Annotated in this window: 32 protein-coding genes and 1 pseudogene (1 of these 33 only partly in view); 8 read left to right on the top strand and 25 right to left on the bottom strand. The window is 44.1% G+C overall.

What is annotated here, in order from left to right:
- Together R7Q39_RS14760 and R7Q39_RS14755 are read right to left on the bottom strand one after the other, a co-directional pair.
- Positions 1-5,320: DUF4011 domain-containing protein (locus R7Q39_RS14760; protein ID WP_318076407.1), on the bottom strand; the 5,320-nt coding region annotated here is incomplete at its 3' end.
- Positions 5,321-5,599: 279 nt separating this feature from the next.
- Entirely contained in the window at positions 5,600-6,487 is an 888-nt protein-coding gene (locus R7Q39_RS14755) for a LysR family transcriptional regulator (RefSeq protein ID WP_062731034.1), read from the bottom strand.
- 97 nt (positions 6,488-6,584) lie between these two features.
- On the opposite strand from R7Q39_RS14755, the gene budA reads away from it, so the two are divergent.
- From budA to R7Q39_RS14740, 3 genes are read left to right on the top strand one after another with little or no spacing between them, the layout of a single operon-like run.
- The gene (budA, locus tag R7Q39_RS14750; protein ID WP_137282721.1) at positions 6,585-7,370 is read left to right on the top strand and encodes an acetolactate decarboxylase; all 786 of its coding nucleotides are present in this window, start codon (positions 6,585-6,587) and stop codon (positions 7,368-7,370) included.
- A gap of 29 nt (positions 7,371-7,399) precedes the next feature.
- Positions 7,400-9,103 carry an acetolactate synthase AlsS gene (alsS, locus tag R7Q39_RS14745; RefSeq protein WP_047008215.1) on the top strand — a complete coding sequence of 568 codons (1,704 nt, stop codon included), beginning with the start codon at positions 7,400-7,402 and terminating at the stop codon, positions 9,101-9,103.
- The gene (locus tag R7Q39_RS14740; protein WP_047101310.1) at positions 9,100-9,858 is read left to right on the top strand and encodes an SDR family NAD(P)-dependent oxidoreductase; all 759 of its coding nucleotides are present in this window, start codon (positions 9,100-9,102) and stop codon (positions 9,856-9,858) included. Before alsS ends, R7Q39_RS14740 begins: the two co-directional genes overlap by 4 nt.
- A 312-nt stretch (positions 9,859-10,170) precedes the next feature.
- On the opposite strand, the gene R7Q39_RS14735 is transcribed toward R7Q39_RS14740, so the two are convergent.
- The 9 genes from R7Q39_RS14735 to R7Q39_RS14695 all read right to left on the bottom strand — a co-directional run bounded on the left by R7Q39_RS14735 (position 10,171) and on the right by R7Q39_RS14695 (position 20,912).
- Positions 10,171-10,767, bottom strand: coding sequence for a methyltransferase domain-containing protein (locus R7Q39_RS14735; protein WP_047101308.1), 597 nt, complete (start codon positions 10,765-10,767; stop codon positions 10,171-10,173).
- A gap of 136 nt (positions 10,768-10,903) precedes the next feature.
- On the bottom strand, positions 10,904-12,106 hold the full coding sequence (locus R7Q39_RS14730; protein ID WP_053349213.1) for a phenylacetate--CoA ligase family protein: 1,203 nt from the start codon (positions 12,104-12,106) through the stop codon (positions 10,904-10,906).
- 9 nt (positions 12,107-12,115) lie between these two features.
- Entirely contained in the window at positions 12,116-12,937 is an 822-nt protein-coding gene (locus tag R7Q39_RS14725) for an ABC transporter ATP-binding protein (protein WP_005373283.1), read from the bottom strand.
- Between the two features lie 80 nt (positions 12,938-13,017).
- The gene (locus R7Q39_RS14720) at positions 13,018-14,262 is read right to left on the bottom strand and encodes an ABC transporter substrate-binding protein (RefSeq protein ID WP_005373285.1); all 1,245 of its coding nucleotides are present in this window, start codon (positions 14,260-14,262) and stop codon (positions 13,018-13,020) included.
- A 45-nt stretch (positions 14,263-14,307) separates the two neighbouring features.
- A complete protein-coding gene (locus R7Q39_RS14715; RefSeq protein ID WP_005382737.1) occupies positions 14,308-15,375 on the bottom strand; it encodes a branched-chain amino acid ABC transporter permease in 1,068 nt (355 codons plus the stop codon).
- Between the two features lie 11 nt (positions 15,376-15,386).
- On the bottom strand, positions 15,387-16,280 hold the full coding sequence (locus tag R7Q39_RS14710; RefSeq protein WP_005373295.1) for a branched-chain amino acid ABC transporter permease: 894 nt from the start codon (positions 16,278-16,280) through the stop codon (positions 15,387-15,389).
- Complete coding sequence (locus R7Q39_RS14705; RefSeq protein ID WP_005382741.1) at positions 16,280-18,232, bottom strand: long-chain fatty acid--CoA ligase; 1,953 nt, start codon at positions 18,230-18,232, stop codon at positions 16,280-16,282. Before R7Q39_RS14705 ends, R7Q39_RS14710 begins: the two co-directional genes overlap by 1 nt.
- On the bottom strand, positions 18,232-19,032 hold the full coding sequence (locus R7Q39_RS14700) for an ABC transporter ATP-binding protein (RefSeq protein WP_005373297.1): 801 nt from the start codon (positions 19,030-19,032) through the stop codon (positions 18,232-18,234). Before R7Q39_RS14700 ends, R7Q39_RS14705 begins: the two co-directional genes overlap by 1 nt.
- Before the next feature lie 242 nt (positions 19,033-19,274).
- On the bottom strand, positions 19,275-20,912 hold the full coding sequence (locus tag R7Q39_RS14695; RefSeq protein ID WP_318076406.1) for an electron transfer flavoprotein-ubiquinone oxidoreductase: 1,638 nt from the start codon (positions 20,910-20,912) through the stop codon (positions 19,275-19,277).
- A 155-nt stretch (positions 20,913-21,067) separates the two neighbouring features.
- On the opposite strand from R7Q39_RS14695, the gene R7Q39_RS14690 reads away from it, so the two are divergent.
- The 3 genes from R7Q39_RS14690 to R7Q39_RS14680 all read left to right on the top strand — a co-directional run bounded on the left by R7Q39_RS14690 (position 21,068) and on the right by R7Q39_RS14680 (position 24,860).
- Positions 21,068-21,820 (top strand): electron transfer flavoprotein subunit beta/FixA family protein, encoded by a 753-nt coding sequence (locus R7Q39_RS14690; protein WP_238970465.1) that lies wholly within the window; start codon positions 21,068-21,070, stop codon positions 21,818-21,820.
- On the top strand, positions 21,817-22,743 hold the full coding sequence (locus tag R7Q39_RS14685; protein WP_062731039.1) for an electron transfer flavoprotein subunit alpha/FixB family protein: 927 nt from the start codon (positions 21,817-21,819) through the stop codon (positions 22,741-22,743). Before R7Q39_RS14690 ends, R7Q39_RS14685 begins: the two co-directional genes overlap by 4 nt.
- Positions 22,744-22,829: 86 nt before the next feature.
- Positions 22,830-24,860 (top strand): acetoacetate--CoA ligase, encoded by a 2,031-nt coding sequence (locus tag R7Q39_RS14680; protein WP_318076405.1) that lies wholly within the window; start codon positions 22,830-22,832, stop codon positions 24,858-24,860.
- Positions 24,861-25,038: 178 nt separating this feature from the next.
- Here the strand turns inward: R7Q39_RS14680 and R7Q39_RS14675 are convergent, their stop codons facing one another.
- Together R7Q39_RS14675 and R7Q39_RS14670 are read right to left on the bottom strand one after the other, a co-directional pair.
- On the bottom strand, positions 25,039-26,589 hold the full coding sequence (locus R7Q39_RS14675) for an alpha-glucoside-specific PTS transporter subunit IIBC (RefSeq protein WP_054576204.1): 1,551 nt from the start codon (positions 26,587-26,589) through the stop codon (positions 25,039-25,041).
- A gap of 55 nt (positions 26,590-26,644) precedes the next feature.
- The gene (locus R7Q39_RS14670) at positions 26,645-27,973 is read right to left on the bottom strand and encodes a 6-phospho-alpha-glucosidase (RefSeq protein ID WP_047101299.1); all 1,329 of its coding nucleotides are present in this window, start codon (positions 27,971-27,973) and stop codon (positions 26,645-26,647) included.
- A 180-nt stretch (positions 27,974-28,153) separates the two neighbouring features.
- On the opposite strand from R7Q39_RS14670, the gene R7Q39_RS14665 reads away from it, so the two are divergent.
- Positions 28,154-28,861 carry a GntR family transcriptional regulator gene (locus tag R7Q39_RS14665; protein ID WP_054730587.1) on the top strand — a complete coding sequence of 236 codons (708 nt, stop codon included), beginning with the start codon at positions 28,154-28,156 and terminating at the stop codon, positions 28,859-28,861.
- Between the two features lie 19 nt (positions 28,862-28,880).
- Here R7Q39_RS14665 and mnhG read toward each other — a convergent pair whose 3' ends face one another.
- The 9 genes from mnhG to R7Q39_RS14620 form a co-directional block, all read right to left on the bottom strand.
- A complete protein-coding gene (mnhG, locus tag R7Q39_RS14660; RefSeq protein ID WP_005373314.1) occupies positions 28,881-29,174 on the bottom strand; it encodes a monovalent cation/H(+) antiporter subunit G in 294 nt (97 codons plus the stop codon).
- The gene (locus R7Q39_RS14655) at positions 29,174-29,452 is read right to left on the bottom strand and encodes a cation:proton antiporter (protein WP_005373317.1); all 279 of its coding nucleotides are present in this window, start codon (positions 29,450-29,452) and stop codon (positions 29,174-29,176) included. Before R7Q39_RS14655 ends, mnhG begins: the two co-directional genes overlap by 1 nt.
- Positions 29,445-29,921 (bottom strand): Na+/H+ antiporter subunit E, encoded by a 477-nt coding sequence (locus R7Q39_RS14650; protein ID WP_005373320.1) that lies wholly within the window; start codon positions 29,919-29,921, stop codon positions 29,445-29,447. Before R7Q39_RS14650 ends, R7Q39_RS14655 begins: the two co-directional genes overlap by 8 nt.
- Positions 29,918-31,414: a Na+/H+ antiporter subunit D gene (locus R7Q39_RS14645; RefSeq protein ID WP_017820359.1), complete on the bottom strand. Its 1,497-nt coding sequence runs from the start codon at positions 31,412-31,414 to the stop codon at positions 29,918-29,920. The genes R7Q39_RS14650 and R7Q39_RS14645 overlap by 4 nt, the downstream gene beginning before the upstream one ends.
- The gene (locus R7Q39_RS14640; protein ID WP_017633704.1) at positions 31,411-31,764 is read right to left on the bottom strand and encodes a Na+/H+ antiporter subunit C; all 354 of its coding nucleotides are present in this window, start codon (positions 31,762-31,764) and stop codon (positions 31,411-31,413) included. Before R7Q39_RS14640 ends, R7Q39_RS14645 begins: the two co-directional genes overlap by 4 nt.
- The gene (mbhE, locus tag R7Q39_RS14635) at positions 31,764-34,433 is read right to left on the bottom strand and encodes a hydrogen gas-evolving membrane-bound hydrogenase subunit E (protein ID WP_191115752.1); all 2,670 of its coding nucleotides are present in this window, start codon (positions 34,431-34,433) and stop codon (positions 31,764-31,766) included. The genes R7Q39_RS14640 and mbhE overlap by 1 nt, the downstream gene beginning before the upstream one ends.
- 164 nt (positions 34,434-34,597) lie before the next feature.
- A complete protein-coding gene (locus R7Q39_RS14630) occupies positions 34,598-34,789 on the bottom strand; it encodes a hypothetical protein (RefSeq protein WP_171345606.1) in 192 nt (63 codons plus the stop codon).
- Positions 34,790-34,898: 109 nt separating this feature from the next.
- Positions 34,899-35,834: a universal stress protein gene (locus R7Q39_RS14625; RefSeq protein ID WP_005373330.1), complete on the bottom strand. Its 936-nt coding sequence runs from the start codon at positions 35,832-35,834 to the stop codon at positions 34,899-34,901.
- Between the two features lie 393 nt (positions 35,835-36,227).
- Entirely contained in the window at positions 36,228-36,947 is a 720-nt protein-coding gene (locus R7Q39_RS14620; protein WP_005373333.1) for an SDR family oxidoreductase, read from the bottom strand.
- A 135-nt stretch (positions 36,948-37,082) separates the two neighbouring features.
- On the opposite strand from R7Q39_RS14620, the gene R7Q39_RS14615 reads away from it, so the two are divergent.
- Positions 37,083-37,991 carry a LysR family transcriptional regulator gene (locus tag R7Q39_RS14615; protein ID WP_005373334.1) on the top strand — a complete coding sequence of 303 codons (909 nt, stop codon included), beginning with the start codon at positions 37,083-37,085 and terminating at the stop codon, positions 37,989-37,991.
- Positions 37,992-38,081: 90 nt separating this feature from the next.
- Here R7Q39_RS14615 and R7Q39_RS14610 read toward each other — a convergent pair.
- From R7Q39_RS14610 to R7Q39_RS14600, 3 genes and pseudogenes are all read right to left on the bottom strand, one after another.
- Positions 38,082-38,642 (bottom strand): annotated as a pseudogene (locus R7Q39_RS14610) (AraC family transcriptional regulator); the annotation flags it as partial.
- 495 nt (positions 38,643-39,137) lie between these two features.
- Positions 39,138-40,181: a GMP reductase gene (locus tag R7Q39_RS14605; protein WP_318076404.1), complete on the bottom strand. Its 1,044-nt coding sequence runs from the start codon at positions 40,179-40,181 to the stop codon at positions 39,138-39,140.
- A gap of 436 nt (positions 40,182-40,617) precedes the next feature.
- Positions 40,618-40,633, bottom strand: the end of a protein-coding gene (locus tag R7Q39_RS14600; protein WP_005387691.1) for a bifunctional ADP-dependent NAD(P)H-hydrate dehydratase/NAD(P)H-hydrate epimerase. The gene runs 1,526 nt beyond the window's last position; the window shows 16 of its 1,542 coding nt (coding positions 1,527-1,542); its start codon lies beyond the right edge, outside the window; the stop codon is at positions 40,618-40,620.

The raw sequence follows: 40,633 nt of genomic DNA, 5'->3' as shown, positions 1-40,633 counted from the left end.
CTTCTGCTTCTGCTTCTGCTTCTGCTTCTGCTTCTGCTTCTGCTTCTGCTTCTGCTTCTGCTTCTGCTTCTGCTTCTGCTTCTAGCAGTATGTCTCGCTCCCTTTCCACTTCAAGTATTTCTCTAAGTTTTGAGTCAATGTTTTCAATTGCATATTCAGGATCAATAAAGTAATCCGTCGACCATAACCTAACAATATTCCATCCTAGGCCTTCCAAAACTATCTGTCTTACCCGATCTCTATCTCGGGCTGCAGGAGAAGAGTGGTACGTAGCCCCATCACACTCAACACCAGCTATGTACTTGCCAGGCTTGTCTGGATGAAGTACTCCGAGATCAACTCTAAACTTACTTACTCCTACTTGTGTTTGTATTTTCCAACCTTTAATTCTTAAAGCTTGAGCTACCGCTTCTTCAAAATCACTATCAAATTGATCGACTCCATGCTCTGCAGAAGCAATCTCAGATAAAGCAATTGGCCCCTTTTCTGCAAATTCAAGGAAGTGTTTTAAGTGCTCAACGGCAACCGAGTTCGTTCTGCTTAAATCAATCATTGAAGAGTCAAAACTACTAAAGACAACAACCTCCGTGGTTGCGCGAGTAATCGCAACATTTAAGCGGCGCTCTCCCCCGCTTTTGTTGAGTGGCCCAAAATTCATACTCATTGTTTTGGCTCCTGGCTCCGTAGGACCATACGCGAGACTGAGCATGATTACGTCTCTCTCATCACCCTGAACTGACTCTAGGTTCTTAACAAAAACAGGATCTCTTCCTGACCCCTCTTGAAAGTATTTTTCGATAGCAGGGTTTTGTCTTCTTGCGTCGTCTAACAGATCTTCAATCGTTCTTTGCTGATCAGTATTTAAAGTTACTACACCTATAGACTTATCTTGTTCATATTTATCCAGTAATCTTCGAACAATTTCATTTACGACTGCTTTTGCTTCAGCCGTATTGTTGCGACCCGCTCCTTTAGCATAAATTCCATTAACTCGATGCAAAGAAACTGCTGAATCTTTTGTTTCTGAAGAAGGGTAAGTTACTAATGAATTTTCATAATATTTATTATTTGAAAAAGCAATAAGGGTTTCATGCCTACTTCGATAATGTCCCATCAACCTTTTAAGCGGTAACCTCGCAGCAAGCGCTTGGTCAAGAATAGACTCTAGATCTTCTTCATCTGGATCATCCGAATTCCCTCGAGCAGAGAAAAAGTTTGTTGGGGGCATCTGTTTTGGATCACCGACAATGATTGCGTTTTTCCCTCTCGCTATAGCACCTACCGAATCCCAAGTGGTCATTTGTGATGCTTCGTCAAAAACAACCAAGTCAAATCCTCTGAAATCAGAGGGCAAAAACTGAGCAACGGACAATGGTGACATCATTAAACATGGACACAAATCCAATAACGAATGACCTAGCTCGCTAATCAAACTTCGGATTGGTATATGCCGAGTTTTTTTCTGAAGCTCTTTAGCTAATACACCAAATTGTTTCGAACTCTGCTCCATAGATTGTTGTGTAGGAGCACTCTTCGAAGCAAGTGCAACCACGTAATCGCTTGTAATCTTAGCAACACGTTCGTCTACCACTTGAAACTCTTTTATTGTTTGTTCATGCGTTGAAGCTTTGAACTTTCGAAGCTCATCGCTGGCATCAATAAGAAGTGGGGCGAGCCAATAAGAAAAAGCAACTCGAAATTGCTCATTTAACTCTTCAGGGTTACTTACTCCTGATTCCAGAGCTTTAACCATTACATCAAGCTTATTGTCATACGCCTTCTGCTTGACTGATTGCCACTCACACCAGTTTTTCAACTTGTTTGACTGAGTCTTTATATCATTAAAATTCCGATATAGTGATTCAAGTTCAGCTTGCTCGGGTATACTGACTCCAAGTTCCGCAACAATCGAATTCGAGTTTTTGAATTCTTTTACCGCCTTGGAAAAGTTATTTAGGCTTGAATATACTTTCGACTCTTCTAAAAACTCTCTCCCATCTACAAACCATTTTCTTATCGCAATCAATATTTCAGAGGGTTCATCAGTCAAGCTAACTAGGTTAGATACAATCTCACGAATTTTTTTTCCTGTTACTGCAGTGCTTTCTAATATTTCGTGAGACGTATCCCAACCTTTCCAGACCGAGTAGTCCCCAATAATGTTGATATGTTCTTCTATTGAGCTCTTGAGCTTCTGAACCGTCGCAATTTTTTCAAGAAGTAACAAATCTTCAATTTGAGACAGACCAAACTCTTTCGCTTCGCGATTTATCTTACGCTTGCGAAATATTGCTTTAAACCAACTTGTTTTAGCTTCTTCAGCCAATTGTAGCCATCTCTCTGTGGGTAACTTAGACAAGTTGTCGCTAGTCACGCCATGCGATATGTCTTTAAGCTGCTGGTCGTAATCTGCTTTTAATACCGACAACTCTTGAATGGCTGCAATTCGTTCTTTTGAACCAGAATCTACAGCGAATGCAATATCTTCAAACGTTGCGATCATTGCCAACTCATAAGCACTTTCTAGTGCTTCAACATTTTTAAGCGTTTGGCGTATCGAGGTAAGTGAAAAACTCGATTGAACCTGTTGTGTCCAATCTATTAAAACATCGTAGTTTTTTAACCAGTCATCAATAACAGCAAGTAAATTAGACTGCCAAACATTCGACCACTCAGTAGCAAAAACTGGCATAAATGCGTTGATGTTCAAGCCCTTAATATCAGAGAATGCTAGTGCTAGCCTCCCGACTAACTCTTTAATCCTAACTAAATCCTCTTTTGTAGAAATAGGAGCTGCTGTTATGTCAGGGAGCCAATCTAGCTTGACTTTTAAGGTTTCACCATTTAATGCAACGGTAGAGATAGCGTCTCTGGCTGAGATTCTAAATGCCGATTTTCCATGTAAAGCACGAACATAATTGTTAAGCTCATCTCTCCTCGACTTGAGCTCTATAATATTCGCTTCCCATTCCTCAGAGCTTAAACCCTCTCTTTTCTGCCATGCCTTATTTAATTGTTCAAGAACTGCTCGTTTGTTCGCTTTATTGCTATGTAGTTCCAAGCAAAGATGATCCAAACCTACTTTCTGTAAACGGCGATATACCACATTCAGTGCAGCCATTTTCTCCGCGACAAAGAGTACTTTTCGCCCGAGCCCGATATTATGAGCAATGATATTAGCGATAGTCTCTGACTTTCCGGTTCCTGGAGGCCCTTCCAGAACGAAATCTTGTGAACGAGCAGAAGCATCCACTGCAACCAACTGAGAACTGTCGCAGTTCAAAGGAGTATAAATCGAGGCAGGATCTAATTTCTCATCAATTTCTTCTCGTTCGATAAACGAGCTCTCTTGGGGGTATGGGTCCCTAGGGTTATCAACTAAATGCTTAACAAATAAATTTTCCTTGAGATCATCTAACCGATCTTTAAGATCTTTCCACATCAGATATTTAGCGAAAGAGAAAGAACCTAAAACTAGCTCTTCCACTAACTCAAAACCAGCTTGTTCCTTAACGGCGTCTCTTACTCTGTGCCATACATAAGGTACATCTATACCACTATCATCCATCGGTAATTCATCTCGAAATTCACTTAGGTTGATATCATGCTCGGATTGCAGAAACTCAATAAGAGTAAGATTAAAAATTGGTTCTTCTTCTTGAAGTTGCTCGACGTAAACAGACGCACGAGCACTACGACGGGTAAGCTTTACGGGAATTAATAATAGAGGAGCTTTATAACTTCTTGTATCTTCTGGGTTCTCTTTCCATTTCAAAAAGCCAAGCGCTAGAAAAAGCGTATTCGAACCACCCTCTTCCAGATCATTTTTTGCTTTTCGGAACAACTCTATAGAGTTTCGCTCTAATCGATTAGGTGACTGATTAGCAATCAGAATCTTATTCTGAATTTGATTGAACGCGTAGCTTCGATGGAGCTCAGACCCGGACTGAAGACGAAACAATTCGTTATCGCGCTCAGAGTCAAAGTAAGGACTTTCCTGTGCAGACTGAAACTTAAATTTTACGCCATCTGCCAACATATCTTCGATCGCAGCAATATCAGGACAATATAATTTGATCGCAATGGCTCGGTCACTAAAGTTAATAAGGCTATTTTTCTTTGTTAAATCAAGAAGCTTGCGTGACCAAGTATCGATCCTAGTTTCTGGAGTTTCCTCTATAACTTGTTCTTCTTTTCGCACAGGGGGTAAAGGTGGAACAACAGGTAACATCAGCTCAACTGAAGTATCTTCTGACGTTTTTTCTTCTCGTGTAGCTTCTACGGTTGAGAGTGGTTTTATCGCTTGCGCTCTCGCTTGAGCAATATCAATGACCATCACAAACTGTTTTTCATGTTCTTCTGATAGCAATTCTCGAGCATGCTCTCTCGACTGCTCAAAAGTAATTGGAGAGTCACTAGTAACTAAAGTCGTTTCAAACAACACTAGATCACGGTTATCTATCCGTTTTCTTACATCCTGAGGGTCATCATTTGTTAAGATAGGTAATCTTTCATCAATAAGCCAAGCACCCGCAAAAGCATGACCTTCCGTGATTGCCACGACAGGATTCAAACCCATTGCTTCGATACAACTAGCAAACAACACAGACAAATCCAAACAAGCCGCCATTCTGGAATTACTAATATCAGAAGGCAGCCTAACGCGCTGACCCAATTTCGCAAACCCCTTAGGCGGGCTTACATAAGCTAGCTTTTCTTGAAAAATTACGTTCCACAAAGCTGCGATCATTAGGTACGGCTTTTCACGTGTATTCGACTGATAGCCATCGACAGAGCGCCCATAGCCACCTTTTTCAAGAACTTGTGTAACCTTGTGAATAAGAGATTCAACATATACACCGTTGGGCTTGACAAATGCACCTAACAGAGCTGGTTGACGGATCTCTCCGCCCCAATAATCAGCAGGCAGAACATCAAGAGGAACTTTACACTCTTTGAGTACCTCTCCATCGTCACTCATCAATTTAAAAAACAAAGATAGTTTTACTTCTTCAGTTAACCCAAACAGCTTATCAAAGGGAAACTGTAACTCTTTTACTTTTAAACTTACTACCTCACCAGGCTCTAAGCGATCAATATGCCATGATGTTTCATCTAGCCAGCCTTCAACTCCTTCGAGTTTAAGAACAAGCGACCGATATATGGGGGATTCTTGTTCCTCTTTTTTAGGGTAACTCACTCGGATAGACTTAATTATTGGATAAGAGTTTTGCTGAGCAGCAAGTGAAAAAGTCGGAGTAATATCAATATCTAATTCAATGCCGTTAATTAATGTCTCTTGGACACTTGTATCTAACACTTTCAATTCCTTCCAGCTGGCTGACATATGAAACTGAGTTAACTTTTACTCTCTCAATACATTCAAGTCTAACTGGAATTTAAAATTCTATGATTATTGATGGGTCATACTGTAAATATTGATAAAATAATATCTATTTAAACAGCTCTAACGTGAAACAAATCACAATGAAAATATGATACAACTTATTAAGTGTATATCGTATTTGGATCACCAAAGAACAAAAACGTTTATAAAACGAAGCCTTTTTATCAAGCGGTGTTGAGCTAATGATTTGGCCTAAAGCAGAGCCTCAACATGACCGATGTGCATGGCTACTTTTAACGCTTGTTTATTGAGATTAGATGCCTCCCAAGCAACAACAACACGACTAGTGAGAGGGATATCCTCAATCTCGGCGACTGTCGCGGAATCATCGAGATGTTCAGCCAGTGAGCGCGGAACGAGAGCAATACCTAACCCGGCCTGCGCCATGGCAATCGTCGTACGAAGTTGCGGTGCTGCGAACTGTGGTTCGAGCCTTACTCCTGCGTCGGCAAAAAGTGTGCTCATGCCATCAAACAATGCGGGGCCCGTCTCTCGTGGAAACAGTAAAATTTTATGGCCTCTCAACTGTTTCATCTGGATACAGGGATATTTTGCCAGTTCGTGCCCCGCCGGAATCACTGCGACAAACGGGTCGTTAAACAACACCTTGTGTTCAAAAGGCTCACTGGCGTAGCAGGGTAGCCGCATGATTGCGAGATCAAGTTGTTTGCTTTTTAACTGAGCGGCAAGCTCTGGCATTGACAGTTCCGCCGTCTGTAAATGAACCCCATTCTCTTGAATACGCCCAATCCTCTCCAATACCTTAATGCAGGTTGATGTTGACGTCGCGAACCCAATTTTAACCTGCGTATTTTCACCACGGGCAATCTGTCGGGCTTTTGCTTTAGCGCGTTCCACATCAGCAAGAATATTTACCGCATCCAAATAAAAGACTTGCCCTGCATGAGTCAGTTCTACTCCTCTAGACAAGCGCTTAAATAAGTCCACGCCAAGCTCGTGCTCTAGCTTTTTGATTTGTTGACTCAAAGGAGGTTGCGCAATCCCTAACTGTTCAGCTGCTCGGGTAAAGTGACGAGTCTCGGCGACCGCGACAAAATACTTCAGGTAGCGAAATTCCATATATTTTCCATATCAAAATAAATCTTTTTTATATTGGATTTAGCACCGTGTAGAAGTCAATCTAAATATACTCTTCATTGCATAACTGGTCTTACTCATGCGTGGATTTTATAACCCTCTATGCGCTTGTTCGCTTGAAGTAGCGAAAGAATTTTCTGAATACCATCATGTTACCGGAGATGGTGAGATTTATCAGACTTCGTTAATGAGTGCTTTGATCGCTGGTGTTTACGAAGGCTCGACAACCATAGAAGAACTGCTGAAACATGGGGATTTTGGTTTAGGTACGTTCAATGAATTGGATGGTGAGTTGATTGCGTTTGATAAGGAAGTTTTTCAACTCAAGTCGGATGGCTCCGCAAACCCGGCAGACCTGGCGCAAAAAACGCCCTTTGCTGTCATGACTTTTTTTAAGCCTGATATCGAGCTGCCACTGACATCGCGCATGTCACGTCATGAAGTCCATAGCCTCATAGACGACCTGGTTCCAAGCGATAACCTATTTTGCGCAGTGCGCATTGATGGTGTTTTCGATTCAGTTCGTACTCGTACCGTACCTAAACAAACACGCCCTTATCGACCAATGCTTGAAGTGGTCAAAGAACAACCAACATTCCGCTTCACGCATAAGCAAGGCGTGGTCGCCGGCTTTCGCAGTCCTAAATATACGACTGGCATCAATGTACCCGGCTATCACGAACATTTTATTACCGATGACCGCCAAGGAGGTGGTCATATCCAGGATTACAGCATTTCGTCAGGATTTCTCCAGATTGGCAAAGTCTCACGGCTAGTGATTGATACCCCAGTATCGACAGACTTTCTCAGCGCCAATTTGGCTCCGGAAGATATAAATACCGCCATAGAAAAGGCGGAAAAGTAACAAAGTCAGGCAAATAATAAGGACAACAAATGCAATCCAAACCTTCAAATAAAAATGGAGCTCAGTTGATCGCTCAACAGCTAGAGTCTCTCGGCATTAAGTACATATTCGGTATTCCCGGTGCAAAAATCGATCGACTGTTCGATGCGATTGAAGACACTAACATCCAAATGATTCCTGTACGTCACGAGGCTAACGGCGCATTTATGGCGGGCGTTATGGGAAGACTAACCGGCAAAGCAGGCGTCACGATGGTTACGTCAGGCCCTGGCTGTGGAAATCTAGTTACGGGGGTTGCAACAGCAAACTCCGAAGGCGATCCGCTGATTGCTATCGGTGGTGCGGTGAAACGAACTGACCAGCAAAAACAAACACACCAGAGCATGGATACCGTCAGTATTTTTCGCTCTATAACCAAGTTCAGTGCTGAAGTGCAGCATGTGGACGCCGCAAGCGAGATCATGGCGAACGCATTTCGTATCGCAGAGTCAGGTCGTCCTGGGGCTTGCTTTTTGAGTCTCCCCCAAGATGTTTTATCCGAGCAAACCCAAACGGACATTATTGTCCCCTCGCCTTACACACAGCCTGGTTGCGCAGACATCGCAGCAATCGAAGAAGCGGTCAGTCGAATCAGTAAAGCAAAGCGCTGTGTGGTTTTACTTGGCCTTCACGCGAGCCGCAGTCAAAACGCTGCTGCTATCGCCCGATTTCTTCAAAATACGCAGCTACCCGTTGTCGGCACTTACCAGGCCGCCGGCACGGTAGACATCAATTACTATCATCACTTTGCTGGGCGTGTCGGTTTGTTTAATAACCAACCTGGCGATGTTTTACTGCGGGACGCCGATTTAATTCTCACCATCGGCTTTAGCCCAATAGAGTATGACCCTGAGCTTTGGAACAGCCACCGCAACCCAGTGATTCACCTCGATATTGAACCAGCAGAATACCAACTTAATTATCAACCTTGTGTTGAAATCGTCGGAAACATTGCGCAGTCATTAGACAAAATGGGCAGCTATATCTCTGAATATGCTCGCCTTTCCCCAACGGCACTTTCAGTACTGGAAGAGGTAGCACTGCAACGGCAAGTGATCAAGACCTATCCCAATGTCTATAACAAGCAAGGGTTTCATCCACTGGCGCTAATTAAAGCCATGCAATCCATCATCACACCAGATACCACGCTATGCCTTGATATGGGGAGCTTCCACATCTGGATCGCTCGTTACTTAAGCTGTTTTCGAGCTCGCCAAATGCTGGTGTCTAACGGCCAACAAACGATGGGCGTTGCACTACCATGGGCCATTGGTGCCAGCCTACTAAAACCTGGTAGCAAAGTGGTATCGATATCAGGAGACGGCGGTTTTATGCAATCGAGCATGGAGTTAGAAACCGCGGTTAGACTGAACTGCAATATCGTCCATATTGTGTGGGTTGATAACGCCTACAACATGGTAGAAATGCAAGAGATCAACAAATATCAGCGCTGCTCTGGTGTGAAATTTGGACCAATTGATTTCAAGGCCTACGCCGAATCATTTGGCGCGAAAGGCTTCGCAGTGACTAGTCAACACGAATTGCTACCGACATTGAATAAAGCCATGGACGTTGAAGGACCAGCAGTGGTGGCTATCCCCGTAGATTACAGCGACAACGACAAACTGATGTTGCCGCGCACAGAGAAAAATCAAGATCCCGTTTTTGTAAGTTTCGAAGGAGAAATCGCATGAGAGGATTAAAAAATAAAGTCGCACTCGTGACTGGCTCTGCCAATGGCATTGGTTTGGCCATCGCAAAACGTTTGTATGAAGAAGGCGCAAACGTCGCTCTTGCCGATTGGAATGAAGAGCAGTTGGCAAACGCCGTTGAGGGCTTTGATAAACAGCGTGTGTCTGCGCATTCCATTGATGTTTCTGATCCAGACAAAGTCGCAGCACTGATTTCTGATGTTGTTACCCGTTTCGGTAAACTGGATATTTTAGTAAACAATGCTGGCGTACATGTCCCTGGTACCGTGATTGAAGGTAGTGTGGAAGACTGGAAGAAGATCTCTGGTGTAAACATTGATGGTGTTGTTTATTGCGCGAAATTTGCTTTACCTGAACTCTTAAAAACGAAAGGTTGTATGGTAAATACCGCGTCCGTTTCCGGTTTGGGTGGTGACTGGGGTGCCGCATTCTATTGCGCGAGTAAAGGCGCAGTGGTGAACCTTACCCGAGCGATGGCATTGGACCATGGTGCGGATGGGGTAAGAATTAACGCCGTATGCCCAAGTTTAGTAAAAACCAACATGACAAACGGCTGGCCGCAGGACATCCGCGATAAATTCAATGAGCGCATTGCGCTTGGCCGAGCAGCCGAACCTGAAGAAATTGCGTCTGTCGTGACTTTCTTGGCAAGTGATGACGCATCTTTCATTAATGGCGTAAACCTACCTGTAGACGGCGGTGCCACCGCATCAGATGGTCAACCTAAAATAGTATAAGCATGATATAGACAGATCAGTAAGAGACGTTCTACTACCTTTCGGATCGATGCTGATCTGTCGCTTTACGCTCTGAGCACATAACCCGTGCCAGCAATAAACTCAACCACTCAACCACTCAACCACTCAACCACTCAACCGCTGTTAGAGATATCTCAACAACTTAAAACCAGCAACGAGAAATTAATTTTTCACACAAACCGACAAACTATGTGAGCATTCCATCAGGCATAGAGTAAAGACTTATATATCAGCGATTCACAAAGAACCAGAAAGTTTCCGCGAATACTTCTTCAAAAAGATTAAAAGCGACTAACGTTTCTGCCACACCATCCATTGTTCTCTGCCTTTAAAAACCTCAACACTGTTTGCCACCACTGAGGATTCCACAAGCTTAAACGCCGGTTCTAGATAACCCTCCAACTCCCCACTTCGCAAACAAAATGGAGGGAAGCGTGATAGGTAATTATCATCAATGACGAAAAAACCAATTAGAAAACCTCCGCTTGGCAACAATTTATCCACCATAGAGAAATATTCTGACCACATGTCTCTCGGTAGTGCTGCGAGAAAGGCCCGCTCGTAAATGACATCAAACGAGTGAGAAAAATCGGCATTAAATACATCGCCCAATACGACTTTATCTTTGTAGTTACCTAACGCTGATTGCGCCATTTTTACCGCTTCTTGGCTGTAATCCATCGCGATCACGTCATGCCCATATTGAATAAAAGTGCTCAGTTCATAAGCGGCACCACACCCAGGAATAAACACTGACTGGCCTACATGAAGTGAATTGTCGAGATAGTCCTTGAGTTCTTGAGGTGTCGATTGGGCATCCCAAGGCATAGTGCCTCGGATAAACAAATCATCCCAGAATTGTGTGTTAATCATTGGTGCCTGTTTCATTTACCCGCTCCCTGATTGCGGTAGTAAAAAATAAAGGGATACGCAGCGCAATGTGGTATCCCTTTTCTAGCCTTTTGTCTGACGTTGTTAGTTTTTTATGACAACCACTTTCTACTGCACTTATGCCACCAATGAGTTAACTGCGAAGATCATTGATTAACGGCTGCTCCGCTTGGTTCGGTACAAACTGGACATTGCCTTTCAGTTTAGTGACAGACTGGAGTGTTGCTTGAATGTCCTCTGCTGATACATGCACATCATGACAACAGAAAGTAATGGCATCGTTGAAGCCATCGCGCTCAATTTTCAAGGAGCCTTTAATATCGTGGCGACGACAGACTTCTTGGATTTGATGCGGATAAACAAACAGCCCTTTTACTTTCACCGCGGAGTCTGCTCGTCCCATCCAGCCCTTAATTCGTGCATTCGTGCGTAGCGAATCCGAGCCCGTTTCTAGGTATGCCGATAAATCTCCCGTTGCGTAGCGAATCAGCGGGAACTTCTCATCGAGCGACGTTACAACGACTTCACCGACTTCTCCCGGTTGTACAGGAACACCATCAGGATCAACGATTTCAACAATAATATCTTCGGCAATCACTAATCCTTGTTCACCAGACACTTGATAAGCAATCAAACCAAGCTCTGCACTTGCGTAGGCTTGAAAGACTGCAATGCCTTTTTCCTCAAACATCTGTTCCATGTCTGCTGTAACCGCTTCACCAGAGACCAGAGCTTTCTCAAAGCTAGGCAGCTCATTGTATTTCTCTTGATACTTTTGTAGCAACGTCAGCAAATACGAAGGTGTACCAGTGTAACCATTAGGTTGAAGCTGTTTAATTGCCTCTATTTGCGCTTCGGTATTGCCTACTCCAGCCGGAAATACCGTACAGCCACAAGCCCTTGCGCCACCATCCATAATAAATCCGCCAGGAGAGAAATGGTAAGAGAGCGTGTTATGCACTAAATCACCCGCACAGAACCCAGCAGCGTGAAACGCGCGCCCCATACGCCAGAAATCGGCCTCATCCGTTTGAGCCTCATACAACGGCCCAGGAGATTGGAATACGCGCGCCATTTGACCAATGGCAACGCTATTTAAGCCACCAAACGGCGGTTTAAGTTGCTGCTGATTAGGTACATTGAACTTACGTGTAATCGGGAGCTGAGCAAGCCCTTCACGATTGTTTGCCAATATAGGATCAAACTCAGAAAAATGCGCTGCGTAATGTTCGCTATTGGCTTTCGAATTTTCAATCAGCGCTGGCAGACGTTGAAACAGCGACTCTTCTCGCGCCTGTAGAGACAACGATTCTTTCGCATCAAATAGTTCGTTCATCCTTGCTCCTTACAACCAACGCTTACGACGTTTGTAAGATTTCAGATTCTTAAAGCTCTTGCGATCTTCATCGCCGCCGCCAAGGTAGAATTCTTTTACGTCTTCATTGTTTAGCAATTCGTGCTTGCTGCCATCTAGTACGATTTTGCCTGATTCCATGATGTAACCGTAATCGGCCGCTTGAAGAGCGAAGTTGGCATTCTGTTCAACCAAAAGCATGGTAATACCTTGCTCTTTGTTGATCTTGTTAATAATGCTGAATACTTCTTTAACTAGCAGTGGAGAAAGCCCCATAGACGGTTCGTCCAACAAAATCATCTTCGGTCGAGCCATTAACGCTCGGCCAATCGCTAACATTTGTTGCTCACCGCCAGACAAATAGCCCGCCAGGCCAGTGCGCTCTTTGAGTCGCGGGAAATAGTCAAACACCATTTCGATGTCTTGTTCAACTTCGTTGTCAGTGCGTGTATAAGCGCCTAAGCGAAGATTTTCTATCACCGTCATATCTTCAACAATTCGGCGCCCTTCCATAACTTGGAAGATGCCCGAACGGACGATCTCTTCCGGGCTTTTGTTGTCTATACGCTCGCCCATGAAGTTGATTTCGCCGCGCGTCACTTCACCATCTTCGGTTTTCAATAAACCAGAAATGGCTTTCAACGTTGTGGATTTACCCGCACCGTTGGCGCCCAGTAAGGTCACAATCTGCCCTTTTGGAACTTCTAAACTCACACCGCGAAGTACTAGTATTACTTCGTCGTAGACGACTTCAATGTTGTTCACTGAAAGCAGTATTTCTGCCGGTTCGATATTCGTTGCTAATTCAGCCATCAAGCTACTCCTTGCTAGGGTGAGAGTGTTCTCTCACCCATCCTTATTTTCAGTAAGCTTTGTTATTAATAAGTCGTAGATTAGTAACCTAGCCAATCGTCACGACGTGACAATGTCACCTGAGATACTTTCTTAATATCAACTGCGCCGCCATCGTTGTTGCCCATAAAGACGTTCACGGTTGTTGTGCCTCGGTGATCTTCCGGTTTCCAGTTCGCAGGGACACAAACACCTTCTAAGCCTTGTGGTACCCAGTTGTCATGGACATACATGCCCTTCTTGATGTTTTCACCTGTGATGCCACCGTTGTCTTTCGCCCACTCCATTGCTTCTTTCATATAGAACGCAGAACAAATACCGCGAATGTAATGGTGAGTTCTGAATTCGCCCGGCTCTGATTCAGACTGCTTAGAAATCTCACGGACCAGTTTCATGCCTTCATTATCATCTCCCCAAAACGCTGTCATACCTGGGAAAACGTAATCTTTAAGGCCATCGCCTGCTGCTTCAAGCACTGGCTTGTCGCCGCCCCAAATGTTTGCCATGTACTGGAACTCTGTCCCAACCGTGTTACAAGACTTCACTAGTGAGATAACCGAGCTACCGATATTAGCAATGTAACCGTAGTTGGTGCCTGACTCTTTCAGCGACAAACATTGCGCTTTGAAGTCCCCTGGTTTTAGTGACACAACGACTGGGTTTTGCACATCAAAACCAAGCTCTTTGGCGTACTCTGCACACGCTTCTTTTGGCGCATTCGGGAATGGATGGTTATCGCCAATGTGCGTAAATTTCGGCGCACCTTGATTGCCCTTAGATTCCCAATCTTCTTTCGCCCACTTAACTAGCGCACGGCACGCATCTGAGTACGACGCACCATAAAAGAAATTATAAGGCGCTGGTTTCGCGGTTTTTGGGTTTTTGCCAGTTGGGTCAGTTAAGTGACCAGAGTAAGAAGCAGAGAACACCGGCACTTTGTCTTTGGTAACAAACGAAATAAGTGCTTCGGTATCCGCCGTACCCCAACCTTGCAGCGCAACCATGTCTTTACGCGCCACCCAACGTTTATAGTTGGAAATCGCCACTGGTACTTTGTACGCCATGTCTACTGTTTCAAACTCGAGCTCGGTACCGTTAATGCCACCGTTTTGGTTAATCCAACGCAATGCGTCTCGCACGCCAGAACCATAAGGCTTGCTCACATAGGCCGTTGGTCCAGAAAAATCGACTAATTGCCCGACAAACACAGAATCTTTTGCCCAAGTTGCGGTAGTAAACAGTGCAGATGACAGCACCAACGTTGTCGCTAAATGTCCTTTGTTCATAACTCGTTGTCCTTGTTATTGAGGTATATTCCACTTAATTCCACGTTAATATGAGAACGGATAGTGTTTCCAATATGCTCGAATCTGTTGCCAGCGATGCGATAATCCTTGAGGTTCGAAAATGAGGAACAGCATGATGACTAAACCAATCGCCATTTCTTTGAAGTAAGCCAGACCATCAGTGAAAGCGGTGGTATCACCAAACGCTGAAAGCCCCGTTACGCCAAACTCCAAAACTTCAGGCAGCAGTACGATAAATATCGTCCCCATCAGCGTACCTTTGACTGAGCCTAAGCCACCAATGATGATCATGGCCAAAAACTGGATAGACATCATGATGGTGAAGCCTTCTGCTGATACAAACCCTAGATAATGTCCGTAGAGTGCGCCCCCGATGCCTGCATAGAATGCACACACTCCAAATGAGAGCAGACGATACTTGGTTAGGTTGATGCCCATGATCTCTGCTGACAGATAGTGATCTCGTACTGAGACAAACGCGCGACCGTCACGAGAACGGATTAAGTTTGATGCCCACATATACATGAAGATCAGCGCAAACAGAGCGATGTAGAAGAAGCTTTCGTCGGTCGTAAACTCAAAGCCAAACAAATTAATTGGGTTCGCGCTTGCACCGTATGAGCCGCCACTGAACCAATCTGCGCGAGCAAAGAAGTCCTCTAGAATAAACTGCGCCGCCAACGTTGCGATAGCTAGATATAAACCTTTAATTCGAGCCGCTGGCAGACCAAACAGCATCCCCACAATCATGGTTAAGTAACCCGCAAGCGGAATCGCAAACACGACTGGAATGTTAAACTGGTTATTTAGCCAAGCCGATGCAAAGGCGCCAAAGCCAAAGAACGCACCGTGACCTAGCGAGATTTGTCCGGTAAAACCAACCAAAATGTTTAAGCCCAATGCCGCGATACCGAGGTATGCAATCTGAATAAACAGGTTTAGGAAGTAAATATCCAAGACCAGCGGTGCTGCCAGCATGGCGATGACACCAGCAATCGCAAGGCTTCTGATGGTTTTGGTTTCAAAAATTGGCGTATCGCTTTTGTATGTGGTTCGAAAATCCCCACATGGGCGCATGCTAAGTTGAGCCATGTTATTTCTCCTTAAATACGCTCAATATCTTTGGTACCAAACAGGCCATATGGCTTGAAGGCAAGAATGATTAACAGCACATAGAATGGTGCGATGTTGTACAGGTTACCCACTTGCAGGTATTGGCTATCAAAAAACTCAGCCAAGTTTTCTAGCACCCCGATGGTAATACCACCGACAATTGCGCCGACCACCGAATCTAAGCCACCTAAAATAACGGCTGGGAAAACTTTGATACCAATAATGGATAGCGCGTCAGATACGCCGTTAACGATACCGATAACAATCCCTGCGGTTGCAGATACCATTGCCGAAATGGCCCAACTGATGGCGAACACTTTCTTGATGGAAATGCCAAGACTCTGGGCTACTTGCTGGTTGAATGCCGTTGCGCGCATTGCCAGACCCATTTTGCTGAATTTGAAGAACCAGTAGAACGCGCCCATGATGAGCATTGAGAAGATCAAGCTCAGAATGTAAGCAAACTCAACATTCAAACCTCCGATATTCACCACGTTGGTTTCGAACACTTGCGGGTACGACACAGCAGAGACGCCGAATATCCACTTCATCAGTGCTTGGAAAAACATCGATAGACCAATGGTCACCATGATCACAGAGATAATCGGTTCACCAATCAACGGTCTGAGCACAATGGTTTGCACGGCGATACCAAAAATCATCATGAACGCGAGCGTGAGTAAAAAGCCAATAAAAAACGGTAACTGTAGGTGTACCAATGCCGCCCAACATACCCATGCGCCAATCAACAAGAACTCCCCCTGAGCAAAGTTGACCACCTGGGTCGATTTGTAGATCAATACAAAGCACATGGCGACAACGCCATACAACATGCCAACGATCACGCCATTAATGACGAGTTGCAGTAATAAATCCGTATTCACTATGCGATCCTCCGTTGTTCGCTATCCACTAGTGTTGGCTCATGCTCAATAAGCGTTTCAATAACTAGCGACGTTTGAATGCGTGTTTTAGTGCCATCTTGATAAGTGATCACCGTATCGACATCGACTTTTGGATCGTCGCTGTAGATGGTTTCGATGATGTCTCCGTATTTCTCTGCAACCACACCACGGCGTACTTTACGTGTGCGAGTTAGCTCTCCATCGTCGGCATCCAACTCTTTGTAAAGTAGAATGAATTTGCTGATCTTCTGTGCATCCGGTAGGGATTCGTTCACTTTTTGAACTTCTTCACGAATCGCTTGGTACACTTCTGGTTGAGCAGATAAGTTGGTGTAGTTGGTAAATGCCAAGCCGCGTTGCTCTGCCCACTTCGCGACGATCGCATAGCGAATACAGATGATGGCAGACAGCCAAGGTCGACCTTTACCTACCACCACGGCTTCTGCAATAAACGGCGAGAACTTGAGTTTGTTTTCAATGAACTGTGGAGAGTAGCGGTCGCCGTGGCTGGTTTCCGACATATCTTTCAGACGATCAATCACCACCAAGTGACCGGAATCTTTAAAATAACCCGCATCGCCTGTGTGCATCCAACCATCTTGAACATCTTCATCATATGCTGCTTGGTTGTTTAAGTAGCCAGTAAACATGCCTGTACTTTTCGCGATGATTTCACCAACGCCATTGCTGTCTGGGTTGATGACTTTCACTTCTGCATTATCAAACGCAACGCCGACCGAATCATAGTCCACGTCATCGGCTTGGTGGACGGTGTACGCACCACACATTTCGGTTTGACCATAAAGCTGCTTAAGTGGCACACCAATAGCTTGTAGGTAACGGAAAGTATCCGGCCCCATCGCCGCCCCGCCCGTTGCAGCAGATGTTAGGTTCGAAAAGCCTAAACGGTCTCGCAAAGCACGCAAAAGAATCCATTCGGCGAGTTTAGAACGTTTGCCCTGCTCTAACGCTTTGTTGGCTAAGCTCATGCCCAGTTTGTACATCTTTTGCTTAAACGGTGTCGAATCCATCATTCGTGCAGACACGTCTGCCACAATGTTTTCCCACACACGTGGCGCTAACAGCACAAAGTTTGGACCGATTTCACGCAAGTCGGACATCATGGTTTCTTGTTCTTCCACAAAGTTAACGATTTGACGAGAAATCAACGCCTGACCAACCACGTAAACCTGCTCCATAATCCAAGGCAAAGGCAGAACAGAAACGTAGTTGTCGCCTGGGGAACGAGGGTCTGCACGCAAGTAAGCCGCACAGTGATCCAAGAACGTGCCACTGTGTAGCTGAGCCAATTTTGGTTTAGAAGTCGTACCCGACGTTGTACAAAGAATTGAAAGATCGCTGCCTTTGGTTTCAACAACCATATTGAGATATTTGTCTGGGTCCGCTTTATCAATCAGCTGACCTTTTTTGTAGACCTGTTCAACATCAATTAATCTTGGATCATCGTATTTACGCATTCCACGAGGATCGCAGTAAATAATGTATTCGACGCTAGGAATTTCATCACCAAGCTCAAGCAGCTTGTCGCATTGCTCTTCATCTTCGGCAATCACGACTTTTGCTTTGGCATAGTTGATAAGGTATGCCACCTCTTCGTGCATGGAATCTTGATAGATGCCCAGCGAGAAACCTTTGATCGCATGTGCCGCTAACTCGCCCCATACCCATTCAGGGCGGTTATCACCTAGCAAACCAACGACATCTTGTTCGCCAATACCTAAATCTTGTAGTGCCAGTGCCATCCACTTGACGCGGTTTTCATAATCTTTCCAAGTGAACTCTCGCCAAATACCAAACTCCTTTTCACGCATTGCGACTTGTTCGGGCCAGTTCTTGGCATTGTGTTGCAACACTTTTGGAAAGGTATCTAAGCGGGTTATATCTGCCCAATCATTATGTTGCTGTGCCATTATGCACTCTCCTCTAATGTCGGTAGCTCTTCGCCTAAGTACGCTTGTTTCACATGTGGGTTGGCCATCACTTCTTCAGGCTCACCCGTAGCAATGTGTTTACCGAAATCCAAAACCAAAACGCGATTAGAGATGTCCATGACCACGCCCATGTCGTGCTCAATCATAATGATCGTGATATCTAATTCTTCATTCAGATCCATGATGTAACGTGCCATGTCTTCCTTTTCTTCCAAGTTCATACCTGCCATTGGTTCATCAAGCAGCAGTAACTTAGGTTTTAAGGCAATGGCACGAGCAAGCTCTACACGCTTACGTAAGCCGTAAGATAGGGTGCCTGCAGTCGCTTTTCGGATGTGCTGGATTTCTAGAAAATCGATCACGTCTTCCACATATTTGCGGTGCGCCATCTCTTCTTTCTGCGCATTGGAGAACCAATAGAGTGGCCCCGTGACGAAGTTATTTTTCAGTAGGTGGTGTCGGCCAACCATGATGTTGTCCAGTACCGACATATGAGAAAAGAGCGCCAAGTTTTGGAAGGTTCTTCCCAACCCTAACTCAGCTCGTTGGCTAGGTGTCCGTTTAGTTACGTCATCTCCAGCGAAGATTACAGAGCCTTTATTTGGTGTGTATCGACCAGAGATGCAATTGAGCATTGAGGTTTTACCTGCACCGTTTGGGCCAATGATTGAAAAAATTTCCTTTTCATTCACATGGAAGCTCACGTCAGTTAAAGCTTTCACCCCACCAAAAGCCAATGAAATATCGTTTACCTGCAACAGAGGCGATTCCGATACCATAGTTGATCTCCCTTTCGTTATTTTAAGTGCGTTCCATTGAGCACTATTTGATCAAACCTAACTTTGATACTGGTAACCGCTTTTACACCTATGCATCAACTTTGTATTCAGTTTACGTAAACGTCAATTTAAGATCAGAATAGTGCCTGAAAGATTAAGTTGCAATCGAGTTCATCGAGAAAGATTTGAACTAACGCAAACTTTAAGTAAATAAATTGTTAATAAAAATTATTCTCAAACGCTTACATATTTGGATAGTTCGGACCACCACCACCTTCTGGCGGAATCCAGGTAATATTTTGACTTGGATCTTTGATGTCGCAGGTCTTACAGTGGATACAGTTGGCCGCATTTATTTGCAGCTCTGGCTGCTGCTCCCCCTGTACGATTTCATACACGCCAGCCGGACAATAGCGCTGTGCTGGCTCTGCATATAATTCAAGGTTCTGCTCAATAGGAATCCGCTGGTTCTCCAGTCGTAAGTGGCATGGTTGATCTTCCTCATGGAAGATATTGGATAGATAAACAGAAGAGAGGCGATCGAAACTTAACACGCCATCAGGCTTCGGATAGACAATTTCATTGCTGTTTTCCGCCAATAACAGAGACTGATGATCAGGCTTATCACAGCGGATATGCCACTTAGCTTTGCCTTTTAATACGTTATGTTCCAGCAGCGCTAAACCACCGCCCAGCCACGATCCAAAGCGGTGAATACCACTTGAGAAGTTACGTGCTTGATAAAGCTCTTCATACAGCCAAGACTGTTTGAAATGCTTTTGATAATCAGCAGTAACTGACTGACACTCAAGGGCTTCACATACTGCTTCAGCGGCAAGCATGCCAGATTTCATTGCGGTGTGCGTGCCTTTGATTTTAGCGCCGTTAAGCGTTCCAGCATCGCATCCAATTAATAAACCACCAGCAAACTGCTGCGTGGGAAGCGAATGAAAGCCGCCCTTGGTAATCGCTCTCGCGCCATAGCTAATACGCTTCCCATTTTTGAGGTATTGCTCAATCAACGGGTGGTGTTTAAAACGTTGAAACTCATCAAATGGACTCAAGTGCGGATTCTTATAATTCAAGTCAACAATCAACCCGACGGCAACTTGGTTTCCCTCTAAATGGTAGAGATAACTGCCACCTGTAGCTTCATTTGATAACGGCCAACCTAATCCGTGCACTACTAAACCTTGCTGATGCTGCTCTGATGGGATTTCCCACAGCTCTTTAAAACCGATAGCGTAGTGTTGAGGCGTTTTCTCTTCAGCAAGATTAAATCGGTTAATCAACTGCTTACCAATATGCCCCCGTGCGCCTTCAGCAAATAAAGTAAACTTCGCTCGTAGTTCAATACCAGGTTCGAAATTTCCTTTTTGTTCACCATTTTTATCTAATCCCATATCGCCCGTGATCACGCCACAAACACGACTATCTTCATCGATGATCGCTTGACTGGCGGTAAAACCTGGGTAGACCTCCACCCCCAAGTTCTCAGCCTGCAACGCCATCCATCGGCATAGACTGCCCAAACTTATGATGTAATTACCTTTGTTATGTAACGTATTAGGCACCGCCCAAGAAGGCAGTTCATGACCATTGATGTCATTGCCTAGATAGTAGGTTTTATCTTGGTTTACTTTGGTATTGAGCGGAGCGCATTTCTCTTCCCAGTCGGGAAAAAGCTCATCCAAACTCCGCGTTTCAAACACCGCACCCGATAAAATATGCGCTCCAACTTCAGAACCTTTTTCTACCACGCAAACAGAGAGCTCTTGTTTTTTTTCTGCTGCTAATTGTTTGATTCGGCATGCCGCAGACAAGCCTGCGGGACCTGCGCCTACAATCAGAACATCAAATTCAATGCAGTCTCTTTCCATGATTGCATTCCTTTTTCTTTGCATGTTGCCAACTTGTTAATCAACAATATATTTAAAGTTGACGCAAACGTAAAGGTAAATTAACATCATTTTAAAGACGTCATCACATCGTCTTCACTGTTAACACATAGTCTTCACTGTAAAAGGAATCTAACGTGAAAATACTAGTGCCAATCAAAAGGGTCATTGATCCCTACGTTAAAGTTCGCGTGAAAGCGGACCATAGCGATGTTGAAACCAATAACGTCAAGATGACGATTAATCCATTTTGCGAAATAGCCGTTGAAGAAGCCGTACGACTAAAGGAGCAAGGTATTGCAGATGAAGTCATCGTTGTCAGTGCCGGCGGTAGCCAGTGTCAGGAGCAACTACGTACCGCGCTTGCATTAGGCGCCGATCGCGCTATTCATGTCGATACTGAAGACAAAATAGAGCCATTAGTTGTTGCTAAGCTGCTCAAAGCTCTAGTTGAGCAAGAACAAGCACAGCTTGTGATTACGGGTAAACAATCCATTGATACGGACAACAACCAAGTGGCTCAGATGCTGGCCGCCCTACTTGACTGGCCTCAAGCAACTTTCGCTTCCGACGTGAAGATTGAAGATCAAAAAGTTCAGGTCGTGAGAGAAGTGGATGGCGGCTTGATGACGGTCGAGATGAACTTACCTGCGGTGATCAGTACTGACTTACGCCTGAATGAACCGCGTTTTGCCTCTTTGCCTAATATCATGAAAGCTAAGCGCAAGCCGTTAGATACCATCACACCTGACAGTCTGGGTGTTGAAGTGGTATTTAGCCAAACCATTCAAGAAGTCACACCGCCAGCGCAAAGAAAAGGTGGCATCAAGGTTGAATCTGTCTCAGAGCTTCTCGATAAGCTGCGTAACGAAGCGAAGGTGATTTCATGAAGAACTTAATCATAGCAGAACATGACAATAACCAATTGCATGCGGACACACTCAAAGTGGTTAATGCAGCAAAACAAGTCAGCCAAGACAATGTTTTGATCGTAGTGGGCCACCAGTGTGAAGAAGTCGCTCAGCAAGCTTGTCGCGTTGATGGTATATCAAACGTAATTTGTGTCGATGATGAACAACTTAAGCATCAATTTGCCGAGAGTATCGCACCTATTGTAGTGAGTATTGCTGAAGGCTTTGACGCAATCTGGGCTAGCTCATCATCAAAAGGGAAAGACCTTGCACCGCGAGTAGCAGCGAAGTTCGGCGTTGGGCAAATTTCCGATATTGTCCAAGTTATCGATGAAAACACTTTTATCCGCCCTATTTATGCAGGAAACGCATTTGCCAAAGTGACCACCAGCGACAAGGTTCGCGTCATCACCGTGCGCGCGTCTGCGTTTGAGCCGGTTACTTGTCACAACCAAGCTGATATTAAGCATCAGCAGGTCACTATCTCAGCTCCAATGGTTGAATTGGTTTCTGCCGATAAAACCGTGTCAGAGCGCCCTGAATTAAGCGCGGCAGAGGTGGTTGTGTCAGGTGGACGCGGAGTCGGTAGCAAAGAGAACTTCGCGTTGATCGAACAAGTTGCCGATAAACTAGGTGCTGCCATTGGCGCTTCTCGTGCGGCAGTTGATGCCGGGTTTGTTGCCAACGACTTACAAGTGGGTCAAACCGGTAAAATCGTTGCACCTAAGCTTTATATAGCGGTTGGGATTTCCGGTGCCATCCAGCATCTTGCAGGAATGAAGGAATCCAAAGTGATTGTCGCGATCAACAAAGATCCAGAATCTCCTATCTTTGAAGTTGCTGACTATGGATTGGTTGGTGATTTATTTGAGGTACTACCTCAGCTTGCCGAACAACTTTAAACGATCAGATAAGGGGCGAACACTGCTATGTTCGCCCCTTTATTTTGTTTTGGTCATATTCAAAAGAATTGAAATTAGAGGGACCTATGCCAAATTCTGCACCTATTTGGTCACCATCTGCTGAGCGCGTCAGCAATAGCAACTTATTACGGTTCATTGAAAAGGTTAATAAAGACAAAGCCGAAGGTGCCGTACTCAACAATTACACGTCTCTACACCAGTGGTCCATTGAGCACAATGATGAATTTTGGCGACATACTTGGCAGTATTGCAACGTAATCGGAGATATGGGTTCGCAAGTCAAGAGCCTTGGCAGTCCCAAATGGACACCAACAGGTTCTAATCATCATCATGTAAATAGAGACACAGTATGGTTTGCTGACGCCACGCTGAACTACGCAGAGAACCTCCTATCTCAGGCTGAACAATCACCAGAGCGTGAGTTTATTGTTTTTAGCAATGAAAGCGGTGAACACCGACAACTCTCCGGTAAACAGTTGCTTGAACAAGTTTCCGCCATTCAACAATGGCTACTCAATTGTGGTGTCGGTAAAGGCGATGTCGTTGCGGGTTATTTGCCCTACCTTCCTGAAACCGTTATTGCCATGCTGGCCACCACCAGTCTTGGTGCCATTTGGACTTCAACCTCTCCTGATTTTGGTATCGATAGCGTCGTAGAGCGTTTTGGTCAGGTCAAACCGAAAGTTCTTTTTTGCTGTGATGGCTACCAGTTCGGAGGCAAAGCTTTCGATATGACGGACAAGAACACCACTCTTAGTAGTAAGTTAAGCAGTGCCTCCGAAGAGACTACTATTAGCGTATGCCAAATCGAATATTTACAAAACGCTGAGAGTGCTAGCACTTCTGAGTTTGTTTCTTGGTCCGATATTACTCACCACTTTTCTCCACAATCAATTCAATATCAACCAACGCTGTTTAATGACCCGTTATTCATTTTGTATTCTTCTGGTACAACAGGTCAACCTAAGTGTATTCTCCATTCCGCAGGCGGTACCTTGCTCAATCACCTCAAAGAACATCAACTGCATTGCGACATCAAATCGCAAGACAAGGTTTTCTACTACACAACATGTGGTTGGATGATGTGGAACTGGCATGTTTCCGCTCTTGCGAGTGGAGCAACCTTAGTGATTTACGACGGTAGTCCGGTTTATCCTGATCACTCCGTCTTATGGCGATTAGCAGAAGAACATAACGTGTCGCTGTTTGGTACTTCAGCGAAATACTTAGAGGCACTGGAACATGCGAACTGCTCTCCAAAACTAGAACATAACTTGAAGTCACTCAAAACTCTGTGCTCAACTGGTTCGGTGCTTTACCCAGAACAATTTAATTATGTCTATCAGCACATCAAGCAGGACTTGCATCTCGCTTCTATTGCTGGCGGCACAGATATTTGCGGATGCTTTGTACTTGGAAACCCAATCTCACCAGTTTACAAAGGTGAATGCCAAGGCGCAGGGCTGGGAATCGACGCACGTGTTCTAGAGGATGATGGACATACTATTACGCAAAAACGTGGCGAACTGACTTGTAATAACTCACTACCTAACTTCCCTATTGGTTTTTGGAACGACAACGGCGAACGTTATCACAACGCTTATTGGAGCAAGTTTACCGATATCTGGCACCATGGCGACGATGTGATGCAAACCGAACATGGCGGCTTTATTTTTTATGGCCGTAGTGACGCAACCTTAAATCCAGGCGGCGTACGAATCGGTACCGCTGAAATCTACCAGCAAGTGAACGCGTTACCCGAGGTTGAAGACTCCATCGCTGTCGGCAAGTTAAACCAGCAGTCTGAAGAAATCTGGTTACTAGTAAAACTCGCTCACAACGTCGAGTTAACCCAACAACTCACCGATTCAATTCGCCAAACATTGAAAACAAAATGTTCACCGCGCCATGTCCCACGACAAATTTTTGCTATCAGTGATATTCCTAAAACGCGCTCAGGCAAATTGGTTGAGCTAGCAGTGAAACAATTGGTAAACGGACAAGCTGTAAAAAACATTGGTGCTATTGCTAACCCAGAAGTGCTGGAAGAAATTAAAACGCTTTTCAACATAGAAAGTGGCGCCACTGTCAATTAGAGACTCAACAAGTCTTCCCACAATACAGAGGGGTATAACCTAACTGTATTTTTAGCTCGCTCGATAACTCCTCCCCACTTTCGTGGAAACTGCGCGAAATATGCTTCATGTACACAAAAAAGGTGAGATAATTATATCTCACCTTTGAGCCATATGAGCTGGAGCATTAGTTTGGGGGTTAAGCTTTTATCAGTTGGCTCATATCTTCGCGAACTTGTGGCACCGTTAAACCAACGATGATTTGAAGGCTCTCTTGATTTCTAACAATATTCACCGCTCCGTGCTGTGTGAAAAATGCGTTCTCCTTTACAAGAGAGACATCTTTAACTTTAACACGCAAACGCGTCGCGCAATTAGTTAACAATTCAATGTTTTCTTTTCCACCCAGACCTTCAATAAAGGCACTAGCTTGTGACGGACTTGCGCTACTGTTATGGACCGCTTTCGCTTCTTTGTAGTCAGCTTTGGAATACAACTTACTATCTGCACCTTCACGTCCCGGAGTAAGTATGTTGTATTTTAAAATAAGCGCGCGAAACGTAACAAAGTAAACACCAGTAAACATGAGACCAATAATAATCTGAATCACGTATGTTCCTGCATGGTTACCAGCCAAAGGCAACCAGTTTTGGAAAATGAAGTCTATCAAGCCAGTCTGAAAGTTACCGGAAACACCAAACATAAAGGCGATCGTTGCCATTGTCGCAGATAACAACGCATGCAAAGCAAACAGCGCAGGTGCGATAAATAAGAATGTAAACTCTATTGGTTCGGTGATCCCTGTAAGAATTGCTGTGATTGCGGCTCCGAGCACTAACCCCATCACCATCTTTTTATTTTCTTTTTTCGCAACTGAATAGAGTGCTAGTGCGATACCCGTACAACCAAACACTTTACCCATTCCCGTCAACATCAAACCACCCTGAGGAAATTGTGTCGTTAAACTTTCCGAGCTCTGGGCGAATGTCTGTATATTTTGAATCCAATAGGCAACCGTTCCGCCATCGACTGCAACTGGCCCATAAAAAACGGGACCATATACGAAATGATGCAACCCCGTTGGTATCATGATTCGCTCTAAAAACGTAAATAGCCATACCCCTAACGATCCAGCAGAAACCAAAAATGATTGCAGATTATTAATACCATGCTGAATACTTGGCCAAGTCAAACAAGTTAGAATTGCCATCACGACCATAATTGGGAAGCTAATGATCACAACCAATGGCGTTCCGCCAAATACAGCCGCCCAATCCGGTAGCTTTTTATCAAAGAATCGGTTGTGAACCCAAACAGAGAGACTTGCAATTAAAATCGCACCTAGCAAGTTGGTATCAAGCGTTAGAATGCCACCAACTTCAGTCAAACCTCGCTCACCTTCCGTATAGTTAACTCCCAGTTCTGGCCCCCAAAATTGAAGGATTCCACCAATAACGTAGTTATACGTAATGTAGGAAACAAGTGTTGCAAGTACAGCGCGACCAGATGCTTTTTTAGCTAAAGCGATAGGTAACCCAACGGCAAAAATAAGTGCCATATTTTTAAATACAGCGAGTGATGCCTGTAAAATGATCGTCGAGACTTTAACCCAAGCACTCCCCTCTAGTGCCCAAGGAAACACTTCTTGATTTAACAGCACAACAGAGAAACCCAATAACATGCCCGCTGCTGGAAATAATAGAACGGGTACAAACATCGCGGCCCCGAACCTTTGAATAATGTCTTTCATATAAACCTCTTGTTTCATTCACGGAGCCTACAAGTAGGCCCCGAACGTCCAGTTGTTATTGAAAAAATTGAGGAAGGTAGGCTTTATTTTCTTCTAGTAATTGTTTTGTTATTTCTTTAGCTTTTGGCACATTAACCACGGTACGGTTAAGTGTGAGTGCATTAATCAGCTTTTGCTGACTTCCTTCGTACCAAGCATCCACGACTAATTTCTCGTAACCAAGTTGGCTTTCAATCATGGCTTTTTGGAAGGTTGGGATTTTTCCTACAGTAAAAGCTTTCGGTCCATCACTAGTTAGCGCAGCTGGAACTTCTACCATGGCGTCATTTTGTAAATTTGTAATAGCACCATTATTCGGTACGATGACGAGATACACATCGCTCAAGTTGTAGGCTAGCGAAGCCGCGACTCTCACCATGTATCGACCATGGATATCGGCATGCAGTGTTTCGTGCTTCGTGGTGCCCGCTTCAATTATTCTTGCGTTCAATTCGAACACTCGTTTCTCACGGCCGTTAATTACCTGCCTTGCGCGGGTATTGTTGATATCCTCTTTCGCCACCATTTTTTCAGGGTACAAATAGTACTGAAGATACGTATTCGGCAAAAACTCTGGATTATCAACAAGCATTGTTCTCATGTTTTTGAATGTGGCTTGCCACGATGGGTCATCCGCTATTTCCGCATCAACCGCACTGATCCCTTCTTTTAGGATGATATTTTTAATTTTGTCCGTTAAGTCTTCACCCTGTTTGTTACGAATTTTGGTAAACCAGCCATAGTGATTAAGCCCAAAATATTCAGGAACGAAGTCCCAAATTTCACATCCTAACAATTGCGCATAGCTGACCATAATCGCTGCTGGCATATCACAGATATTTAGAATTCGCTTATCATGCGGAAATTCACGATTTAAAGCTTCAGCGACAATTGCCGCCGGGTTGGTGTAATTAAGAATCCACGCATCTGGACACGTTTGTCGGATCTCGTTCACTAGCTGGATCATGTCGCCGATAGAGCGAAGTCCATATGCCATTCCTCCCGCGCCACATGTCTCTTGCCCAACACAAGAGTTGGATAGCGGGATTTGTTCATCGCGCTCGCGCATGGCCAACCCACCAGTGCGGATCTGGATAAAGAAAAAGTCCGAATCTGAGAATGCGACAGATTTATCCGTTGTATAAACAAACTCTTCAACTTCTGGATAGTGTTCTCGCAATAGAATTTCAGTAGCTAATGCATTCGACTCTTGGCGTTTCTCATCTATGTCGTAAAACACGACTTTTGCGAGTGGAAAGTTATCTTTTTCAGCAATAAGGCTGTTCATCATACCAAGTGTGTATGTACTGCCAGCACCAACAATCGTTAATTTTTGACGTTTCATTCCGCTACCTCAAATGTTTACCCTGCAAATGTATAAAATAAGTATTAATACTTTTATGATACATTTAAAGTGTAAGCACAAAGATACGAGATAAAAATCACACAAAGATCCTAAGGAAAAGTATTAACTACATCTCAGATCACATTCTTGCTATCATGATCCAAGACTTAGCGAGGTATTATGAAACCCAAATACATAGACATTGCGGAACGATTAGAAAAAAAGATCAAAGATGGGGAACTACAACCTAAATCGATGCTTCCAAAAGAGAGTGATTTGCAAGAAGAGTTTTCCGTAAGCCGCGTAACCATCAGAAAAAGCTTACAAATTCTGGTCGACAATAATTTAATTAGTCGGACAAGAGGTAGTGGAACTTATGTAAACGATCTAAAAGCCCAACATGATGCCTTACATTTGCTGGGTTTTATCGAGGAAGTCAGTAAACAGGGGAAAACGCCTAGCTCTCAAGTCATAAAGTTCGAACTTAAAAAGCCGAATGAGCAGGTTGCTAAGCAGTTAAATCTCTCGCCCAATGATGATACATATGAAATACATAGACTCAGATGTATTAATGATGAGCCTGAAATTTACGAAGTCACTCATATGCCAGCAATGTTATTTCCAGACTTGAGCATAGCCATAATGAATGGTTCTAAATATGAGTACATTGAAAATAGCAAAGGATTGAAAATTGCGAAAAGCAGTCAGTCTGTCAAACCGTACTTGTTAGATGCAGAGACGGCCTCATACCTGAATGAATCAGAAGCTTCCCCTATTCTAAAAGTTGAGTCCACTGGTTACCTAGAAGATGGTCGTGCATTTGAATATACCGTCAATTACTTCCGACTTCATCAATACAGCTTCGAGTTTATTTCAACTAGGGCGTAGTACTATTCGACGCTAATGGTTAATCATTACGCCAAATCTTATATCCGACCTCTCGCATTGCTCTGCCGAGCAGGTGGGAGGCGACTGGCGCAGTGAGAACGATAAACAACATCGTACCGATAACCCTAGAGATCACGGTAACTTCAGGGAGTGAGAAAGCGACCGCTAATAACAAGCAGCTCACTCCGACAGTTCCAGCTTTGGTAGCTGCATGCATTCGGGTATACAAATCAGGAAGCCTCAGGACACCTAGACTTGCAACCAAGGTCAACAATGTTCCTAAGCATAAAAATAGTCCAATCAACACGTCCATTATTCTTTCTCCTTTCTTTTAACGATCAAACGTGCAAATGCGATCGTGCCGAGAAATGCAACCAAACCTAATGTAATGGCGATATCTAACAGAGCGTCCTCACCGCTGTCTAAGGTGTAAACCGTAATAAATCCGATAGTGATAAATGAAATCAGATCTAACGCCACCACTCGATCAGCTAGCGTTGGTCCTAGAATTAAACGAGCAAAAGCCATAACAAAGCTGAGTAGTAGCCCAGAATAGGCAAAAGTGACCGTTATTTGCAGCCAACTATCCACGCGTCACCTCCAAAATTCGATGCTCTAACCCATCTTTAATTCCGCGAATAACCTCTTCATGTTCAGGTGCAAACATGGCATGAACGATAAGATACTTTTTATCAGCCGTAACATCCAAACTAAGCGTGCCCGGTGTTAAAGAAACCATGTTCGCCAGTAATGTGATTTCTAGATCAGAATCGACCTCCAGAGGGACATAAACGATATCAGGCTGACTCAAATGAGTAGGTGTCACAACGTCCCACACCACTTTCGCAACCGATATAACCATTTCATAAGCGAAGTACACCAATAACTTCAATGCAGATGCAAAACGTTGAAAATAGCTCGTTTTCAATCCAAATGGTTGACTCAACCTTAAAGCAAAAAAGCCGACCGTAAATCCGACAACAAAATTCAGACTCGAATAGCTGCCATTAAGCATCATCCACGCTAACGCTAAGAAAAAATTGAGGAATAGATAGATCATGCATTTCCTCCTAACACCACTCTGATGTATTCAGTCGGATTTAACAGTTGTTCTGCAGCTTGAACGGAAAATTGATAAAAAGGCTCCGCCACTAAGCCAATGATTAGCGTCAACGTTGTCAATACAATAATTGGAACGCAGTACAACCAATGTACTTTGGCCTGCAGAGTCTGTTCTGGCTTCTCTCTAAATGGCTTTTTCCAAAATGCCTCACTCCAAATTTTCGTCATCGAGTAGACAGTAAGCAACCCCACCAATAACGCGGTACCTGCTAACCAGTAATACTCAGCCTGTATGCTCGACTTGATGACCAATAGCTTTCCCCAGAAACCCGATAGCGGTGGGAAACCGGCCAGAGAAAACGCAGGGACAAGAAACAAGAACGCTAACCAAGGCATAGCTTTGTATACCCCACCCAAATGTTCAAGTTGACTAGAGCCATATTTGCGCTCGATGAATCCACCTATTAAGAACAAATTCGCTTTTACAATGATGTGATGAACAATGTAGAAAATGGCACCGGCTAAAGCTAAGGGAGTGTAAATAGCCAACCCCATGATCATATAGCCTATTTGGCTAATAATATGAAAAGAAAGAATTTTCTTAATGTCGAATTGGCTAGCCGCTCCTAAAACGCCCGTTAACATGGTTAGCCCTGCGACCCAAATTAACGTCGGTTGCCAACCACTCTCGGCGAGCGGAAATACCAAGGTAAAGACTCTTATCAACGCGTATACACCGACTTTAGTAAGCAACGCGGCAAACAGTGCCACCACACCGCTTGGTAACGTGTGATAAGAAGCTGGCAACCAAGCAAATAAAGGAAAGAGTGCCGCTTTAATAGAAAAGGCAAACAAAAATAGCGCGGACAGCATCATGTTGATGCTCAATTCATTTTCCCCTACTTTGGTGTAGAGATCGGCCAGGTTCAAGGTGCCCGTTGCGCCATACAACAAGCCGATAGCAAGCAAAAATACCAGCGTCGAAATCAGGTTCAACATCACGTACTTTACTGCACCATCAACTTGAGTTTTCGTTGCATCTAACACCATTAAACCAAATGATGAAATGAGCATGACCTCAAACCAAACATACAGATTAAAAATATCTCCAGTCAGGAAAGCGCCATAAACGCCAGCAAGCAACATGTGCATTAACGCATGGTAATTGCTATAGGAGGGCTTTCGGTGAAGGTCCGCCATCGCGTAGAAAACACATATCGCACCAATCACCGCCGTGATCATCACCATAGCAACGCTGAGGTAATCTGCGACAAACACGATACCAAATGGCGCACTCCACTGACCAAAAGCAACGGCTTGAATACCATTATTTATGATGTTTTCTGTGAGAAAGCCCGCAACGAAAAGGTTCGAAATCGCACTTACACCGCTCAACCACTCAACACTTTTTGTTGAGCGACGGACGAAGAAGATAATCAACGCCGTACTCAGCGAGAGAACTACCGGTAACGTAAGCAAAATCGAACTCATTGACCCTCCTCAGAACGTTGCATTTCATCGACGTTTGCAGTTCCAGTGTCTTTATAAGCTCGATAGAACAGCATTAAAGCAAAAATAAGTAGTCCAAAACCGATGACTATCGCAGTTAAGATAAGCGCTTGAGGTAAAGGATTTGCCGCGCTATCTGGTGGTAAAAGAGCATTATCGCCAATCAATGGCGGTTCTCCGGGCGTCAGCCTCCCAGCTGTAAAAATAGCAAGGTTAACCGCACTACTGAGTAACATGATGCCGAACAAAAGGCGCAAGATATGCTTTTCAAGCATTAAATAAACACCTGCTGCGACAAATACTCCAACGACAACACTCCAGACTATTTCCATCACTCTAGCTCCTCATTAATACGAAGCAGCATACCCATCACGCCACCTATAACGGCAAGGTAAACACCAACATCAAAAACCAATGGCGTCCCTAGTGGTATCACGTCTTTCCACCACAGTCCGGTCAAAAACGGTTTATCAAACGCAAAGCTCAAAGCACCAGAAACTAAGCTCAATGCGATGCCAGATAACGCAATGAGAAACGGTTTGAAATACAACCTAGAACGAACGTATTTCGGTGATTCCGCGAACATGAGAAGTGATAAACCAATAACGGCAATCAACGCACCAATAAAGCCACCACCCGGTTCATTATGACCACGTAACAACAGATACACTGAAAATACGAGCATGAGTGCCGAAACAATGTGTGCCGTGGTTGCAAAAATTAATGATTGGATACGATTTTGCTTTTTCGCTCTTGTCTTAAGCAAACTCACTGCCGCAATCCCAGCAATAACAACGACGACAACTTCTCCCAATGTATCAAATGCGCGAAAGTCGACCAGAATAACGTTAACAATGTTTCGCCCATGTCCACCCGGGACACTGTTTTCTGCAAAGAAATCTGACACCGAAGAGTCCATCGGCTGAGACGTGATTCCTAACAAAAGTAAAGTAACCGAAACACCTATCACACCTGCTATGCAAATATTCGCTACTTTACGTTTTATTGAATGCTTGGGCACGGTGGCTAGACGCGGCATATGACGCATTAACAATGCAAGAAAGACCACCATTAATGTTTCCACTAACAGTAAAGTCTTCGCAACGTCCGGGGCGCTATAAATCATAAAAACAAGCGTAGTCATGAAGCCAATCATACCAAGCGCAGAAATCGCAAGAAGTCTTGCGTGGGACAACGTACATACGAGCGCAGCACCAATCAACAATAAGGCAATACCAATCTCATAGAAAGTGACACTTGAAAGTTCGCCAACCAAAGGCAGAGGAATAAGCGCTACCTGACTCAGTAACGCAACGGCAAGTACCGTGAAAAATAATAGGACATAGCGACTCAATTTCTTTTGCTGTAACCGCGCCGTTTGCCACTTCGCCACTGTCATCATGCCATCTAATAGTCGTTCAAAAATATTCTCCGCTTTGGGGACGAATAGATGTAGCCGCTGAAAAAATGCAGACACAGTAGGATAAACACGGTACACCACATACCCCAACGCTAGCGTAATAACGCTTAACACTAACGGTACATTCACGCCATGCCATAGTGATGTCTCTTTAAGAGCTGCTGTGGGCAGAATGTCATCAGAGCCCGGAAAAATAATATTGCGATCTAACCAATTTAAACCGAATAACGGGACCAGGAGACTGCCAAGTGCCAAGAGCAAAGGCGAGATCCACATGGCTTTTTTTGTCTCAACTGGCTTAGTTTCAATCGGCACGAGATCACGGCGAGCAAAGAATGGTCTCGCAATAAGCATAATGGTTAGCGCGACCATCAGTATATTCACGATTAATAGTACAAAGGCGATCCAATTATTGAGCTCTACTGCGGACTTATACATGTATTCTTTGCTCAAAAAACCTAACAACGGCGGGAACCCCGCTTTAGACAATGCAGCCAAACTCCCCGCAACCATGCTGATGACGAGAACTGACTTCAGACCGTACAATTGATCAATATCTCGTGTTCCTGTCGCTTTGTCGATATTACCCACCACCATAAACAGCGCAGCTTTATAGAAAGAGTGAGCGAGAATAAACATCAATACTGCACTAACGGCCAAATCTGTGCCCATACCTAGTAATAATGTTAATTTACCCAAAGCAACATTCGTGCTGTAGGCTAGCATCAGCTTCAAGTCAGTTTGTTTTAATGCGACAAATGTGCACCAAATGGCCGTGATACTCCCAGTGATGACTAAAGCATAAAACCAGATCTCGCTGTGGGCATAAACTGGCGATAAACGTGCTAATAGGTAAATGCCTGCCTTTACCATTGTTGCCGAGTGTAAATACGCACTGACCGGAGTGGGAGCTGCCATCGCGTTAGGTAGCCAAAAATGAAACGGGAATTGCGCAGATTTAGTAAATGCACCGAGTAGTATGAGCACTAGAGATGGGATAAACCATTCATGCTGCGCAATAGTGTCTGCCTGCTCGATAATGGTATTTAGCTCATAACTCCCAGCCATTGCTCCCAGCAAGATAAGACCAGCTAGCAACGCTAGTCCACCAGCACCGGTAACAATCAGCGACTGCAAGGCGTTTTTCCGAGACGTTTTATTTTCGTGATTAAACCCGATCAGTAAGTAAGAAGTGATGGTGGTGAGTTCCCAGAAAACAAATAACAACAGAATGTTATCGCTCATCACAATCCCTAGCATGGCAAGCATGAATAGGGTTAGATACAAATGAAAGGAAAACCGGCTATCACTTTCTCGTAAATAAGCCAAAGCGTAGATTTGAATCAGTGCGCCAATCCCACTGATCAGTCCCGCAAAAAGAAATGAAAGACCATCTAATCTAAAGCTAAGGTTGATATCGAGGCTTGGTATCCATTCCGCATTCCAGCTCACGCCTGCAGGAGTATAGATATAGAAGAGAAAAGAGAAGATTAAAACTGGCAGCGCAGGGAAAATCAGTAAGACCAACTGATTATCTAGGTTTTTCGGTAGGTTTTCTTTACCCGTTATGTTATTCAACATCGCAGCCCATTCGTTATTATAAGAAGATACGCCCTATCCGGCGCAAATGACAAACTCCACTGTATTGTTTTAGCCCAAGCGCTTCAAAAACGATCATGAAACCAAGGGAAAAGTAGCAAACAGTAATCACTGAGTGCTACTTAGAGGAACGCCGATACAAACCGCTATTTGCTGTCTGCTACGGCATAAGAACGTAGGTCACTACTTACGTGTTCTTGGCTGAATGTATATGGATTATCGTCATCAGCTAACTCGAATGCATCGTAGGTGCAGTCACCGATATCATTTCTCGGACAAATATAAACATTCGAACGTTCTATCATTTCTGTGTGGCATTTCGGGCATAGGTTTTTCATGTCACTCTCCTCTGATAACTTATTGATACATTGATAATTCCATGTTCTAGAGATCCATCTCCCTCCTTTACCTAAAACATCACTTAAACCCAACTTTGTTACACCCCAATTACTGAATCGGTGAGACAAAACCATCGGGCTTAAGAGCGACCAAACTACAGTTAATCGATTGCAAAATATTTTCAGCCGTATTACCAATGACATAGCCAGATATACCAGTTCTCGCTAAGGTTCCCATTACCAGCACGTCTACCTCAATACTCTCTACGTAATCTGGAATCTTTTCGTCGGGTTTTCCATGCAGGTGGTGAATCACAATTTCACCTGTAATCCCAGACTCCTCCAACAGCTGTTGCAGAGCTTGTTTATGATCGGCTTTTGCCTTATCGAGTTCATGTTTCAACTCAGCATCATCGACTTGAATCCAAGCGTTACCATTAAGGTAGTTTTCTAAGTAATACTCCCAGCAAGAAATCACGTGTAAACGACTATCGCAGGTGTCGGCTATCGAACGCGATAATTCGAGTAAACGCACGGCTAATGAGTGCTGTTCATCGCTTGCCGTTAATGGGTCGATAGCCACAGCAACACGGCGTTTATCTCTTGGCTTATCAATTGGTCGGTGCAACCAAAGCGGACAAGGGCATTTTCGTAACAGAGTCATATCAATAGCTTTGAAACCCTCAGCACCTTCACCGAGCGGTTCAGCTTCTTTGATGATGAGATCTTTGTTATCAGCTAATGCTTCTTGAATAATACAGACAGCGGGCTTTTCACTGCTTTTCACAGTAAGAGGAAATGCGAGATCCTCTTCAGAGAGTCCCAGCTTCTGTCTGTATTCGTGAATACTTTGTTTGAGGGAGTCTTGCAGCGATTGCTCATAACTTTGCTGATACTGGATCATGTCTGTTGGGAAATCAGGACACGCTATTAGCCCTGAGACAGGCACTTTGTTGCTAGATGCAATCCTCATCGCTTGTTCGAGGGCGTCACTATGGCCTGGCAATCCTTGTGTTGCAAAAAGTATGTTTGCGAATCGTTTCATACACACCTCCTTGTTTGGTTAAATATTAACCACCCACAAAGTATAATACCTAACGGATAATTGTAACGGCTTGTGACGTTGATGAAATCAATTCTCATTAAGAGACGGATATTGCTTCATTTTGTTTTACGTCACACTCTCCTTTCTTCACAACTATCGCCTTCGACCTAAATAAATTCCGCTACCTAAAATTGAGACCAAATAAAAACCCAAATTACTCAAAGTTTTTTCTCACCTTGAGTAACTTGGGTATAAGCAATAACACACTTAGTGTCCGGATTTAAATGGATGACCTAAATTTTCACGCAACTTAGTTTAAAGATGCCATCTCAATCACGAATCGATATGCAAAGTTTTACGGCTTTAGTGACCTAAAATCGCCGTAACTCAATGTTAAGGTTGTTGTTTTGTCGGTGCCAAAGCAATTTCACGAACACATACACCTTGCGGTTGCTGATAAGCAAACAGCACTGCTCGTGCAATGTCGTCTGCTGCCAACACGCCGCCCATATCCACCTTCCAAGCGTCATAGCCATCTTTAATATCTTGAGACGTTGTATGTGAAAGTAATTCCGTTTCCACTGCACCAGGTGCAATCGTCGTAACGCGAACATTCGATGACGCAACTTCTTCACGTACGTTTTCAGAAATAGCATGAACCGCAAATTTGGTACCGCAATAAGCAGCATGATCAGGGAATGTTTTCTTGCCCGCGATAGAGCTGATGTTAATGATCGTACCACTGTTACGTGCTTTCATAGGTGCTAGGACGGACTGCATGCCATTGAGCAAACCAATTACGTTCACATCAAACATGCGCTTCCACTCCGATGCTTCCTGAGTATCTATCTGACCTAGAAGCATAACGCCTGCGTTATTTACAAGTGCATCTACCGGACCATACAACGCTTCAGCTTTCTCAATTGCAGCCTCAAAAGAAGCTTTGTCGGTCACATCTACCTTTTCACAAAGCGTATTTGGTAAGTTTAATGCTTCCAAACGTTCTACACGTCTTGCTAACAAAAGAAGAGCATGGCCCTGTTCACTGAAGTGACGTGCAATCGCTTCACCAATGCCTGAACTAGCGCCTGTAATAACAATTAACTTTTTCATTTTGAATCCTTAATCGAACGGTTTACATCAGTGGCGGTAAGTTTAAGAAAACTTTGTTTGTTGATATATACCGACCTAGTTGAAACACTGTTGTTATACTGCAACAATACTTTTTTGAATTATGAAGAAGTCATCATGCAAACACACATCAACCTTGCGGATATTCGCTCTTTCGTCCTAATCGCTCAACTAGGAAACTTCACGAAAGCAGCAGAGCAACTTGGCGTTTCTCGCTCACACGTTTCACGTCAAATAACAAATCTGGAGCAACAGATTGGTGTCACTTTGCTACAAAGGACCACTCGAACACTGAACCTCACCGAAGCAGGCAAGGTTCTGTATAAACAGTGTGAAACTGCCCTTCACAATATTGATCAAGCTGTTATGGCAGTGGTTGATGATGTAGAAGACTTAAGAGGTGACATTCGTATCAACTGTGTGGGGGGCTATTTAGGAGAAGACGTTGTCGCAGATATCGTTGCTCAATTTCTAATCCAACACCCACAAGTGAGCATTAACTTAGATTTTAGTAGCCATCGTGTCGATTTAATCGCGGATGAATTCGATATCGCTTTTCGAATGGGAAAGTTAGACGACTCCAACTTTATCGCTCGCAAACTGATCGATGTGGAAATGGGGACATACGCAAGCCCAAACTATTTAGAAACATATGGCTATCCTTCTCATCCAAAGGACTTAGAAAAACACGTTTGTTTGACAGGTAGTGTGACACGGTGGGCATTTGAGAACACGAATACAAAGCAGTCAACGGAACACCAGATACGTGGACAGTTACGATGTAAGAGTGGCAGAGTAATGATAAAAGCAGCCTTGGCGGGAAATGGCATCATCCGTGTGCCAGCACTTTATTGTCAACAAGAACTCCAGACAGGCAAGCTAAAAGAAGTGTTTACCAATTGGAGCATTCCGAGTGTGGAATTTTCACTCCTTTATCATCACGACCGACATCAACCAAAACGCATCCGAGCCTTTGTTGATTTTACTACGCAATACTTTCGCAAACTGCAGAGTAAAGACAAGTAACCTGCACGTTGGTACCTGTCTATGTATGCTTTATAGGCTGAGCCTGTGAACCTGGGGTTTGTTCTAGAAAGAGTGTGAGCATTTTGACGCTTAAGGCTTGGTTTTCATAAACGTCAGAGGTGTTTGTCCAGTTTGCTTTTTGAAAAATGCAATAAAAGCACTGTCTGACGAAAACTCCAGCCAATCGGCAGCTGCGCTGACTGGCATGCCCGTTGATAACAATTCAACTGCCTTTAAAAGCCTCCACTGTTGCCGCCAATCTTGATAATTCATTCCCGTTTCCGACTTAAATAATCGTGTTACCGTCTTGGTGCTTGCCCCAACTTTGCTTGCAAGAGCAGTAAGCGAAGGAGCTAGAAATGAAGGTTCAACCAACTCTCGACGAAACGTTGTTAAGCGCCGATGCGATGGCAAAGGCAACTGAAACGAATAACGTTTCGCAGCATAAAACTCCTCCCAAAAAAGCGCCGTCGTATTTACCATCTCGCTGCTAGGCTTATCCCACTCCCAAAATGACATTTTATCAATAAGAGCTTGGAGTAAATTATTCACTTCTATCATCGTGATCTTACTCGGACAGGCAAACTCCTCACAATCAAAATACAAAGATCGGTACGCCACCACATTCGTCATTAGTGCGCGATGCGGCGTATTAGGAGCTTTGTTTCCTAAATCAGACAACTAAATCTTCAACCCATGAGCTGAGCAGCTAAGTTCACTCATATACTTAGGCTAATAGCCAGCCTCGCTACAGAACAACCAATTGGAAACACAACAACCAAGCTTTAATCACCCGCTGTTAACGGACATTTTTAATTAAGAGACTGTTCAGCTATGGAAGCAAATCAAGCAAGGGAACCAACCTAGAAGACCTCGCCTATTTAATGACTTAGCGATTACGATGGCTCCTATGGTTAAGCATGTATTTTCATTGCCGCTTAGTTAAGTTTGAGAAATTACAATGCTCAAGTTGGAAAAACCTACGCCATGATAGAAATGTTAAACAAACTCACTTAGCTAGGTATTTCATCCTAAAGCAGATATAAAATAGCCCCTTCAAAAATGTCATAAACTTAAAAAGCAATAGACTTACGAAGAGGCAATATCAAATTATGGTTGCTTTTACACTTGTTACATTCAGTCGATTTACTCTTTACCGAACACGTTGTTCTCTTGTTCTTGAACGCGGATGAATGTAGTACGCTTGGTTAGCTCTTTAAGCTTTGCTGCACCCACGTATGTACATGTTGAGCGAACGCCGCCAAGGATGTCTTGAATAGTGCCGTGAACGCTACCACGGTATGGCAATAATACGGTTTTACCTTCGGCCGCACGGTAGCCAGCGACACCACCTGAGTGCTTCTCCATCGCGCTCTTCGACGACATGCCATAGAATTTCATGAACTTCTCGCCGTCTTTCTCGATCACTTCGCCGCCTGACTCTTCGTGACCCGCTAGCATCCCACCTAGCATTACGAAATCCGCGCCACCACCGAATGCTTTCGCTACGTCACCCGCACAAGAACAGCCACCGTCACCGACGATCATGCCACCAAGGCCGTGCGCTGCATCACCACACTCGATGATTGCAGAAAGCTGCGGGTAACCAACACCCGTTTTTACACGAGTTGTACATACAGAGCCTGGGCCGATACCCACTTTAACGATGTCTGCACCAGCTAGGATTAGCTCTTCACACATATCACCAGTAACCACGTTGCCTGCAGAAATGACCTTGTCTGGGAACTCTGCTCGCACGCGTTCAACATACTCGACCAAATGCTCTGAGTAACCATTTGCAATGTCGATACAAATGAAAATAAATTCATCTGAAAGTGCCATGATGTCTTTGGTTTTTTGGAAGTCTGCGTCAGATGTTCCCGTAGACACCATAACGTTATTCATGGTTACTTTATCTGCTGATTTAGCAAACTCAGCCCAATCTTCTACCGTGTAATGTTTGTGAACAGCAGTCATTACACCATGCTCAGCCAGCGCTTTAGCCATTGCAAAGCTACCAACCGAATCCATGTTTGCTGCGATTACTGGCACACCAGACCATTGACGACCACTATGCTTGAATGTAAAATCGCGGGTTAAATTTACTTGAGAACGGCTCTTAAGGGTAGAACGTTTCGGGCGAAACAGTACATCTTTAAAACCTAACTTAAGTTCTTGTTCGATACGCATTGTGTAATTCCTTGATTCATATGTATATGTGTCATTTCAGAGTGCGTAGTGATTTCGTTGGCAGACGAGTTCACTGTTCTTCGGACACAAAAAAACCGGAGCGTTGGCAGACGCTCCGGTTTTCAGCATTATAGGCTGTGATTTATTTCCTACAAGTCTGATATTTGAATTTTTTTTGTGATACCATCTTGAAAATCGCATATCAAAAACGCTCCCCAAGTCACCAAAACCTCTTATTATTTATAACTATCAACAACTTGAGAAAGCACTTAAGTTAACCCATTGCGCAAACCTTTGCGTCATATCTTAAAAATTAAAACGCATCACCTCTCAAATCTGCCTAAAACTCAATCACCTAATACTAAGATGCCCTGCTAATTCGTAAAAAAGTACTCAAAAAAATCGACCAATTTTCTCAGCAATGCATGAAATCTAATTAATTTCGATAGAGC

Origin of the sequence: Vibrio sp. 947, from assembly GCF_033339115.1 — a bacterium.
In the GTDB taxonomy this organism is placed as follows: domain Bacteria; phylum Pseudomonadota; class Gammaproteobacteria; order Enterobacterales; family Vibrionaceae; genus Vibrio; species Vibrio alginolyticus.
Note: the sequence above shows the minus strand (reverse complement) of the source record. Positions and strands in the feature narration are given on the sequence as shown.

Excerpts from the sequence above, each read along its gene's own strand:
- R7Q39_RS14740 (WP_047101310.1), top strand. The coding sequence starts at position 9,100 with ATGAGAGGATTAAAAAATAAAGTCGCACTCGTGACTGGCTCTGCCAAT.
- budA (WP_137282721.1), top strand. The coding sequence starts at position 6,585 with ATGCGTGGATTTTATAACCCTCTATGCGCTTGTTCGCTTGAAGTAGCG.
- R7Q39_RS14645 (WP_017820359.1), bottom strand. The coding sequence starts at position 31,414 with ATGAGTTCGATTTTGCTTACGTTACCGGTAGTTCTCTCGCTGAGTACG.
- R7Q39_RS14715 (WP_005382737.1), bottom strand. The coding sequence starts at position 15,375 with ATGGCTCAACTTAGCATGCGCCCATGTGGGGATTTTCGAACCACATAC.
- R7Q39_RS14755 (WP_062731034.1), bottom strand. The coding sequence starts at position 6,487 with ATGGAATTTCGCTACCTGAAGTATTTTGTCGCGGTCGCCGAGACTCGT.
- R7Q39_RS14700 (WP_005373297.1), bottom strand. The coding sequence starts at position 19,032 with ATGGTATCGGAATCGCCTCTGTTGCAGGTAAACGATATTTCATTGGCT.
- R7Q39_RS14670 (WP_047101299.1), bottom strand. The coding sequence starts at position 27,973 with ATGAAACGTCAAAAATTAACGATTGTTGGTGCTGGCAGTACATACACA.
- R7Q39_RS14720 (WP_005373285.1), bottom strand. The coding sequence starts at position 14,262 with ATGAACAAAGGACATTTAGCGACAACGTTGGTGCTGTCATCTGCACTG.
- R7Q39_RS14680 (WP_318076405.1), top strand. The coding sequence starts at position 22,830 with ATGCCAAATTCTGCACCTATTTGGTCACCATCTGCTGAGCGCGTCAGC.
- R7Q39_RS14695 (WP_318076406.1), bottom strand. The coding sequence starts at position 20,912 with ATGGAAAGAGACTGCATTGAATTTGATGTTCTGATTGTAGGCGCAGGT.
- R7Q39_RS14735 (WP_047101308.1), bottom strand. The coding sequence starts at position 10,767 with ATGAAACAGGCACCAATGATTAACACACAATTCTGGGATGATTTGTTT.
- R7Q39_RS14605 (WP_318076404.1), bottom strand. The coding sequence starts at position 40,181 with ATGCGTATCGAACAAGAACTTAAGTTAGGTTTTAAAGATGTACTGTTT.
- R7Q39_RS14705 (WP_005382741.1), bottom strand. The coding sequence starts at position 18,232 with ATGGCACAGCAACATAATGATTGGGCAGATATAACCCGCTTAGATACC.
- R7Q39_RS14685 (WP_062731039.1), top strand. The coding sequence starts at position 21,817 with ATGAAGAACTTAATCATAGCAGAACATGACAATAACCAATTGCATGCG.
- alsS (WP_047008215.1), top strand. The coding sequence starts at position 7,400 with ATGCAATCCAAACCTTCAAATAAAAATGGAGCTCAGTTGATCGCTCAA.
- R7Q39_RS14730 (WP_053349213.1), bottom strand. The coding sequence starts at position 12,106 with ATGAACGAACTATTTGATGCGAAAGAATCGTTGTCTCTACAGGCGCGA.
- R7Q39_RS14675 (WP_054576204.1), bottom strand. The coding sequence starts at position 26,589 with ATGAAAGACATTATTCAAAGGTTCGGGGCCGCGATGTTTGTACCCGTT.
- mnhG (WP_005373314.1), bottom strand. The coding sequence starts at position 29,174 with ATGGACGTGTTGATTGGACTATTTTTATGCTTAGGAACATTGTTGACC.
- R7Q39_RS14630 (WP_171345606.1), bottom strand. The coding sequence starts at position 34,789 with ATGAAAAACCTATGCCCGAAATGCCACACAGAAATGATAGAACGTTCG.
- R7Q39_RS14620 (WP_005373333.1), bottom strand. The coding sequence starts at position 36,947 with ATGAAAAAGTTAATTGTTATTACAGGCGCTAGTTCAGGCATTGGTGAA.
- mbhE (WP_191115752.1), bottom strand. The coding sequence starts at position 34,433 with ATGTTGAATAACATAACGGGTAAAGAAAACCTACCGAAAAACCTAGAT.
- R7Q39_RS14625 (WP_005373330.1), bottom strand. The coding sequence starts at position 35,834 with ATGAAACGATTCGCAAACATACTTTTTGCAACACAAGGATTGCCAGGC.
- R7Q39_RS14640 (WP_017633704.1), bottom strand. The coding sequence starts at position 31,764 with ATGGAAATAGTCTGGAGTGTTGTCGTTGGAGTATTTGTCGCAGCAGGT.
- R7Q39_RS14725 (WP_005373283.1), bottom strand. The coding sequence starts at position 12,937 with ATGGCTGAATTAGCAACGAATATCGAACCGGCAGAAATACTGCTTTCA.
- R7Q39_RS14650 (WP_005373320.1), bottom strand. The coding sequence starts at position 29,921 with ATGATCTATCTATTCCTCAATTTTTTCTTAGCGTTAGCGTGGATGATG.
- R7Q39_RS14615 (WP_005373334.1), top strand. The coding sequence starts at position 37,083 with ATGCAAACACACATCAACCTTGCGGATATTCGCTCTTTCGTCCTAATC.
- R7Q39_RS14665 (WP_054730587.1), top strand. The coding sequence starts at position 28,154 with ATGAAACCCAAATACATAGACATTGCGGAACGATTAGAAAAAAAGATC.